The organism is Alkalicoccus saliphilus (genome assembly GCF_003044065.1).
GTDB lineage: Bacteria > Bacillota > Bacilli > Bacillales > Salisediminibacteriaceae > Alkalicoccus > Alkalicoccus saliphilus.
In genome coordinates this window covers 1-57,671 of record NZ_PZJJ01000020.1, presented here as the reverse complement: position 1 = coordinate 57,671, position 57,671 = coordinate 1, and the positions used below count along the sequence as shown (strand labels likewise).

Below are 57,671 nucleotides of genomic sequence, written 5' to 3'. Positions count from 1 at the left end.
TCTTTAACGACGCGGAGAATATCCCTCTCCTCCACAGCGAGTGAAAGAAAGCTTTTTACTTGATCCTCAATCAGGTGATAGGCTTCTTTGGACGTTTTTGGTGCAAACGTCCGGCCGGCCACGTCGTAAAACTTCGCCATGACGTCTTCCATGAGGACGATAAGCAGTTCGTCTTTGTTTTTAAAATATACGTACGCTGTTCCGTAGCCGGTCCCTGCTTCCCGGATAATCTGCGTGACGGTTGCTTTTTGAAACCCCTGCTCGAGAAGTACTTTTTTTCCTGCCTCGAGCAGTTTATTTTTTGTTTTCAATGCCTTTCTTTCTCTCGCTGTCAATGCGTGCTTCTCCTCCATACGTACACCTCTTTTTTCGATTCTGCTTCCGTTCGGCCGCGGATTCTTTCCTGTTTATAATAAACAATCACACAGTTTTGTCTTAATCTATTTCCCATTCTACACGTAATTTCAGCTCCTGCAATACGCCCTTTTTCTGAAATTGACATCGTGTCATTGACTATTCGTCACCGTAAGGATACAATGCAGCTGAATAGACTTTTAGGAAAGCAGGTGAATGACGATCACACATTCCAGAGAGTACGCGCAGAAACTTGATATGGAGGATTCTCTTGCCTCCTTCCGCCGTGAATTTTATGTGCAGGAAAACAGCATTTATTTTGACGGCAATTCCCTCGGACTTCTGTCAAAACGGGCAGAGCAGGCAGCGCTCGATCTGCTCGCCATGTGGAAACAGGAAGGCATCGGCGGATGGACCGGCGGGGAGCATCCGTGGTTTTACTTATCTGAAAAACTCGGGACGCAGATGGCTCCGCTTCTCGGCGCCCGTCCGGAGGAAGTTGTTGTTACCGGTTCTACAACCGTTAATCTCCACCAGCTTGCGGGCACCTTTTATAAACCTTCCGGCAGGAAAACAAAAATTCTTGCAGACTCCCTCACCTTTCCAAGCGACATTTATGCATTGAAAAGCCAGATCCGTTTGAAAGGACTGGATCCGGATGAGCATCTCGTTCAAGTAAAAAGCAGCGACGGCCACACAATCGATGAAGAAAAAATTATCGAAGCGATGACAGACGAGGTGGCTCTGATTGTGCTGCCGAGTGTTTTGTACCGCAGCTGCCAGCTTCTCGATATAAAACGGCTGACAAAAGAAGCTCACAAGCGCGGCATCGTAATCGGCTTCGACCTCTGTCATTCTATCGGCTCTCTCCCCCACGAACTCAGCGACTGGGGCGTCGATTTTGCTTTCTGGTGTACGTATAAGCATTTAAACAGCGGCCCGGGAGGCGTCGGAGCTCTTTACGTCAACGAAAAACATTTCGGGGCAGAACCGGGACTTGCCGGCTGGTTCAGTTCCCATAAAGACCGCCAGTTTGATATGAAACATACCCTCACACCGGCAGAGGACGCCGGCGCCTTTCAGATCGGAACGCCGCACGTGCTGAGTACGGCCCCGCTTCTCGGCTCGCTTCCTATATTTGAAGAGGCAGGCATTGAAAATATCCGCCGTAAATCCCTTAAGCTCACACGATTTCTCATGGAGCTTGTTGATCAGGAGCTTCATTCCTATGGTTTTCACATCCGGAACCCGCTGGAGGATGAGCGCCGGGGCGGGCACATTTATCTGGAACATCCGGAGGCCGCACGCATCTGCCGGGCGCTGAAGGAAGCCGGAATCGTTCCTGATTTCCGTTCACCGAAAGGGATCCGTCTGGCACCCGTCGCTTTATACAATACGTTCACCGAAGTATGGGACTGTGTTCAGGCATTGAAAGATATTATGGAGAAGGAGACGTACAAAAAGTTTAAAAATGAACGGGGGGTTGTCGCGTGAATGTCTGTGATGAAAGCCGGCCGTGGATCGACATTTCCCAGCCGCTTAACGAAAAAACCGCCCACTGGCCCGGCGACACACCGTTCTCCTACGAGACCGCTTTAACAAAAGAGGAAACCGGCTCCGTCAATATCGGCCGCATGACGACAAGCCTTCATTCCGGAACGCACGCCGACGCGCCTTTTCACGTGAATGACCGCGGCGCAGGCATACTGGATCTCGATCTGCATGCCTTTCTCGGGTTGGCACGCATCGTGGACGTTTCCAACGCTTCCGTTCTGGACGAAAAACTGTTCCGGACGCTTGATCTGGACGGTACAGCACGACTGCTTCTTAAAACGTCCGTCCCGAACCGGCCGGAGCGCTTCCCGGAAGCTGTTCCGGCGCTGACGGAGGATGGCGCTTTATTTTTAGCAGAGCTCGGCCTCAAACTGCTCGGTGTCGATGTTCCGTCGATCGATCCGCTCGACAGCCGCGAAGTCCAGGCCCACCATACGTTATTCGAGACCGGCACAGCTGTTCTGGAGAATCTCATGCTCGACGATCTGCCGGACGGGGACTATGAGCTGATTGCCCTCCCCCTTCCGCTTCAGGGTGCAGACGGCAGCCCGGTGCGCGCGGTCGTCCGTCCGCTTCCAAATGAGAAAGGAGACTGATTATGAAATATACCAGCCCGTCTTCTGAAAAAGGGATTCATACCGACTTTAAAAACAACATGACGTACGGCGAATACCTGCATCTGGATACGCTGCTTTCCAGCCAGGAACGTCTGTCCGGTCATCATGATGAAATGCTTTTTATTATTATCCACCAGGTCAGCGAGCTGTGGATGAAGCTCGTCCTGCATGAAACAGATGCTGCGATCGCAGCCATCCAGGCGGACGACCTTCCCGCCTCGTTTAAAAAGCTCGCACGCGTGACGAGAATTCAGGAGCAGATCATTCAAGGATGGGACGTATTGTCCACACTCACCCCGGCGGAATACATAGAATTCCGCGATGCGCTCGGCCAGGCTTCCGGATTCCAGTCCTATCAGTACCGGATGATTGAATTTGCGCTCGGCTACAAAACGGGCCACATACTGAAGATTTATGAAAAAGATCCGGAACTGCACGCACAGCTGGAAAAAGCGTACCACGCCCCCGGCCTGTATGACGTGGCTATCCAGGCGCTTCGAAAAGCCGGTTTTGATATTCCGGAGGAACTAGCCGACCGGGACTTTTCCAGGCTGTATGAAGAAAACGAGGCCGTGAAAAAAGCGTGGATGACTGTTTATCAGAACGTCGACCGCTACTGGGAGCTGTATCAGCTCGCAGAAAAGCTCGTAGATATCGAAGATTCCTTCCAGCAGTGGCGTTTCCGTCATATGAAAACCGTAGAGAGGATCATCGGCTTTAAAAAAGGCACCGGTGGTTCGTCCGGTGTGAACTATTTGAAAAAAGTGCTCGACCACCATTTTTTCCCCGAGCTGTGGGACCTGCGGACCGAACTGTAAATCTGGACTTCTGACGCTTTGCTGATCTGTTCACATTTTCTTATAACTTCTGCCGGAACGACTGAAAAATCTCCCGGAAAAGTTTTTCCTGTAGTTCCTTCCATATGTTTACCTTCGGAAGGGGTGGGGGTATTAGAAACATAGATACAGAAGGGAGCCGATACAGGATGAAAGTTGTCATTATTGGAGGAGATGCAGCCGGCATGAGTGCCGCGATGCAGATAGTTCATAAAGCGGAAAATGCGGAAATTACGGTACTTGAGCGCGGTCCGGTGTATTCTTATGCCCAGTGCGGCCTGCCATATTATATGGGAGGGCTTGTAGAAAAAAGCGACGATCTGATTGCACGGCCTGTTTCCTATTTTCGTAAAAAAGGCATCGATGCAAAGGTTTCTCATGAAGTAACAGACGTCGATGCTGAAAACCAGATCGTGAGAGGTAAAAACCTGGATACGGGGGAAGCATTTTCTTTATCGTACGATACGCTTCTCGTGGCCAGCGGCGGAAGTCCAAACGTCATTCCGGTGGACGGTGCGGACCTTGAAGGTATTCATACGATGAAGACGATTCCTGATACAGAAAATATTATGGAAGACTTCAAGGACAAGGAGCATATTACCATTATCGGAGCAGGATACATCGGTCTGGAAGTTGCCGAGAACCTTGTGGAAATCGGTAAAAAAGTGCGTATCATTAACCGCAATGACAAACTCGGGAGCAACTTCGACGAACCGGTCAGCGAGGTTCTCCGTAAGGAAGCGGAAAAGCACGGCGTTGAACTCTGTTTGAATGAGGACGTGGCCGGCTTTACCGGTGATGAGCACGGCCGGGTAAAAAGCGTGGAAACAAACAAATATTCCTATGAAACAGACGGAGTGCTCGTTGCCATCGGCATCAGTCCGAACACGGATTTTCTGGAGGACACCGGTATCTACACCCACGCTTCCGGAGCGGTCATTGTCGATCCGTATATGCGTACGAACGTCCCGAACATTTACGCTGCCGGAGACTGCGCGACACAGTATCACCGGATTAAGGAGCAGGACGATTACGTGCCGCTCGGGACGCATGCCAATAAGCAGGGGCGCATTGCCGGAGCAAATATCACAGGAGACAAGAAAACATTTCAGGGTATGCTCGGGACGGCTATTCTGAAGTTTTTTGATATCACAGCCGGACGGACGGGAATCGGCATTAAGGAAGCAAAAAGCCTCGGCTTTGACTTCAGCTGCAAAACGTTTGAGCCGCTTGCTTTTGCCGGCTACTATCCGGGAGTGGAACCGATGACACTCCAGCTTTTGAAGGACAATAAAAATGACCGCCTGCTCGGGGTGCAGGCAGCCGGTGTCCACGGGGTGGACAAGCGGATCGATACATCTTCCGTCATGCTGTTTAACCGTATGACAGTCGATGAAATCCAGGATCTTGATATCAGCTACGCCCCTCCGTACAATTCCACGTGGGACCCGGTACAGCGTCATTCACGCAGTTTGTAAGCAGTGGGGTTCTGTAAGAAGATATGTCTGCTTCGCCTGCCGGTGGACGCTTCTAAAACGAAACTGCAGCTTTCAGAAGTATTAGTCCGGTAAAACCCTTACCTTTATGTTCGTACCGGCTTTCTTACGCTTGCCGGCGGAGGCTTTCCGCGGGTCTCGTCTTCAGCTGTTTCTGCCGAAGTTGAGCTTCTTCAGAAAGGATCTTCCGACTTCGCTCATTCCCGTCGGAGTCCCCGCCTTCCGCTTCAGAAAGGAAACTTGAAATAATCTTTTTGATTCCGTAGACAGCTGTTTTGTAAATGAACATCGATACTCCAAAGGGAATTTATTAATTTGAAAAAAGATGCTGCTCTGCATATTCACGCAAACTGAAGAGGACGTGGGGCAAATTTGAACGAGCTGAAGATTCATCCCTTCCGACCACAGGGAGAAAGGGATTAGCTGAGACCGTCCCGCCCGGAAAGCTTCCCCATGGAAACGAAGGCGGTCTTTTACAGAAACCAAAGTAAATTTCTATTTTCAGGACAGACCACAAAATAAAGTTCTGCTTCACAGAAAAAACCTGTCAGGCCAACTGACAGGTTTTTTCTTCGGTACGGATCAGTTGTTTTCCCGGGCGAGGTTGACGGCCGGGACGTGGGTGGTTTTCGGGCGTCCGGGTACTTCGTGGCAGTGCCGGCACCGTGGTTCGTACGATTCGGAAGCTCCGACGAGAATGATCGGGTCATCATAGGAAGCCGGTTTCCCGTCGATCAGGCGCTGCGTGCGGCTTGCAGGAGCCCCGCAGGAAAGACAGATAGCCTGCAGCTTCGTCACGGACTCTGCGAGTGTCAGGAGCACCGGCACACAGCCGAAAGGCTCCCCGCGGAAGTCCTGATCCAGACCGGCACAGATGACCCGGATTTTATCGTCTGCGAGTGTCTGGACGACATCGACAATCTTCGGGTCAAAAAATTGAATCTCATCAACAGCAACGACTTCCGTATCTTTTTCGAGCAGCGTGTAAATATCTTCTGCATCCGTCGCGGGATAAGCGTACACGGTCGCTCCGTTATGCGACACAACTTCTTTTTCACTGTAGCGGTTATCAAGCTGAGGTTTAAAAACCTGGATTTTCTGGCGGCCGAAGCTGGCCCGGCGGACGCGGCGGATAAGTTCTTCCGATTTTCCGGAGAACATGCTCCCGCAGACGACTTCGATCCAGCCTTCTTTCTGATTAAGGTGCATGAGGCGACGCTCCTGTTCCGATAATTTTTTTCCTGATCATGTATATGTAATCCTACGCGCAATTAACGTAGAGAACAAGCGTATTTAGTCACAAAAAACAGGCAGAAAATTTTCTGCCTGTTTCGTCTGCACATTACATACCGTATTTTTTCTTGAAACGGTCGACACGTCCGCCGGCGTCAGCAAACTTCTGCTTACCTGTGTAGAACGGGTGAGAATCAGAAGATACTTCCACTGTAATAAGAGGGTAAGTGTTGCCGTCTTCCCACTCTACAGTTTGCTCCGTAGACGATGTAGAACCAGTCAAGAACATAAAGCCGGTACTTGAATCCTTGAATACGACTTTGCGGTATTCTGGATGAATTCCTTGTTTCATGTCTTTTCAGCTCCTTCCGCCCTGAATCTTTCGAAACAGAGTAAGTCTGTGTTGAACTCTTTCACACATAAAAAAAGTATAACAAGGCGGGAAGGAGAATGCAATAAAAGATTATAACATCAGGAATTACCGGAAGACTGGCTGCGAGTGCCGCGGCTCTGCTTCCCACGTTCGAATGAGGCAAAAAATTCTTCATTTGTTTTTGTTTCTTTTACTTTTTTCAGGAAGCGTTCCATATAGTCCGGCTGGTCGTTGAGGGTACGGCGGATCGCCCACAGGTCTTCGATCTGCTTTTTCGGCAGCAGCAGCTCTTCCCGGCGCGTACTGGACCGGCGGATATCAATCGCCGGGTAAATCCGGCGCTCTGCAAGTTTCCGGTCAAGATGCAGCTCCATATTGCCTGTTCCTTTAAATTCTTCGTAAATGACATCGTCCATCCGGGAACCGGTTTCTACAAGTGCGGTGGCGAGAATGGTGAGACTTCCACCTTCTTCGATATTACGCGCCGCTCCGAAGAAGCGCTTCGGCCGGTGGAAACTCGCCGGATCAATCCCTCCGGAAAGCGTCCGTCCGCTCGGTGGGATGACGAGGTTATACGCCCGGGCAAGCCGGGTGATGCTGTCCATCAGAATGACAACGTCCTTTTTCGATTCGACAAGGCGCATCGCCCGGTCGAGCACAAGCTCCGCCACTTTAATATGATTCTCCGGTACTTCGTCAAAGGTGGAGCTGACGACTTCCCCTTTAATGGAACGCTCCATATCCGTTACTTCCTCCGGACGCTCATCAATAAGCAGCACGATGATTTCCATGTCTGGGTGGTTGGCAGCGATACTGTTCGCAACTTCTTTCATCAAAAGCGTTTTTCCTGCTTTTGGTGGAGCGACGATCAGACCGCGCTGACCGTAGCCGACCGGTGCAATCATATCAAGCACGCGGGAAGCGACCATGTTCGGCTGATGCTCGAGCGTCATTTTCTTTTCCGGGTACAGAGGTGTGAGCTGCGGGAAATGCGGCCGTTCACTCGCTTTTTCCGGGTCTTCGCCGTTCACGGCAGCTACCTGCAGCAGGCCATAGTACCGCTCGTTTTCTTTTGGTTTTCGTACTTTCCCGGATACCCGGTCCCCGTTACGGAGTTTAAAGCGGCGGATTTGGGACGCAGATATGTAAATATCCTGCGGACTCGGCTTGTACGTGTTGGACCGGAGAAATCCGAAACCTTCCGATTGAATTATTTCCAGGATACCTTCCATAAACATTAAGTCTTCATTTTCTGCCTGTTTTTTGAAAATCGCAAAAATAAGTTCTTTTTTGGTGAGCTGGCTGTAGTAGGATACTTTATGCTCCTTTGCCAGATCGTAAAGTTCTTTGAGCTTCATATGCTCCATTTCTTTCAATGTTACTGCCATATATGTCACCAGACCTTTTCTAAGTTTCAGCAGCGGATGCTCCGCCGGGCATGTGGGAATACGTGAATAATGTTTCTGGAAGAAATCCGGGGGTGCTGAACCTGCGTTCAGTATCAAATCAGCTTTGTCTATCTAAGCATATTTTCGGAGGACTGACAATGGAAGAGGAAGGAAAAACCTGCCCGCCTTCTTTGATTCCGGGGGCAGCTTACTCCTTCCGGCAGTTAGTCACGAATAACGAGGTCGGGCTTTTTATCAAGATGGTGTTTTCCGTCAATAAATCGAACCGTTCCGGATTTGGCACGCATAACGAGCGACTGGGTCGTGCCTGTTTCCCCTTTGTAGCGCACGCCTTTCAAAAGCTCGCCGTCCGTTACGCCGGTCGCAGCGAAAATCGCGTCATCGCCGGAAACAAGGTCTTCCATGTGGAGCACGCGGTGAATATCATCGATGCCCATCCCTTCGCACCGTTCTCTTTCTTCGTCGTTCTGCGGCAGGAGCCGTCCCTGGATTTCCCCGCCGAGACACTTCAGACCGATGGCTGCCAGTACGCCTTCCGGGGCACCTCCTGATCCGAGAAGCATATCAACACCGGTGTCTTCAAAAGCAGTATTAACAGCTCCGGCAACGTCTCCGTCTCCTATAAGCTTAATCCGTGCCCCTGTCGCTCGGACAGCGGCAATAAGATCTCTATGTCTTTCCCGGCGCAGAATGGTGACGACAAGGTCTTCGACGTCTTTTCCTTTTGCTTCGGCTACGGCACGAATATTTTCTTCCACCGGAGCATCCAGATCAATTCTGCCTACAGCTTCCGGACCGACTGCGATTTTGTCCATGTACATGTCGGGAGCGTGCAGAAGGTTGCCTTTGTCCGCTACTCCGAGTACCGCAAGCGCGTTCCACTCTCCGTTGGCGACGATGTTTGTTCCTTCCAGCGGATCCACCGCTACGTCCACCCGGGGGCCGTAGCCGTTTCCGAGCCGCTCCCCGATATAAAGCATTGGAGCTTCATCCATTTCTCCTTCACCAATCACTACGGTGCCTTTCATTGGAATTGTATCAAATACGTCGCGCATACCTTCTGTAGCGGCATCATCTGCTTCTTCCTTCTGCCCCCGCCCCATCCAGCGCGCTGATTTTAAAGCAGCTGCTTCGGTTACCCGTACAAGTTCCATTGATAAGCTTCGTTCCATTCGTGATCACCCCGGTTTAAGAATTTTGGATTTCCTGTATCTCCGCTTCCGTCAGCTGTTCTCTCCAGATTACAGCTCCCAGGTTTTTCAGCTTTTCTTCCAGACTGGAATAGCCACGGTCAATATGAAACACGTCGGTGATTTCTGTTACGCCTTCTGCCATCAGTCCGGCTGTAACCAGCGCTGCTCCTCCGCGGAGATCCGTTGCGCGGACTTTTGCTCCCTGAAGGGCTGTTCTGCCGTAGACGAGGGCGGAGCGGCCGTCCACTTTGATAGAGGCGCCCATTCTCCGTAGTTCATCCACCTGCTTAAAGCGGGCGTTGTAAATAGTGTCGGTGATCATGCTGCTTCCTTCGGCTTTTGTGAGCAGTGCAGTGACCGGCTGCTGAAGATCAGTTGCAAACCCCGGATAGACGAGTGTTTTTATGTCCACCGGCTCCAGTTTTTCCTGCGTTTCAATGTGGACCGAGTCGTCTCCTGCCTCCACCCCGACTCCCATTTCACGGAGTTTGGAGCTGAGCGACTCCACGTGCAGGGGAATAATATTATCGATCGTTACCGAACTGCCGGCGGCAGCGGCAAAAATCATGTACGTCCCGGCTTCAATGCGGTCGGGAATGATCGTATGGCGGCAGCCTTTCAGCTCCTCTACGCCTTCGATACGGATCACATTCGTTCCTGCCCCTTTAATTTTTGCCCCCATGTTGGAAAGGAGCGTAGCGACATCGATAATTTCCGGTTCCTTCGCGGCATTTTCGATGACCGTTCTGCCTTTTGCTTTGACCGCAGCGAGCATTATATTAATTGTGGCACCGACACTTACTACGTCAAGATAAATCCGTGCTCCACGCAGCTCTTCTGCCTGAAGATACAAAGCTCCGTGCTCGTTTGTTACTTTGGCTCCGAGCGCTTCGAATCCTTTAATATGCTGATCAATCGGCCGCGGTCCGAGGTTGCATCCTCCCGGAAGACCAATGACTGCTTTGTTAAATTTACCGAGCATGGCACCCATCATATAGTAGGAAGCGCGCAGCTTTTTGACGAGGCCGTTTGGAAGCGGCATAGGAAACATTTTCTCCGGGTAAAGCGTAAAGGAATCACCTTCGCGTTTTGTAACCGCCCCGGCTTCTTCGAGCAGTTCTCCAAGAACCGCAATGTCGGAAATATCCGGCAGGTTGTCGATAGTAACTGCTGTGTCAGCCATTAAAGCTGCCGGTATGAGTGCAACAGCACTGTTTTTAGCACCGCTTATCGTCACTTTGCCTTCCAGCGGGTGACCGCCTTCAATAAGTAATTTATCCATGAATTGTTCCTTTCCTGCCTTGTCTTTTATCGTGATGAGTAGTGAATGGGGGAAAAACGGCCTGCTCGTTCCAGCAGGCCGTTCCTTTTAAACTCCGGCCTGGCTTTTCTGCCAGTCGCTGAGGAATTTTTCGATACCGATGTCTGTAAGAGGATGTTTCGTCAGCTGCTCAATGACTTTGTACGGCAGCGTGGCAATATGAGCCCCCTGCAGCGCAGATTCACTTACATGCTGCGGATGACGAATGGAGGCGGCAATAATTTCTGTTTCGATGCCGTGCAGATCAAAAATCTCTGAAATCGTACCGATCAGATCCACCCCGTTCTGGCCGATGTCATCCAGTCTTCCGAGAAATGGAGAAACGTAGGAAGCCCCGGCCCGTGCAGCAAGAAGCGCCTGGTTCGCTGAAAAAACAAGGGTGACGTTGGTTTTGATGCCTTCTTCGCTGAACGCCCGTACAGCTTTCAGGCCTTCCACCGTCATAGGAACTTTCACTGTAATATTCGGTGCGATCGCTGCGAGTTCCTTGCCTTCCCGGATCATTCCTTCCGCATCGAGGGAAATAACTTCTGCACTGACCGAACCGCTTACAAGACTTGTGATTTCACGAAGGCGCTCGTGAAAATCGGCTCCTTCTTTTGCTACGAGGGACGGATTTGTCGTGACCCCGTCCAGTACTCCGAGCTCCTGTGCCTGCTTAATTTCATTCATGTTGGCTGAATCAATAAAAAATTTCATATGCCTTTTCTCCTCCTCTTCTTAATGATAACGCTTACTATCGGCTGGAAGAAGGAGTCCGTGTCCGGAGACACAGACCTTCTGACCTTCTTTATTTTGCCTGTCCGGAAGATCCGAACTCACGCATTTTGCCGATTACTGTTGCTTTAATCGCTTCACGTGCCGGTCCAAGGTATTTACGAGGATCGATCATTTCCTGGTTCGCATCGAGTACTTCACGAACCTTCGCCGCGGAAGCGATCTGGCTTTCTGTGTTTACGTTAATTTTGGCTGTACCAAAAGAAATCGCCTTTTTAATATCCTTTGTCGGGATACCTGTCCCACCGTGAAGCACGAGCGGTACTTCCGTGTTGCTGGAGATCGTTTCCATACGGTCGAATCCGAGGTTCGGCTCGCCTTTGTAAGGGCCGTGTACGGAACCGAGTGCCGGCGCAAAGCAGTCCACTTTCGTTTCACGGATAAGCTGATCGCACTCTTCCGGAATCGCGTAGGCAGCTTCTGCGTCGTCAACGATGATGTCGTCTTCCTGACCGCCGATGCGTCCGAGCTCTGCTTCCACGGATACGCCGAGAAGATGGGCTACTTCCACTACTTTTTTCGTAAGAGCAATGTTTTCTTCCAGCGGAAAATGGGAACCGTCAATCATTACAGATGTAAATCCGGCATACATTGCTTCCACACACTTTTCGAAGCTGGAGCCGTGGTCGAGGTGAATTGCTACAGGAACTGTCGTGTTGTAGCTGTCCATCAGACCTTCTACAATTGCGACGACGGATTTGAATCCGCCCATGTATTTTGCTGCTCCTTCAGATACACCAAGGATTACCGGAGACTGCTCTTCTTCTGCAGCCTGCAGAATCGCCTGCGTAAATTCGAGGTTATTCAGGTTGAACTGTCCTACTCCGTAGGAATTGGCTTTTGCTGTTTCCAGCATTTCTTTCATTGATACTAAAGGCATACGATAAGATCCTCCTTCGATAGGTCACGCGCAGATTTAGTCTTTTCTGCCTGTTTTCTGCACAAATGTACGATACAGCTCCGGATGCCTGTTCCGGTGATAACAGCTGTATCATGCGGACGTTTACAGATTAAAACAGGTGAAAAACTCACAAGCTCATTATAGCATATCCGGCCTGTATTTTTTGAGGGAATAAAATATTAATTTAGTTGCAGCGCTTACAACTTCTGCTTGGTATCGAAGAAATTCCGGATCTGTGCCCGCACGCTTTCGATATCGAAAGGCTTGGCAAAATGTTTCAGGGCTCCGAGGTGCTCCGCTTCTTTAATTAAATCGATTTCTCCGTACGCGGTCATGAGAAAGACAGGTGTCTGCATATCCCTCCGCCGCATCTCACGAAGAATCTCGATGCCGTCCATTCCGGGAATTTTCATATCGAGGAGAACGAGGTCCGGATGATGCTGCTCGAGTATGGCAAGGGCTGCCTGACCGTTTTCGGCTTCGTAGGTTTCATATCCGTCTTTTTCCAGCACTTCCTTCAGCAGAACGCGAATACCGAACTGATCATCAACTACCAGCAGCTTTTCCGTCATAATAAACCCCTCCCCTGCTCAGATGTATGTCATGGTGAATTACCTATTGTTACCATCGTATGTTACATTTATGGAAAATTCAATGTTTTCTCTTCGACAATATATTCAAAGACCCCTGAAAGACCTGTACAATGAAAAAATGACTGTTTAAGGAGGAACTTTAAAAATGATGAAAATATTTGAAACGCAGCTCTCCGGTATTCTGCGGAAGCTGAATAAATCGGAAATGGATATAGAAGATGCTGCCCGTGTAACCGCCCAGAGCATTTTAAGTGACGGAAAAGTTTACGCGGCTGCTTCTCCGGAACTTGGAGGGATCGTTTCCCAGGCGGTGCACGGAACGGATGCTGTTCCGGAATGCAACCGGCTCGAAAAAGATACCGTCCTTTCTTCTCTTGATACTGTATGGGTTTTTACAGCCCGTGTGGAGGATACCGAAGCGGAGATACGGGCGGTCCAGGAGGCCGGTGCCTCCCTTGTCCTCGTTCTTCCAGAAGCTTACGGCCACGAGCTCGAGCAGGCTGCTTCCTTTTTGATCGAAACCCACGTGACGCGCCCGCTCATTCCTGTCGAATCCGGGGAGCGGATCGGAGAACCTCATCTGCTCGTTTCTCTTCATATCTATTACGCCCTGTTTTTCCAGCTTCACGAAATTCTTGAGGAGCACGAGGAAATGTAGGACAAAAAGGTGCAGAGAACGTCTGGAAATAAAACACTGCTTTCAAACGGCAGGCCGAGGAGAAGCTCTTCGGGCAGACTTCGGCCTGCGGGATCTAACTGACTCCCACGGGAAGGCGAAAGCAGGCAGCCGTATAACCTTATACATAAACAAACTGCAGCAGCTGCAAAGGAAGGCCCCTGCCATTCGTGACAGGGGCCTTCCTTTTTGTATTAAGCGTCCTTCTGGGAAGCACGGATAAATTCACGGAAAAGCGGCTGCGGGCGCGTTGGACGCGACACAAATTCCGGGTGGAACTGGGAAGCAACAAAGAACGGATGGTCTGCTACTTCGATCACTTCCACGAGACGGCCGTCCGGGCTGAGGCCGGAAAACAGGAAGCCGCGCTCTTCCATTTCTTCCCGGTAGGCGTTGTTGAATTCGTAGCGGTGGCGGTGACGTTCATATACGACGCTTTCACCGTACGTATCATATACTTTCGTTCCTTTTTCCAGCTTGCACGGATACAGTCCGAGACGGAGTGTGCCGCCAAGATCCTCCACTTCCTTCTGTTCCGGCAGAAGATCGATAATCGGATGAGTCGTTTCCGGATTCAGCTCGGCAGAGTGGGCATCCTCATATCCGAGGACGTTTCTCGCGAATTCCACCGTCGCCAGCTGCATTCCCAGGCAGATGCCGAGGTAAGGAACTTTCTGCGTACGGGCGTGCTCGATCGCTGCAATTTTTCCTTCGACACCCCTGTCGCCAAAGCCGCCTGGTACGAGAATACCATCCGCTGCGGCTGTTTTTTCGGCTACGTTCTCTCTCGTTACTTCTTCTGAATTGATCCAGCTGATTTCCACATCGGCATCAAATTCAAAGCCGGCATGCTTCAGTGCTTCCGCTACAGAAAGGTACGCATCCGGAAGCTCTACGTACTTTCCGACGAGGGCTATGTTCACTTTTTTGGAAAGGTTTTTCACCCGGTTGACGAGAGCATTCCACTCGACCATGTCGGCTTCATGGCACTCAAGACTCAGGTGATTACAGACGAACTCGTCCAGCTTCTGCTCTTGAAGGTGAAGCGGTACTTCGTAAAGGGTTTCTGCATCGCGCGCTTCGATGACCGCATGTTTATCGATGTCACAGAAAAGAGCAATTTTATCTTTCATGTCTTCCGGCACCGGAAATTCGGTACGGACAACGATGACGTTCGGCTGGATACCGAGACTCCGCAGTTCTTTCACACTGTGCTGTGTCGGCTTCGATTTCATCTCACCTGCTGCTTTCAAGTACGGAATAAGTGTACAGTGAATATAAAGCACGTTGTCCGCTCCGACATCCCCTTTCATCTGGCGGATCGCTTCGAGAAACGGAAGGCTTTCAATATCCCCTACTGTACCGCCGATTTCGGTAATGACGACATCCGGATTTCCATCGGAGGCTGCCAGCTTAATGCGCTCTTTAATTTCGTTCGTAATGTGAGGGATGACCTGCACTGTCCCGCCGAGGTAGTCTCCGCGGCGCTCTTTTTTCAGAACGGAGGAATACACTTTTCCTGTCGTAACATTGCTGTACTTGCCTACATTTATGTCAATGAAACGCTCGTAGTGACCGAGATCCAGGTCGGTTTCTGCTCCGTCGCCTGTGACAAACACTTCCCCGTGCTGGTACGGGCTCATCGTCCCCGGGTCTACGTTAATGTATGGATCGAATTTTTGAATCGTTACTTTCATCCCACGGTTTTTCAGCAGGCGTCCGAGGGAAGCCGCTGTAATGCCTTTACCAAGGGAGGAAACTACCCCGCCGGTTACAAAAATATACTTCGTCATGACTATTCATCTCCTTTATTTTCAGCAGACAGGCTGCCTGTCAGTCCATTCAGGGAGTTTGCTCCCCCATTTTTCAGCTTTTTGAAGGGTCTTTAAAAATGAAAAGCGCCCCCTCTTTAATGTAAAAGAGGGGGCGCGTGACTGTTTCATTCACAGGATACGTGCATCACGTACCACTGCTCCTTTTTAGGGAGCCCAAACATGATTTTATCGGCGTCCCGTTGAAAAGTCAAGCACGGGATTTACTTCTCTTCTTCCTCGTCTTCTTCTGTTTCTTCTTCCGGCAGGTTATCCGAAGTATCTCCGAATTCATCCTCCGGCAGTTCGTCTACGTCCGTGTCATCTTCGTTTGCCAGTTCGTCCAGCTCGTCTTCAATATCTTCGAACTCGTCATATTCCTCAAGTTCATCGTCGAAGCCTTCTTCTTCTTTGGCAGCTTTACGTCTTTTGGGCATCATCTGGGAAAGTTCTTCCTCTGTCTGCTCAAACGGGTACCAGGAGCGGAGCGCCCAGCGGTTGTCCCCGAGGTTGACGAATCGGCCATCAAGGGACATCTGTGTATAAAGGTGGGCAATGCGCTCGTTTCGGCGCTCTTTTGACAGGCCTTGAATTTCCGATACCCGGTTAATAAGTACTCCGTAGTCTTCCGGGCTGTTCTTTTCTTCCAGCAGCTCAAACGTTACTTCAATCATAGAAATTTCTTTCAGCTGTTCTTCTGTGTAATCTTTTAAACTCATGTTTGGCACACCCTTTCTCTCTTCTCATATATCCGGCATGATTCCCGCTTCGCAGGTATCGACTTTACGCATAAATTCATACCTTCCATTATAAACACATAGGCGGCTGTTTTTCCAGCAGATCGCAGAATTTTTTCCCCGGTTTCCGTCTCTCTTTCAAGGATCGCTTTTCCCAAGTACGACATAAGCGTATAAACGTGCCTTTTCTGCGGACGATCCGTCGAAAAAGAGTCGTTCAGAGGGGTCCGGTGGTTGTTTCTACCAACTTTTCCTGGAATTCTACCAGCCTCCGGCGGAATAGTTCCAACCGTCCCCATATTTCTGCCAACTAATGTCTTTTTAATTCCAAATAAGTACAATAATACCAAATATACGTTTAATTCTACCAAATCCCCTCATAATTCTACCAATGAACGAAGAGGCGGCTGAAACAGCAAAAGGTTCAGGCAGTTTAGCTGTCCTGAACCTTCACTGATCCCTATTTGCGGCCGGAACCGGCTTACAGGTTGCGCCGGTACTGGCCTCCTACTTCGTACAGAGCGGAAGTAATCTGTCCGAGGCTTGCGGAGCGGACAGTCGTCATCAGCTCGGCGAAAATGTTTCCGCCGTCAAGTGCTGTCTGCTTTAAAGCTTCGAGTGCTCTTTCTCCTTCTGAGGCGTGCTCATTCTGGAATTCTTTCAGTTCGTTGATCTGAGCTTCCTTCTCTTCTTTGGAAGCCCGGGCCAGCTCCATATCGAAATCTTCTTCGGATGGAGGATTCGGGTTCAGGTATGTGTTTACCCCGACAATCGGCAGGTCGCCGTTGTGCTTTTTCGTTTCGTAAAGCAGTGACTCTTCCTGTATTTTGCCGCGCTGATACTGTGTTTCCATCGCACCGAGCACACCGCCGCGGTCGCTCATTCTTTCCATTTCCAGAAGAACAGCTTCCTCGACAAGGTCGGTCAGCTCTTCAATAATGAAGGCACCCTGCTGGGAATTTTCGTTTTTGGCAAGACCCATCTCTTTCGTAATGATAAGCTGAATCGCCATCGCGCGGCGGACACTTTCCTCTGTCGGCGTGGTCACCGCTTCGTCATACGCATTCGTATGAAGGGAGTTGCAGTTGTCGTAAATAGCCATCAGCGCCTGCAGCGTCGTACGGATGTCGTTAAAGTCGACTTCCTGGGCGTGCAGCGAGCGGCCGGACGTCTGAATGTGGTACTTCAGCTTCTGGCTGCGTTCGTTGGCCCCGTACTTCCGCTTCATCGCTACAGCCCAGATACGTCTTGCTACCCGGCCGATCACGGAATATTCCGGATCTAGGCCGTTACTGAAGAAGAATGACAGGTTCGGTGCAAAATCATTAATATCCATGCCCCGGCTCAAATAGTACTCCACGTACGTAAAGCCGTTTGAAAGGGTGAAAGCCAGCTGGCTGATCGGGTTCGCCCCGGCTTCTGCGATATGGTAGCCGCTGATGGACACCGAATAGTAGTTGCGTACTTTCTTGTCGATAAAGTACTGCTGGATATCCCCCATCATACGCAGGGCAAATTCTGTGGAAAAAATACACGTGTTCTGTCCCTGGTCTTCTTTTAAAATGTCGGCCTGCACGGTACCGCGGACAACATTCAGTGTTTCATCCTGAATTTTTTCCATTTCGGCATTGTCCGGGCTTCTGCCTTCCTGCTCCACGAACCTGTCGATCTGCTGGTCGATCGCTGTGTTCATGAACATTGCGAGAATGATCGGAGCCGGGCCGTTGATCGTCATCGATACAGACGTGGACGGAGCAGTAAGGTCGAATCCGGAATACAGCTGCTTCATATCATCGAGCGTACAGATGCTTACTCCGCTTTCTCCGACTTTTCCGTAAACGTCCGGACGATGTCCCGGGTCCTCCCCGTAAAGTGTTACGGAGTCAAAGGCCGTACTGAGACGCTTCGCATCCTCGCCGTCCGACAAATAATGAAAGCGGCGGTTCGTCCGCAGCGGACTTCCTTCTCCGGCAAACTGACGCTTCGGATCTTCGCCGCGTCGTTTAAATGGGAAAACTCCCGCCGTATACGGATAGGATCCCGGCACGTTTTCCTGACGCACCCAGCGGACGATTTCTCCGTAGTCCCGGAATTTCGGGAGGGCCACTTTCGGAATATTAATTCCGGAAAGAGAGCGCGTCTTCATCTCTGTGACGATTTCTTTGTCCCGTACTTTTGTTACAAACGTTTCCTGAGCATAGGCTTCTTTCGTCGCTTCCCACGTGTCCAGCGTTTTCTTTACGTCCGGAAGCAGCTCTGCTTCCAGTTTTTCTTTCACAGCCGGAAGACTGTCCTGCTCGATACCTTCTTCTTTTAAAACTTCCATCGTTCCTTCCACCTGGAACAGGCGGCGCGCTTTTTCGACCTGTCCTTCTGTTTCTTTGTGATATTTTTTCACCGTATCGGCAATTTCCCGGAGGTAATGTATCTGGTCCGGTGGAATCACTGCGTTACGGAGCTGGATTTCGTCATTCTTTCCGAGATCGGTTTCCCAGCCGGCTCCTGTTTTTTCGTTAAGCACCTGAACGAGCTCGTAGAAGAGCCGGTTAGTGCCGGGATCGTTGAACTGGCTGGCTACAGTGCCGTATACCGGCATATTTTCGGGATCTTCTTCAAATCGCATGTGGCTGCGCTGATACTGCTTGCGGACTTCCCGCCGGGCATCCTCTGAACCTTTCCGGTCAAACTTATTGATCGCGATCAGATCCGCAAAATCAATCATGTCGATTTTTTCAAGCTGGGAAGGCGCCCCGAATTCACTCGTCATCACGTACATTGATACGTCCGAAACATCCGTTACGGCAGCATCCCCCTGTCCGATCCCGCTCGTTTCCACGATAATCAGGTCATAGCCTGCGAGACGGACAACCGGAATCGCTTCCGACACGGCTTTGGAAAGCTCCTGCCGGCTGTCACGGGTCGCAAGGGATCTCATATACACACGTTCGTGATGAATCGCGTTCATGCGGATACGGTCACCGAGAAGTGCCCCGCCCGTTTTCTTTTTCGTCGGGTCGACAGACAGAATCGCAATCGTTTTATCCGGAAACGCCCGGAGGTAGCGGCGGACAAGTTCGTCTGTGAGGGAGCTTTTTCCCGCTCCACCGGTTCCGGTAATACCGAGAACGGGGGCTTTTGTACCTGCGGACTGCTGAATATCATCCAGCTCGCTGTTTTCTTCTTCGGAAAGTTCTTCCCCGAAGGAACGTTTTTCGGCCAGCGTAATGTACTTTGCTACGACGCGGTGTTCCTTCGATTTCAGCTGATCCACCGACATTTTTTGTGCCGGTGTTTCAAAATCACACGCTTCCATAATTTCATCAATCATTCCCTGGAGACCGATTTTCCGTCCGTCTTCGGGAGAAAAAATCCGGCGTATCCCATGATCGTGTAGCTCTTTGATTTCGGACGGGATGATTACACCGCCTCCGCCCCCGAAAAGCTGGATATGGCTTGCTCCAAGACTTTCCAGCTCATCGTAAAGGTATTTAAAATACTCCACGTGCCCTCCCTGATAGGAGGAAATGGCAATTCCCTGTACGTCTTCCTGGATGGCTGCCTGTACAACTTCACCAACGGAACGATTGTGCCCGAGATGAATGACTTCTGCTCCGGATGCCTGAAGCATACGGCGCATAATGTTGATGGAAGCATCGTGTCCGTCAAACAATGCCGAAGCTGTAACGAAACGAACAGGATGCTCTGGCTGATAGCTCAATCTAAACCCTCCTTATGAATATAACTCTGGTCCTGAAAATACGTGCGGCTTTTTTTCTTATAAATGCAGTGGATATTAACAAATCTCTTAAAGGTACGATAAAGTAAGACCGGACTCCCGGAAAAAGGACTTCCCTCAATATCAGCCGGTCCTCTTTACCCAGGCTTTAAGATTCGACGTTTTCGGCCGATGATTTGACGGAAAACCCGTAAAACAGCTGCTGCAGCTGATACCGGACGTACTCATCGATTGTAAATTCCTTCTGAAGCGCCCAGCGGCGGAACGTCCACATCTGGCCGAGAACGAGTATTTGATGGGCAGCGAGAGACACCTGCCGGTCGTTCAAAGTGATCAGTCCGGCTTCCCTCACCCGCCCCAGCTCGACTTCAAACATTTCTTTCATCCGCATTTCCTTCTGAAGAACGTATTTGAGTGCGTCACCTGAAAGTGATTTTGTCTCCTGATACATCACAAGCACTTCGTCCTGCAGTACATCTACGACCCGGAAATAAGCTTCCACTACCTGCTCCAGCCGCTCCATTCCCGTCAATTCCTTATCGAGGAGCTTTTCCCACTTCCGGACAACTTCGTCATAGACGGAATCACAGACGAGGTAGAGAATGTCTTCTTTGGATCCGATATATTCATAGAGCGTACCGATACTGAACCCGGAAGCTTTTGCCACCTCCCTGGTAGTCGCTTTATGATAGCCTTTTTCATTAAAAAGCTGGACAGCCGCTTTAACGATCTGGGCACGGCGTTTATCAATCAGCCGCTGGTCCTTCACGAGGGAAGGAACGTCTTTTTTCGGCAAGGGGCTCACTTCCTTCCTTTCTGGTACTGTTCATACACGGCTTCTGCCAGCTCATATGGATCACCGCCCGCGGCATTTTCCATGACGTTCTGGACATTCGGTGCGGCGTCTTCCCGGAACCGTTCGAGGACGCGGCGCCACACATCAGACTCCAGCTGACGGTTCCTTCGTTCCTCTTTTTCTCCACTGTCCTTCAAATAGCCGTGGTGGGCTTTTAAAGCTTCCACTACGTCATCCGTCCCTTTCCCGCTCGTAGAAACCGTTTCTACAATCCGGCGGTGTTCGGGTGCTCCGGATATGTGGAGCAGATCCTCCAGTTCCGCCCGGAGCTGCGTGACCCCCGGGAGGTCTGCTTTGTTTATTACAAACAGGTCGGCGATTTCCATAATACCTGCTTTAAATGCCTGGATAATATCGCCTCCGGAAGGGTACAGTACGAGCGCCACGGTGTCGGCTGTTTTCATAATATCCAGCTCCGACTGTCCAACGCCTACGGTTTCCACAATCACCCGGTCGTATCCTGCGGCATCGAGCAGGCGCACGGTATCCTGGCACGCTTCCGAAAGCCCGCCGAGGCTGCCTCTCGTACCCATGCTCCGGATGAAAACCCCGCGGTCCGCATCGTGGTCATGCATCCGGATGCGGTCGCCCAGAAGAGCGCCGCCTGAAAACGGGCTCGTCGGGTCCACCGCTATAACGGCTACTTTTTCTCCGTTACGGCGCCAGTGCTTGACAAGCTGGTTCACGAGGGAGCTTTTGCCCGCTCCCGGGGAACCGGTAATGCCGATAACCTGGGCACGGCCGGTGTGGGCGTGAACCTGTTTCATCAGTTCCCGCTGGGCAGGCGCACGATCCTCGACGATGGAAATAGCTTTTCCCAAAGCGCGCTCACTGCCCCGGAGCAGGGAATCGATCTGAGATTGTTCCATCGTCTTCCCTCCTTAGTCCTGCATCAGCATTTTAGATATTACGAGACGCTGAATTTCATTCGTTCCTTCATATATCTGCGTAATTTTGGCATCACGCATGTAACGCTCCACCGGATAGTCTTTCGTAAAGCCGTAGCCGCCGTACACCTGCACAGCTTCCACCGTTACTTCCATGGCAGAATCTCCGGCAAACAGCTTGGACATGGCGGAAGCTTTTCCATACGGAACGCCTTCGGATTCTTTCCATGCCGCTTGATAAGTAAGGAGGCGGGAAGCTTCCACCTTCGTCGCCATATCCGCCAGTTTGAAACCGAGACCCTGGTGCTGGCCGATCGGTTTTCCGAACTGCTTGCGTTCTTTCGCGTATTCCACCGCTTTGTCGAGTGCTCCCTGGGCAATCCCGACAGCCTGGGCTGCGATACCGTTCCGGCCGCCGTCAAGTGTTGTCATCGCGACTTTGAAACCTTCTCCTTCTTCTCCGAGGCGGTTCCCTGCCGGTACACGGACGTTATCCATAATTACTTCGAGAGTCGGCGAGGAACGGATACCGAGTTTTTTCTCTTTCTTGCCCATCGTAAAGCCGTCCATTCCTTTCTCTACGATAAAGGCAGTGATACCTTTATGCTTCTTCTCTGCATCAGTCATCGCAAAAACGATATACAAGTCAGCTGCCCCGCCGTTCGTAATCCAGACTTTGGAACCGTTGAGAATGTAGTCGTCCCCGTCACGTTTTGCTGTCGTTTTCATCGCTGCCGCGTCACTTCCGGATCCCGGTTCACTCAGGCAGTAGGCACCGAGCTTTTTTCCTTCCGCCATCGGACGGAGAAACTGCTGCTTCTGCTCTTCGGTACCGAACGTATAAATCGGCCACCCGGCAAGCGACACGTGCGCAGACAAGGTTACACCTGTTGAGGCACAGACGCGTGACAGTTCCTCGACCGCTATAACGTAGCTCAAATAGTCCGCTCCGATCCCGCCGTATTCTTCCGGCCACGGGATTCCTGTCAGGCCGAGTTCTCCCATCTGATCAAAAATGCCGCGGTCGAATCTTTCTTCCTCGTCTCTTTCTGCTGCAGTCGGTTCCACTTCCTTCTCGGCAAAATCCCTTACCATTTTACGGATCATTTCCTGCTCATCTGTCAGTTGAAAATTCATAACTATTTACCCCTTTCACTCGTTTCCGGACAACGATGCCGGTTCTTTAATATGTTTTACTGCTTCATCAGGCTCTTATTAATAACAATGCGCTGAATTTCATTTGTTCCTTCATATATCTGCGTTACTTTTGCATCCCGGAAAAACCGCTCCACAGGGTATTCTTCCGTGTAGCCGTATCCTCCAAACACCTGTACAGCCTCGACCGCTGTTTTCATAGCCGTGTCGGAAGCAAACATTTTTGCCATCGACGCTTCTTTACCGGAAGGAAGGCCGCGGGTGCGAAGATCGGCTGCCCGGTACGTAAGAAGCTTTGCGGCTTCCACCTGGGTCGCCATATCTGCCAGCTTAAAGCCGAGTCCCTGGTGCTGACCGATCGGCTTTCCGAACTGTTTTCTTTCTTTGGCATAGGCCGTGGCTGCTTCGAGCGCACCCTCAGCGATTCCGAGAGCCTGGGCGGCGATGCCGATTCTTCCTGCATCGAGGTTGGCCATCGCAATTTTAAATCCATCTCCTTCTCCTCCGAGAAGATTTTCTTTCGGTACGAGGCAATTATCGAAAGCAAGCGGTGTCGTGCTCGAACCGCGGAGTCCCATCTTTTTTTCGGGAGTGAGCGCTTCCAGGCCGGGAGTATCCTTTTCTACAATAAAGGCGCTGATGTCCCGGCTTCCTCCTTCACTGCCTGTTTTAGCGAATACAATGTACGTATCGGCATATCCACCGCTCGTGATCCACATTTTCGTTCCATTTAATACGTAGTGGTCCCCTTTGAGAACAGCGGTCGTTTTCATCGAGGACACATCGCTTCCCGCTCCCGCTTCGGAAACTGCAAAGGCTCCCAGATACTCCCCGGAAGCAAGCTTTGGAATGTACTTCTGCTTCTGCTCTTCCTTTCCGAAATAAAGAATCGGATTCGTACCTACGGACGTATGTACAGAGAGGATTACCCCTACTGCAGCACTGACTTTGGAAAGCTCATGGATCGCAATCATGTAGGACGTATAATCCATACCGGATCCGCCGTACTTTTCAGGGATCGGCATGCCCATCAGCCCGAGCTCTCCCATTTCTTTAATTATCTCTGAAGGAAACGTTTCGTGTTCCTCCATCTGTTTGACAGCGGAAGCTACTTTTTCTTCAGCAAACTGGCGTACCATACGCCGCGTCATTTCCTGTTCTTCTGTAAACTGCAGGTTCATGCTGCACACCCTTTCTAGTCGTAAGCGTAGAAGCCTCTGCCGCTTTTCTTACCGAGCCACCCGGCTTTTACATATTTTCTTAACAGCGGGCAGGGACGATATTTATCGTCGCCGAGTTCGTTGTGGAGTGTTTCCATAATGTACAGGCACGTATCCAGCCCGATAAAATCAGCGAGCGTAATCGGCCCCATCGGGTGATTCATACCAAGTTTCATGACTTCATCGATATCCTCTGCAGAAGATACTCCTTCGTACAGGGTGAAAATGGCTTCATTAATCATTGGCATCAAAATACGGTTGGATACAAAGCCCGGGAAGTCGTTTACTTCCACCGACGTTTTCTTCAGCGAAGATGCCATCTCTGCTACAGCCTTGTATGTTTCATCCGATGTCTGAAGACCGCGGATAATTTCTACCAGCTTCATAATCGGCACCGGGTTCATAAAGTGCATCCCGATCACTTTTTCCGCACGTTTTGTCATGGCCGCGATTTCTGTAATCGGCAGCGAAGAAGTATTAGTTGCAAGAATAGCGTGCGCAGGAGCTCTGTTATCCAGCTGCTGGAAAAGATTCTTTTTCACTTCCATATTTTCCACCGCTGCTTCGATCACGATATCCACGTTTTCCGCATTGGAAAGATCGGTGGAAGGTTGAATTCTCCTGAGAATTCTTTCTTTATCTGCATCGGAAATTCTCTCTTTTTCCACTTCCCGTTCCAGACGTTCTTTTATTCCCTGCTTACCTTGTTCCGTCAGTGATTCTTCCAAGTCGTGCAGAAAGACGTCATAACCGCCTGCTGCACAGACCTGGGCGATGCCGGAACCCATCTGTCCGGCACCGATCACCATTACCTGTTTGATTTCCATGTTTTCTTCCTCCTCTGTCCTCTGCTTTACGGTGTTACTTCAATCATGACAGCATCTCCCTGGCCGCCGCCGCTGCATATAGCTGCGATGCCGGTGCCGCCTCCACGGCGCTTCAATTCGTACGCCAGTGCCAGAATAATCCGGGCTCCGCTTGCACCGATCGGATGGCCGATGGCCACTGCCCCGCCGTTGACGTTCAGTTTTTCCGGATCGAGTCCGGCGATCTGGCCGCTTGCAAGAGAAACGGCTGCGAACGCTTCATTCACTTCAAACAGGTCGATGTCCTCCAGCTTTTTACCGGTTTTCTTCAGCAGCTGGTTAATAACAAGGCCCGGTGTTTTTGGAAAGTTTTCCGGTTTCACAGCAAGCTCCGTATGGCCGGTAATAACGGCCAGCGGCTTTTTTCCTTCCGCTTCCGCTTTTTCTTCTGACATCAGAACCATTGCCGCTGCTCCGTCGTTCACTCCGGGAGCATTGCCGGCCGTAATCGTTCCATCTGCACCGAAAGCCGGACGGAGTTTCTGCAGGCTTTCGATGGATGCATCTTTCCTTGGTGCTTCATCATGCTCGACGACTACCGGATCTTTTTTCCGCTGAGGCACTTCCACCGGAACGATCTCTTCATTCTTTCCTTCTTCCATCGCTTTCACAGCTTTCTGATGGCTGCGGTAGGACCATTCGTCCTGCTTTTCTCTTGTCAGTCCGTACTCTTCCGCGGTTTTATTTCCGTACGTTCCCATATGGGCTCCTGTAAACGAGCATGTCAGGCCGTCGTGGATCATCAGGTCGGTGAAGGAATGATCCCCCATCCGCAGACCGAAACGGGCTCCTTTCACAAAATAAGGCGCCTGGCTCATGGATTCCATTCCACCGGCTACAACTGTTTCCTGTTCCCCTGCACGGATCAGAATGTCACCAAGCGTGACGCTTCGCATTCCGGAGGCACATACTTTGTTGATTGTTTCTGTACCTGTCTGCCAAGGAATACCGGCTTCCTGCTGCGCCTGCCTGGACGGAAGCTGTCCCTGACCGCCCTGCAGAACGGATCCCATCAGTACGTGATCAATGTTTTCCGGAGAAACTTCTCCACGTTCGAGAGCGGCTTTGATAGCCTCCCCCCCGAGCTGTGCTGCTGTGAAGGAAGCGAGTGCTCCCCCCATACGGCCTACCGGTGTCCTTGCTCCGCTTACAATTACCGTTCTAGTCATTTCCAGACCCCCTGTAAATTTTGTAAAAGTAAACCTGCAGTGCCCTTCCTCTATGCCACATCAGGAAGCGGCGCTAAACGATTGAACGCTCGTTCAGAATGATTTTAAAAATAAAAGCGCTTTCATCCCTATTGTAAATCAAATCCGCTTTTCTGTCTGCTCTTTTCTGGAAAAAACTCATTTTGAACATACAAAAAACTCCCGCCGGCAGCAAAGCCGGAGCGGGAGTTTTTACAGCACGTATTAAACGGCTGCCGGTTCTTCCTTTTTCACGATGGAGCGTTCAAGAATTTCCGCGACGTCGAGCGTCTGGACATCCTCTTCCGCTTCCTTCGCCTTCGTTCCGTCGCTCATCATCGTGAGGCAGTACGGACAGGCGCTTCCGATCATCGAGGACGAGGTGGCAAGGGCCTGCTCGGTGCGGGCGATGTTCACGCGCGTCCCGGTGTCTTCCTCCATCCACATCATCCCGCCGCCGGCGCCGCAGCACATACCGTTTTCGCGGTTGCGTTCCATTTCCACGAGTTCGACCCCAGGGATCGCCTTCAGAATCTCCCGCGGCGGATCATACACATCGTTGTAGCGTCCGAGATAACAGGAGTCGTGGTAGACAATCTGCTCGTTCACTTCGTACGTCGGCTGGATGCGTCCTTCCCGGATCCACTGGAACAACAGCTCGCTGTGGTGGTAGATTTCCGCCTCGAGCCCGAAGTCCGGGTACTCGTTTTTAAACGTGTTGTACGTATGCGGATCAATCGTCACGATTTTTTTGATGTCATTTTTCTGGAATTCTTCAATGTTCGCCTGCGCGAGCTCCTGGAACAGGAATTCGTTCCCGATCCGGCGCGGCGTATCCCCGGAGTTTTTCTCCTTGTTACCGAGAATCGCGAACTTGATGCCGGCTTCGTTCATGATTTTCGCAAACGACTGGGCCACTTTCATGCTCCGGTTGTCGTAGGAGCCCATCGAGCCGACAAAGAAAAGAAACTCAAATTCTTCTTCGCGTTTTTTCATTTCACGGACCGTCGGTACGTCGATATCGTCGCGGCCGTCGCGCCATTTTTCGCGTTCCTTCCGGTTGATGCCCCACGGGTTCCCCTGCTTCTCGATGTTTTTCATCGTGCGCTGGGTATCCGGGTCCATCTTTCCTTCGGTCATCACGAGGTAGCGGCGCATATCAATAATTTTATCCACGTGCTCGTTCATTACCGGGCACTGGTCTTCACAGTTTCGGCACGTCGTGCAGCCCCACAGCTCTTCTTCGGTGATGACGTCCCCGATCAGGTTCACGTCGTACGGATTGATCTCCATCCCCTTCGCGCCTTCCGGTCCGGCCGCTGCCAGCTGGTTGCCGCGGGTGTTTTTGAACGCCGGGGTTGGCATCCACGGGCTCTGGGACGTGACCGCAGCCCCTTTTTCCGTGAGATGGTCCCGCATCTTTAAGATGAGGTCCATCGGCGAAAGCATCTTCCCGGTACCGGTCGCCGGACACATATTCGTACAGCGTCCGCATTCCACACAGGCGTAAAGGTCCAGCAGCTGCTTCTGGTCAAAATCTTCGATCTGGTTCTTTCCGAATTTTTCCGCTTCTTCGTCCTCAAAATCAATCGGCTCCAGCTGGCCGCGCTTATGCGTCGGTCCGAGCCAGACGTTCGCTGGTCCGGCGATGAGGTGGGCGTGCTTCGACTGCGGAATGTAGACGAGAAACACGAGCAGGAACATGAGGTGCGCCCACCAGAAAAAGAAGAATCCTGCAGCGGCAGCTGTTTCCCCGAGGGGTGCCAGACCAGCAGCCAGGCCGGAGGCGATCGGTTCAAACATCGTCAGCTCCTTGCCGAGCCAGACAAATTCCATCCCTTTGGCAAACAGCTTGGAGATCATCAGCCCGCCGATAAAGATCAGGACGAGGCCGGCTTTAAAATTCCGCTTCAGGCGGACGAGCTTTTCCACGTAGCGCCGGTGGAAAGCCCACACGACCGCGACAAGAATAAGCACAACGACGATTTCCTGGAAAAACGTAAAGAACGGATAGACCGGTCCGAGCGGCAGATGGCTCCCCGGGTTCAGCCCTTTCCAGATGACGTCGATCGCACTGAACTGGACGAGCAGGAAGCCGTAGAAAAACAGCACGTGAATAATCCCGCTTTTCTTATCCTTCAATAACTTACTCTGGCCGAACACCATGACGACCATGGCGTTGATACGCTCCTTCGTGGAGGCTAAAAAGCTTGGTTTATGCCCCAGCTTGATGTAGTCGATACGCGTTTTAACAAGCCTTGCAAAAAGATACACAGCGTAAGCGGTTACAAGCAGAAACATAATCCAGTTGATAACTATCGGATTCATGGGGGGGTGCTCCTTTCTATGTGTTAGTAAAATATTGGCTGGTTGTGAAATTATTATAGCATAGTTTATACTGAATGAGCATTCATTCAGAAAGATTTTTTTACAAAAAAACACTTTTTTCTTTTCTCCTTCGTTATTATAGCATATTGAACAGAAAGTGAAAGCGTTTTCTGTTCAGCTGTGTATGAAATCTGAGTTCATTATTATAATCGTCTGCTTCAGCTTTTATTTTATGTTTCACAGGTCAGTTTTCTGCAAAATGTGGATTTCGGGGGAGACGTCACTTTACAGATATTTTGTTCTCAGCTGACCGCTGTCTGCATCCTCCCCAGAAAGCAGCCCATTTAAAACACGAGTTTTGACAGAAGCTTTTATTTGAAATTTTTCAGTTCCGATGCAAAAAACCACCTTCCCTGGTCAATTTTGTTATAATGAGGTAATGAAAAGCTATGCTGAATTGTGAGGAAACTGGAGGACTGGACATGAAGAAATTACGCTGGACAGCTGCGGCGGTGGCTGCGTGGATATCACTGGATCTGTATCTCGGTCAAAAAGCACATCACAAGAAAAAAGAGGATTTTCAGCCACCGGATTTCACGAGTGGAAAACCGCGCTTTTTCCGGCGCGGGGATGAACTGTTTGCCCATATGCTTAAACGTATCCGCAGAGCGGAGAATCATATTTATATGAACTTTTATATTTTCAGAAATGACGAGGTAGGCTCTGATATTATGGATGCCTTAATGGAAAGAGCCCGGGCAGGAGTGACCGTCAATCTTTTGATCGACTGGCTCGGTGCCCGAATCGCTCCCGCAAAACGCCGGGAACTGAAGGAAGCCGGAGTAAAGCTCGAATATTCCCAGAAACCGAAACTCCCTTTCCTTTTTTATTCACTTAACGAACGAAACCATCGTAAAGTGACCGTGATCGACGGGGAACATGCCTACGTCGGCGGATTTAACGTCGGTGATGAATATACAGGCAACGATCCGATGATCGGTTCCTGGCGCGATTACCATCTTTATATCCGGGGAGTAGCCGTCGCTTCGCTCGGTCGGCAGTTTGCAAGAGACTGGCACAGTGCCTGCGGGGAAAAGCTCGAAATTGAGCTGCCGGAGCATCAGCCGGATAATGAAATACCTATTCAGTTTATTTCTTCTGACGGTGAACACGTGGCCGCTCATTTTACCAACCTCTTTAAGCGGGCAGAAAAATCTGTATTGATCGGAACCCCTTACTATATTCCGGGCCCGGCCATGCAGAAGGAAGTACTTAAACTTGCCAGACGAGGAATTAAAGTCCGCATACTTATTCCGAAAAATCCAGACCACCCATTAGTAAAGGATGCTGCCCTTCATTATTTTGCAGAGCTCCTGGAAGCCGGTGTGGATGTCCGCCAGTTCAAGTACGGTTTTTACCACTCCAAAATTATTCTCGTCGATAATACTATTCTCGATATCGGGACGGCCAATTTTGATATGCGGAGCTTTAACTTAAATCACGAAGTAAACTGTACGATTGAAGATGACGAATGGATCAGCAGTGTCGTCGGAAAAGTAGAAACCGACTTTTTTAAACACAGTGAAAAAATTACGCTGAATTACCTGCGCAGCCGAACGCGCTGGGAAAAAACGCGGGAGCATACTGCCATGATGTTTTCATCCTGGCTATAAAATCTCCTCAAATAGTTTATCCCGGGAAAGATAGGGTATATATTCTTTAACAGCATGAATCGACACCTCAGAATTTAATGTTTATTGCTGCTGCCTTTCTACGGGTGGCAGCAATTTCTATTTTCAGCAGCCAAATGAATTTGATTATCTTTCTCACTATTTAAGAGGGGGGAGCCTCAATGACTACTGCTGCATCCAATTTATATAAAGGAATAAGAACCGTGCCCGGGTTTAAGCACCGGGAGCTGATTTTCGCTCTTACCGGCGGATTATTCCTCGTACTCGGCCTCGTCACAGAACCTGGTCCTCTTTCTGTTCTGTTTTATGTACTTTCCTACGTAACCGGCGGATACTTTAAAACAAAAGAAGGTATTCTGGATCTGATTCATGAGCACTCTCTGAATGTTGAAATTCTTATGATACTTGCTGCACTCGGGGCTGCCGTTATCGGTTTTTGGAGTGAAGGTGCCATTCTTATCTTTATTTTCGCCATGAGCGGCGCCCTGGAAACGTATACGATACAAAAAAGTGAAAAAGACCTTTCCACACTTGTCAAACTGGCTCCTATGGAAGCGGTTCGTCTGAACAGCCGTGGAGAAGGTATCACTGTCAAAGTCGAATCCCTCCGGCCGGGAGATACAATCCTCGTAAAGAATGGAGAACGGGTGCCCGCCGACGGCATCGTTCTTACAGGAAGCTCTGCAGTCGATGAAGCCCCGATCACCGGTGAATCAGTGCCTGTAGAAAAACTGAAAGGCGACGGGGTATATGCCGGCACGATGAACGGGGCCGGCTCCTTAACCGTAGAAGTCACGAAAGAAAATAAGGATTCCCTGTTTCAAAAAATGGTGCAGCTTGTGGAACAGGCCAAAACAAGCCGCCCGCCTTCCCAGCAGCTGATCGAACGTATCGAAGGTCCTTACGTTATAACGGTGCTCGTTGTCGTAACACTGATGCTTATCGTCCCCCCGCTGCTGTTCGCGGCCCCTTTTGAAGCAACATTTTACCGCGCGATGGTACTGCTCGTCGTTGCCTCTCCATGTGCTGTAGTAGCTTCCGTCATGCCTGCCCTGCTTTCAGCGATTTCCACCGGCGCCCGGCACGGTATTCTATCCAAAGGCGGTATTCCTCTTGAACAGCTGACCCGTATTCATGCCGTAGCCGTCGATAAAACAGGAACTTTAACACAAGGTGAACCTCGTGTCGTCAAGTCTTTTCTGGAACCGCAGGCAGTGGAAGAACAAAAGCTGCTTGCGGTCATTGCCGGGGTGGAAGCCCAATCTTCCCATCCTCTTGCGCGGGCAGTGGTCAAGCACGCAGCGAAAGTTACTCCGGAGCAGGCTTCCATCGATCAGGTGACGGACCATACCGGTCACGGAGTGGAAGCTGCAGTCGGCGGCGACCGGTGGCTGATCGGCAACGAAGCTCTTACTTCACACGGCAGCTGGTCGGAAGAAGCACGGAAGGCGCACGCTGAATGGACGAAAACCGGCCACACTGTTATTTTCATTATGAAAAACGATTCGCCTCAGGCACTGCTCGGACTGAAGGATGAAATACGTCCGGAAGCAAAAAAATTTATCAGCGAGCTGAAGCGTCATAACGTTCATACGGTGATGATTACCGGGGATAACGAACAGACAGCTGAAGCAATCTCCCGTGAAATCGGCCTCGATTCGTGGATTTCCAAATGCCTTCCGGAAAGAAAAGTCACAGAGATCGAAAAGCTGCAGAAAGAATACGGCTCGGTATTGATGATCGGCGATGGCGTAAACGATGCTCCGGCAATGGCACGTGCAGATATCGGTATTGCTATGGGATCCGGAACAGATGTAGCCATTGAAACGGCCGATCTTGTGCTTATGAAAAGCGAACTTTCCAAAATCCGGCTGGCTTTTCGTTTATCCCACCGGCTGAAAAAAGTTGTAACGCAGAATCTGATTTTTTCTGTTGCAGTTATTATTATGCTCATTACGGCTAATTTTCTTCCGCAGGTGCACCTGAGTCTTCCACTTGGGGTTATCGGACATGAAGGAAGTACGATTCTCGTTATTCTGAACGGCTTGCGCATGCTGAGAGCCTGATTCGAAAAAAAAACAGTGCTCTTTTATCCAGAGCACTGTTTTTATGTGAAAAATTGAAGGATTCGTTGAGCGAAGCTGTTTCTTCCGGAAACTGAAACTTATTCTTCACAGGAAACAGACCAGGTGACTGCTAAAAACCCAAGCTGATCTTCGGTGACTGTACCGCCGCTGTCTCTGCAGTCCTGTACACTCTTCGAATACCCGCTGTAGCTGAATGCTGCAGCCATGAGGAAAGTAACTGCCAGGAAAATTACAAGTAGAAGGTATTTTCTTTTGTTTGTCTGCAATTTACAGTCCTCCCTCGACAAATATTGTCCTGTCTTCTCTTTTTCTAGGATGCTGGACCGTTTTCCTCCCGCCTTACATCTTTTTTCAAAACAGCCGGCGGAAAACTATTGTTTCACAAGAAAAGGCCGCCGCCCTTCGACCTGGCTGCCCAGATCTTTCATGGACAACTTTTTTATCGTTCCTGTCTTCTTAAATTCTTCGTACATTTCTTTTGGCAGCTTATCAAACTCCGCCTGTTCCTCGATAGAAAGTCCATACCAGACTTCGGTAATCCCGCTCCAATAAATCGCCCCGAGACACATCGGACATGGTTCACAGTTCGTGTAAAGTACGCAGTCGGACAAGTTTAATGTCTGCAGCTTGCTGCCTGCTTTTTGAATCGCACGCATTTCTCCATGGGCTGTCGGATCAAAAGATGCTTTGGCGTCGTTCACCCCGTACGCTGCTGCCTCCCCGTTCCTTACAATGATCGAAGCAAAAGGGCTCTGCCCCGCCTTCACGTTATCCTCTGCCATTCGAATACATTTTTCCATCCAGTAGTCGTGGTTTTTTGTCATTATTACCGCCTCCTGCTCCTGTTTTTCCCTCTTTTGTTTTCTTTTAGGCTTTATGAAGAGATAAATTGGAGGACAAACCGCATGGATAGTCCGGGAAAGTACGGCTGATCGCAGTCCGGCCCGGCTGCTGTTTATCAGGACCCGTTAGTATGGGCAGAGAAAATAGTCCAGTAAAAAAGGGGAATCCTTTCGTTCAGGAGGGCAGGCGCGGTAATTCTACCAAATAGGGGCGGAATTCTTTCAACTTCTCTCCGGAATAGTACCAACTCCGGCCGTAATTCTACCAACTTTCAATTTTTTTCTTTCAAATAAGGATAATACTACCAAATCACAGGTTAATTCTACCAACTTTCTTTATAATTCTACCGGCTTCACCTGCCGAAAACTTAAAAAAGCCTCCTGTACAGTCCGAAGAGGCTGTACTGGAGGCATAAAGCTAAGCAAAAAATGATGTGGAAACCCACTGGAAAATTTTATATCCGAAATAGATCCCGAATATACCCATAATTCCGGGAAGTGCCGGTGGAGCTGGAATCGGGAGCTTTATCCAGGCAAAAAGAAAACCTACAATTGAACCCGCAAGCAGTGCCAATAAAACATCCTGCATTTTGTTCACCTTCCTTGTGTTCGTCTGGAACCAAATTTTTTCACTTTCTTCATAGTAGCAGAAAGAGGTACGGACATCTAGTGATAAAACTCCTATTTAGAAAATATTTTCATAGTAATTTGAAAGAATGTCAGTATTCTGCGGAATGTACTTTTTATCATTTTCATCTCTGCTTTTGTTTTGAGGAAACTTTTCACATTAAAAACCGCCCCCGTTTCGGGGACGGCCTTGAAGCTGTTATTGTTACATTCTTTCCGGTGCGTTGACGCCAACGACTTTCAGAGCATCCGCCAGCGTAATACGGACGGCTTCTACGAGAGCAAGCCGGGCTTTTGTGAGCTCTTCATCGTCTGTGAGTACTTTTTCTGCATTGTAAAAGCTGTGCAGTGTCTGTGCCAGCTCATAAACGTAGTTGGTAATACGGTGCGGTGCATGACGTTTTGCTGCATCGACGAGCGCTTCCGGGTATTCGCCGATTTTTTTCATCAGATCCTGATCTTTTTCGCTTGAAAGCGGGGAAAGATCCGCTTTTGGATCAATACTCCAGCCTTTTTCCTCTGCCTGACGAAGCATGCTGCAGATACGGGCGTGGGCATACTGCACGTAGTAAACCGGGTTTTCGTTGGATTCGGATTTGGCCAGCGTGAGATCGAAGTCAAGATGGGTTTCTGCCGCGCGCATCGCAAAGAAGTAGCGGGTCGCATCGATACCGACTTCTTCCATCAGCTCACGCATCGTCACGGCGTTACCGGTCCGTTTGCTCATTTTAACTTTTTCGCCGTTCTCAAACAGATTAACCATCTGGATAATCTGCACTGTCAGCTGCTCTTTTTCATATCCGAGCGCCTGGATGGCTGCCTGCACTCTGGGAATATAGCCGTGGTGATCTGCTCCCCAGATGTTGATCAGTTCATCAAAGCCCCGGTTAAACTTGTCTTTATGGTAGGCTATATCCGGAGTCAGGTACGTGTACGTTCCATCATTTTTTATCAGCACGCGGTCTTTATCATCCCCGTACTCTGTGGAACGGAACCAGACAGCTCCTTCGTGCTCGTATGTTTTCCCGCGCTTTTCCAGTTCATCAAGTACCGGCTGAATTTTGTTTTCGTCGTACAGCGAAGATTCAGAGAACCAGTTGTTGAACGTCACACGGAAATCAGCCAAATCGTTTTTCAGCTTGTCGGTCTCCCGCTTCAGGCCGTATTCACGGAAAAAGGCGCGGCGTTTTTCTTCTTCTTCCTCTTTAAAACGATCGCCGTAGTTTTCGGCAATTTCTTTGGCAAATCCGATGATATCTGCTCCGTGGTAGCCGTCCGCAGGCATGTCCGCTTCTGCTCCCACTTCCTGCAGGTAGCGCGCCTCAAGGGAAAGTGTCAGGTTGTCGATCTGGTTACCCGCATCGTTAATATAGTATTCCCTGGAAACATTATATCCCGTCTTCTCAAGGATATTGGAAAGAGAGTCTCCTACAGCGGCACCACGGGCGTGCCCGAGATGCAGCGTTCCGGTCGGATTGGCGGAAACAAACTCCACCTGGACGCTTGTACCTCTGCCGTAATTGGAGCGTCCGAAATTTTCCGGCTCTGCAAGAACCGTCCGGACGATATCACTCAAATAGTCCTTTTTCATAAAGAAATTAATGAATCCGGGACCGGCAATATCCAGCTTTTCCACACTGGCTGCTTCGTAGTTAATATTCGCTTTAATATCTTCCGCAATCATTTTCGGAGCTTTTTTAGCAGTACGTGCGAGCTGCATCGCCAGATTGGAGGCAAAGTCGCCGTGGTTTTTATCTTTGGGAGTTTCGATGACAATTTCCGGTATTTCTTCTTCCGATGCAAGACCTGCGGTGAGTACCGCCTGTTTCAGCTCTTCTTTCAGTCCTTGTTTCAGATCTTCTACCTGGCTCATTGAGCAACCTCCTCGAATGTCACTTTCATGTTATACGTGCCGGTAACGGAGCCCTGAAGGGTCAGAACGTACACCAGGGTGATAATTCCTTTCCCCTGCTCTTCGTTCCATTCATAATTCACTTTTTCTGTGTCGGTTTCCATCGCCATCGGTCCGTACACACTGTGATAAGTGCCTTCTGTTTTAATACCTTCGACAAACCGCTGATTCATTGCAATCGCTCCGCTTCTGCGGACCGAAAGATTTCCGTCCCGGAGCTGGATCGTCTGAGTCGTGCGTGCTTCTTCCTCTTCCCTCGGCTCCTGGAATCGGAGCACCATCAGTCCGCCTCTCCAGAGGACTTCTCCGGAAGCGTCCATGGAATGTTTTTCCCGCTGTTTCCCGTCCCGGATCGTTGTCCGGATAGAGATATCGACCGGCATTCTATTTTCCTTCATAAAATTTCACCCGTCCTTTTCCTTTATAACCAGATAATTATAACGGACAACCCGGGCATGCTTCAAGTATTCCGGCTGACTTTTTAAACAGACTGTATGTATTTCTTTCCTGCCGGGCTGAAAGATTCACTGTCACAGTACAGCGGACGACAAAAGAAGGCCGTATAGACTACCGCGGCCTTCTTTATGTGAATGTGCTCCGGCTGTGAAACGGATCGAAACGTTATGATTTGAACCCGAGCATCATTTCCCGGATCATTTTCGCAGCTGCTACAGCCGTTTTTTCCGATTGATCGTATGCCGGAGAGACTTCCACGAGATCGCATCCGACCACTTCCACACCGGATGAAGCGATGGCGTGAAGAGCTTCCAGAAGTTCTTTGGAGGTAATTCCTCCCGCCTCCGGAGTTCCTGTCCCCGGGGCATACGCCGGATCCAGTACATCAATATCCAGAGTCACATACACTTTCCGCCCTTCAAGCTCCGGAAGTTTTTTCTTCAAAGGCTCTGCTACATCAAACCGGCTCATATGCATACCGGACGTTTCGGCATAGGTGAATTCTTCTTTCATGCCTGAACGAATACCGAATGAATACACATTTTCCGGTCCGAGCAGCCGGCTTATTTTGCGTATCGGTGTGGAATGGGAAAGCGTTTCTCCCTCGTATTCCTCCCTGAGATCTGCATGGGCGTCTATATGAATAACCGTCAGATCCTTCCATTTTTTATGGGCCGCTTTCACTACGGCCCAGGAAACAAGGTGTTCTCCGCCAAGACCGACGGGGAACTTATCGTCCTGAAATAGTTGATCGGCAAGTGCTTCTATTCTATCCAGACTTTTAGCCGCGTTTCCAAAAGGAAGCAGCATGTCCCCGGCATCGTGGACGCTCAGTTCCTCCAGATCCCTGTCCAGATAGACGCTGTACTCTTCCAGTCCGATAGAGGCTTCCCGGATCCGGTTGGGACCGAAGCGGGAGCCGGGCCGGAAGCTTACGGTGTAATCCATCGGCATTCCAAAAACGACAATGTCCGCTTCTTCATATGTTTTGTCCGACATAATAAACTTCCGGCCGGAATATCCTTCATCAAAAAACATAGTGTTTTATTCTCCTTCTGTCAGGTCTTTGACGAACTTCGGCAGAGCGAAGGCCGCACGATGAATATCCTTTGTATAGTAGTTTGTCTCAAAATGGTGAAATCGTTCTTCGTCCAGCTGCAGCGGATCGTACACTTTGGAACCCAAAGTGAATGTCCAGAGGCCGCTCGGATACGTGGGAATGTTAGCCGTATAAAGGCGGGTCACCGGAAAGACTTCCGAAATATCCCGGTAGGCGTCTGTAATCAGCTGTTTATGAAACCATGGATTGTCGGTCTGTGCTACAAAAATCCCGTCGCCTTTCAGTGCTTTCGCGATCCCTTCATAAAAACCTTTTGTAAACAGATTCACTGCCGGTCCGACCGGTTCTGTGGAATCCACCATGATCACGTCGTACTGGCTGCTGCTCTCAGCAATGTGCATGAAACCGTCGGCTACCTGCACGTCCACGCGCGGATCCTCCAGTGCTCCTGCGATGGATGGAAGGTACTGTTTGGAATACTCAATCACTTTCCCGTCAATTTCCACGAGCGTCGCTTTCTGCACTTCCGGATGCTTGAGGATTTCCCGGATAACTCCTCCGTCCCCTCCGCCGACAACGAGGACGTTTTCCGGGTTCGGGTGCGTATGGAGCGGCACGTGGGCGATCATTTCGTGATAGACGAATTCGTCTTTTTCTGTCGTCATTACCATGCCGTCCAGAAGAAGCATGTTACCGAATTCTTCTGTTTCCACCATGTCCAGCTGCTGAAAATCTGTCTGCTCACTGACAAAGGTCCGCTTGATTTTGGCTGTAATGCCGAAGTGCTCTGTCTGCTTTTCTGTAAACCATATACTCACGTAATATATCCTCCTTCTTATGCGTACATAACTTCTTTAAAAGTACCTAAAATATCCTCCTTGCGCAAGAAAGAAACGAAAAAATCTCCTTCCGGCTGGTTACGGAAGGAGATTTTCAGCTTTTCTGCGGCAGAGAGGAGGAACCTCAGACGTCCTCCTGTCCACGCTTTATTATTACAACGTACTTTAAAACTTATCAGGCTTTTTCCTGTTCCTGCATCCTGAGTTCGACCCGGCGGATTTTACCGGACGTCGTTTTAGGAAGTTCTTCCATAAATTCAATCTGGCGGGGATACTTGTACGGTGCTGTCATTTGTTTTGTATGGTCCTGCAGTTCTTTGGTCAGTTCTTCTTTGGACTTGGACGGCTCTTCTTTCAGAACGATGAAAGCTTTAACGATGCTTCCTCTCGTTTCGTCCGGGGAAGCTACTACGGCACATTCTTTTACTGCAGGGTGCTTCACAAGAGCGTCCTCCACTTCAAACGGTCCGATCGTGTATCCGGAGCTGATAATAATATCGTCACTGCGGCCTTTGAACCAGAAGTATCCGTCCTCGTCCTTCGCCGCCTGGTCCCCGGTAATATACCAGTCCCCGCGGAAGGCCGCCTGGGTGCGTTCAGGATCACGGAAATATTCTTTAAACAGTGCCGGGCAGCTCTTATGAACGCCGATATCGCCTACTTCTCCCGGCTGCACAGGCTGTCCATGCTCGTCGACAATTTCCACCGGGTTTCCTGGTGTCGGTTTTCCCATCGATCCGGGTTTAACTTCCATACCCTGGACGTTACAGACAAGCAGCGTATTTTCTGTCTGCCCGTAGCCATCGCGCACTTCAATGTTGAATGCTTCCTTAAAAGCTGCAATAACAGGCTTGTTCAGAGGCTCTCCGGCAGACACGGCACTTTTCAAAGCAGAAAGGTCGAACGAAGCGAGATTGTCCAGCTTCGACATGATTCTATATTCGGTCGGCGTACAGCAGAGAACGCTGATTTTCTCTTTTTCGAGAAGACTCAAATATTTTTCCGCATCAAACGGCCCGTGATAAACGAATGCCGTAGCTCCGAGTGTGATCGTTGAGAGAAACGGACTCCAGATCCACTTCTGCCAGCCCGGAGCCGCTGTCGCCCAAACCACATCCCCCTCTTCCACACCGAGCCACTTTCTTGCTGCCGTCCGCACGTGGGCGTATCCCCAGCCGTGGGTATGAACGACGCCTTTTGGGTTGCCGGTCGTTCCGGAGGTGTAGGAAAGAAACGCCATATCCTCCCGGGACGTTCTTTCACCGTCATACTGCCTGTTTTCCTTAGCAGCAAGATCCTCCAGGCGCATCCAGTCCGTTTCCTCTCCGCCGATGATCAGCTTTCTGCTGAGTGCCGGGTGGGATTCTCCGATAGCATTCACTTCTGCCGTAGTAGTGTGGAATGCTACAACTCCTTTGGCGTCAGAATGCTCCATACGATAAAGAAGATCCTTCTGACGGAGCATTTCGGAACACGGAATGGCCGCAATCCCTGCCCGGAGACACCCCAGATATGTAAAGTAGGCTTCCGGAATCCGCGGCAGGAGTACGAGCACGCGGTCTCCCTTTTCAATCCCCTGGCTTTTAAGAGCCTGGGCGTACTGATTTACTTTTTCGGCCAGGTCTTTGTAGGAAATATTTCTTTCATTCCCCCGGTCATCCTTCCATTTGACGGCTGTTCTTTCTTCATGGCTGAAGCGCATGACTTCCTCTGTAATGTTATATACTTCCGGTGCAATTAAATCTTTCGTTTCCATTTTTTTCTCCCCTTCCCTATTGGTTATGCGGTATTCTTTTACTTTCCATCTGCCTTCTACGGAATGAACATATATAATATGCTTCCGAAGAAAATAAACGCAGCGGCTGAAGCCCCGGCAGCCATTAATCTGGAAAAAGGCTGGGTCACCTGCAGTATATGTGTGCAGAGCAGAAACATCCAGACGAGACCTACGGCCGAAAGAATGTAGGCCGGCCACCCGTAAACAGCCCCCGTTAAAAGGGGAAATCCGAGCACCCCCGGAACGATCGCCACCGCACTGAAGCGGCTTACTTCGATTAATTTACCCGGTCCCCCAAATGCTTTCGCTCCGGCCCAGAGCAGCAGACCGAGGCCGATTCTTGTTATCCAGACGGTTACCATTCCAAACACAAGAAAAAGCAGCGGTGCTATGACGTTTTGGAGCAGCGGGGAATCAAATCCCATGATAAAGCTGTAATTGGCAGCAATGCCGAGCACTCCGTAGACGAGGCCCAGTAAAATTACCAGGATCCTCGCCCACGCAAGCATGTTTTTTGTTTCCAAGTATTCCTGATACGCCGGCGGGCGCAGCAGCATCATATGCGTTACGGTCATCATAATACCCTCCTGTTAGAGATTCCAGGGGAAGAGCGACCAGATAGCGACAGCCGAGAAAACAACGACTGTGATTGCTGCTCCGACCGTACTGTTATAACGCTTTGGATGCACGTTGGTCCATCCGTGGATACGCTCAATCAGTTTATGGTCCTCGGCAGTGGTCAAAGTGCTCTGAAGCTTAGGAATTCTATTCGTAATGTACGATACAACAATCAGTAAAACGAAGCTGACAGGAATGGCGAGCATAGCTCCGGAAAGACCCATACCATCCGTTACCCCATGTCCGGTCAGTACGATGCCCGGGAAAACGAACGGAGATACGATAATATAGAGAATCCCTCCGACAAGAGCAGCTGCCATTGCCCCGTATTTATTCGCTTCTTTCCACCAGACCCCGACGATGATCAGCGGAGCATTTGTCACCCCGGCAAGACCGAAGGCCCAGAGAATGCTTACTACGAGGAAAGCCGGTGGATTAATGGCAAGTATGATACTGATGATTCCTCCGGCAAATACTGCCGCGTAGCCGAGCTTAACCCGTGTCTTCGATGGAATGGACGGTTTCAGTGTTGTGATAATATCCTGGGAAAGAAGTGCTCCGATCGCAAGCAGGTTCCCGCTGAGTGTGGAAAGTCCGGCTGCAACCGCCCCGGCGATAACGAGCGCTGTCACCCATTCCGGATTGTAAACAAGGTTCAGAATCAGTGTCAGCTTGTCTGCATCAGCGGAAGAAATAGTCAGCCCCTGCGTCTGCGTAGCGTATACCCCCACAAATCCCATAGCGTAAGTAGCTGAAAAAACTAGACCGATAATGAAAGCGAACCAGACCATCGCTTTTCTGGCAGATTTCAGGTTGGATGCTGTGTAAATACGCATCGCCAGGTGTGGCAGCCCGAGAGAACCGAGCGTCAGACCAAGCAGGCTGAAATACCATTTCGGCGAAAACTGATAGTCAAAGAAGTTCGGCATCGCATCCATCATGGCAGGAACCATATCAGCGTAAAGAAGCGGCGGGAAAAACCATCCGTCTCCTCCCATGGCTCTCATAATCGCCCCGAGTGGAATAATAAACATGAGTGCAATGATTACCATCTGGATAGCAGCATTGTTGGACGCCCCGGCCATCCCGCCGATCGTGACATACCCGACAATGATCAGGCCGCCGACAATCAGACCTGGAAGGTACGGAACACCAAAAGCCATTTCAAAGGCGAGAGCAATTCCGATCATCTGCCCCAGAGCGTACATGATGGAAACGAGAATCATAAACAGGGCGGCAATGATCGATGCTTTTACACCGTACCGCTCACGGATAAAGTGGGTCGGAGAAAAAGCTCCCATTCTCCGGAGACTCGTTCCGTAAATAATGGTGATCAGCGGAATCGAAAGAATCAGCTGAATCCAGAGCATAATAAATGGTACCTGCAGCTCCAGAATCAGTGCCGTGATCCCGAGAAACGTGGCAAGACTCATATATGTAGAGGCCATTGCCAGACCGTTGGTGATCGGCCCCACAGTAGCTCCGGCTACGTAGAGATCAGCAACAGAACTGCTTTTACGGTTGGAAATGTAACTGACAATATAAAAAACAAGAAACATAACAATAATTGCACCTATTCCGAGAATAGGGTTATCCAGCCGCCACATTGTTTCTTCCATCCTTTAGGCCCCCTCTTCCTTTTCCTGTTTTTCCACTCGCTCTTCTTCTTCTTCATTCGCTTTTTCGATCTCTGTATCAATTTTGTTGCCGATATTATTCGCCACCACCGTTAAAATCAGCACACCAAACCACCCGGACAAAATCGGGATAATATACATAATCGGAAAGCCGAACAAATTTCCTTCTACAGGAAAAATGGAAAAAAACAGCGCGATGTTTCCAGCTGCGAGCAGTAAAACAGCCAACAGAACGGTAAACCTTACTTCCAGACGGTAAGCCTTCACATTTTTTCCCCCTTTATCATTTTCTGACTGACTGTTCAGTCAGCATCATTCAGACTCCTTGAATTTCCCTCCTTTTCCAATAGTCGAAGCTATACAAATTGTAAGCGCTGTCACATGGGGTGTCAATACTTTAAAAATATTTTGACAATTAACTTTTGCTTAGAAGTCCTATTACCATTTGTTCATATTATTTATGATGAGCTGATAGAACCAAAAGTAAATTTCTTGTTCTAATTTTAGACAATTTAGAATATAATAGACAGTAACAGCGAAACTGAGCGATTGTTCAGTTTAATGTTATATTTAATGGAGGTGCGGTAACATGGCAGAAATTCGCTCGGTTACAGTTGGTGGGCTGCTTGCAGAAAAGGCAGAGGCCCATCCGGACCACGAAGCGCTCGTTTACACAGACAGGGATCTGCGGCTTACATACCGGGAGTTCGATGATCTCTGCCGGAAGACGGCCCGGGGATTTATGGGGCTTGGTATCGGTAAAGGGGAGAATGTGGCGGTCTGGTCCACGAACCGTCCGGAATGGATTCAATCCCAGTTTGCCACCGGAAAGATGGGTGCCGTGCTCGTAACAGTCAATACGAGCTACCAGAGAGCGGAGCTGGAATATCTGCTTCAGCAGTCGGAAAGCTCCACGCTCATTCTTATGGAAAATTACCGGGACACGTCCTATATCGATACCCTCTATCAGATTGCTCCGGAGCTGAAAGAGGCAGAACCCGGAAAGCTGCAGGCTAAGAAACTTCCCCACCTGAAAAACGTGATTGTTTTAGGAGAAAACCGTTATCCCGGAACCTTCTCCTGGGAGGACCTCCTGGAAAAACAGGCGCTTGTCAGCGAGGAAGAGCTGGATGAGCGGATGAATTCCCTCGCTCCCGATGAAGTTATTAATATGCAGTATACATCCGGTACGACAGGATTTCCGAAAGGAGTAATGCTCACTCACTCCAACATCGTGAATAACGGCTTGAACATTGCTGAATGCATGAAGCTGACGGAACAGGACCGTATGTGCATCCCGGTTCCTTTCTTTCACTGTTTTGGATGCGTACTCGGTATTCTCGCAGGAATTAATGCCGGCTCGACACTTGTTCCGCTTCAGGAGTTTGATCCGCGGAAAGTGCTTGAAGCAGTGGAAAAAGAACGCTGCACTGTTCTGCACGGGGTCCCAACGATGTTTATTGCCGAGCTTAACGATCCGGAATTTGAGAAGTATGACCTTAGTTCTCTTCGGACCGGTATCATGGCAGGATCCAACTGCCCGATTGAAGTCATGAAAGACGTTGTGAACAAAATGGGCGCCGAAGAAATTACGATCGCCTACGGCCAGACGGAATCTTCCCCGGTTATTACCCAGACACGAACCGACGATCCACTGGAAGTCCGTGTATCGACAGTAGGGAGAACACTGCCGAATGTCGAGGCAAAAGTCGTACGCCCTGGTACGTCGGAAGAAGCTGCCCCCGGGGAGCAGGGAGAGCTTATTACACGCGGCTACCACGTTATGAAAGGCTACTATAACAATCCGGAGGAAACCGAAAGAGTAATTGACGGGGACGGCTGGCTTTATACCGGTGACTTAGCGGTGAAAGATGAAAGCGGTTACTTCAGTATTACCGGGCGTTTGAAGGATATGATTATACGCGGCGGGGAAAATATTTACCCGCGTGAAATTGAAGAGTTTCTATATCAGCACCCGAAAATTCTCGACGTGCAGGTTGTCGGGGTGCCGGATGAAAAATACGGGGAAGAAATTGTCGCCTGGATCCGCCTGAAAGAAGGCGAAACGGCTTCTGTGGAAGAAATCCGTGAACACTGCCGCGGCAGCATCTCCCACTTTAAAATTCCACGCTATATTACATTCTGTGAGGAATACCCGATGACTGCTTCCGGAAAAATCCAGAAGTACAAGCTGAAACAGGAAAGTATCGCGCTGAAAGAAAGCTCGACTGAATAACAGGTTGATATCTGACCACAAAAAATCCCGGGCCCTCCGGGATTTTTTGTGCTTTTCACAGAGAAAACTGCTTCCGTACTCAGTATTCACCGAGATAAGCGGTGCCGGACGCGGGGGGTCTTGTTGGATCCTACCAGTTGAACGCATTATTCTACCAACCTGCTCCGGAATAGTTCCAACTGCCGGCTGGATTACTTCCAACTTCTGAATTTTTTCTTCCAAATGGAAGTAATTGTACCAGCAGCCCTGTTTTTTCTACCAAATTTTCGCTTATTTCTACCACACTTCCGTTCTGGAAAAGCTTCTCTACGCAAAAAATCCCGGACGGCTGCCCGGGATTTTTCTTTAAAAGAAAAACAGACGAAAGGGATGTGTGTGGTTCCACCTTCGTCTGCTTTCCTGTCTTAGTATGTGGTGCGTGTGTTGTAATAAGTGTACTAAACTAACGGGTGTTCCCGCAAGAGAAAATGGCCATCTTCACAGTTTGTTCACAAATGATTTTCTATGAAAAACCGGAGAGCCTGAGCGGGCTTCTCCGGAGGTTATTTATTCTGTATCGTTCAGGCCCTGCTTAAGTTCCTCGGTGGATTGGTCCCAGAATTCCCGGTTGAAATCTTTCAGGAAATCACGGAGTACCTGCTTCGATTTGTCATCCATATGGTCGACGGCGATTTTACCTTTCATCGATTTATCCATATTATTTACGTGTTCCGGCATGCTCTTATATCCACGGCGGATCGAACGGTCCACGATCATTTCACAGGCCCCGACGCCTGTGTATGCCGGCTTTCCTTCAAGGTTTTCGACTGTCACCCAGACAAGCCAGTACAGTTTGCCGTTCGGTACAGCTTCTTTTTCTTTGAGGAACTTGATACGCTTTTCCACTTCACTTCTCGCATGAAGTGCTCCCATATCAACGAATGCGTGGTTCTCCTCCGGATCGACAAACACCGAAGTGACGTTATTAAGGTTAATCGTACCGACGCCGTATCCGCCGTGTCCGTCTGTCGAATCGTTGCTTAAAATATTAAAGTTCCCACTCATTTTTTTAATTTTTTCGTTTTTCTGACGTTCCTGTTCATTCATTTTACGCGCCTCCTCTGAATCTTTGTCGCTTCTTTCAGTTTATCATATTTCACTTTCCCAATGCAGTCGACCGGCCTTCCTTTTCCTTTAAGCTTCTCATTTTAGTATACTGGTGGAGGAACGACTTATATTTCATAAAGGAGGCAGACAAAATGCCGATTGTAACTGTTCAGATGCTTGAAGGAAGAACCGATGAGCAGAAGCGCGCGCTTGTCGAGGAAGTAACTACCGCCGTTTCCGGCACGATCGAGGCACCGAAGGAACGAATTTCTGTCGTGATTGAGGAAATGAAGCCGGAAAATTTCGGCCAGTCTGGTGTACGTGCGATTGATAAATAATAATAAGGAAGAAACTAAAAAAGCTGCCCTGGAAAAGGGCAGCTTTTTTCAGGCTGTTTATAAAGTGTTTTTTATACATGCCTATGCAATTTCCTGCTTTCTTCAGTGAGAGTTCCTCAGTGATTCAATATAGCTGAAGGCTTCTTCGATATCCTCTTCTGAATAATTCTGTCTTGCTTTCAACTTTCCAATTTTAGCTTTGATTTCTTCTTTCGGAAAGTGTTCAAAGTAAAGTACGGTTGAAACAAGTTCAAGGAATTTGGAGGATGATTCGTTCAGCCGGCGGAGCAGGTTTTCATTTACGGTGCCTTCCGGGAGACGCACCGCTTCCAGAAACTCTTCTCCTTTATCGGCTATTTCGTAGCGGTACTGGTAATACCCGCCCTTTTTTTCACGTACTTCCCCGATAAAATCTGCCTGGCACATCTCCTCCATCCGGAGTGTGAGCTCCTCCGAATACGGTCCGTACATATGAAACTGATATTTTTCCCTGAACGGCTCGTTCATTTTTTTGGCAATGTAGACCATCTTCTGGAGTTTTTTTCTTCCGACTACTTCTCCTGTTCCTTTTAACAGGGAAAGCAGTTTAGCGTGTTCATGAAGCATTACATTCCCTCCTGTTCGTGAAGCAGTGACAAAATCCGGCGTTTTTCTTCTCCGTATTCCTTCTGATCGAGCAGCAGGTCTTCCGGAAAGTACAGTTTATGGTCGGTGCGTTTTTTACCCGAGATGGCTTCGACAACGTCCGATTCCCGGGAAAGCTCCCGGAGTGATCCGTCCGGCATGAGCAGGTGGATCGGCATACGTTCGTCTTTTTCTCCCGGACGGTAAAAATCGTACGGAAGATCTGAGGATGAATCGATGACAAGATAATAATCCGGGTCAATGCCTGCGGCTGTGAAAAGACGCTGCAGCTCCGGCCAGATCAGCATCTGCTTGCTCGGGTCACACTCGACATACTTGAACAGCCTGCGGTCCATAAAACGGCGGCAGAGGTCCCTCAGGATGGCGTCTTCCTCCTGTTCCCACGCCTGAAAATAATAAAAAATAATCGATTCGTCCAGGCGTATGTATTCTTCGAGCGTCATCGTCGATTCAAATAAAGAAAGGAAATGCTTCGGCGTCTGCTGAAAATCGTAGCCTTCGGCGAGCAGTTTTTTGGCACGGTGGAGAATTTTACTCAGTATCACTTCCGCACTTCTCGTCACAGGATGAAAATATACCTGCCAGTACATCTGGTAGCGGCTCATAATATAATCTTCCACTGCGTGCATCCCGCTGTGCTTAAAAACAGCCTGATCTTCCATCGGCCGCATCACACGAAGAATCCGCTCCATATCGAACTGGCCGTAGCTGACTCCGGTATAAAAAGCGTCCCGGAGAAGGTAATCCATTCTGTCCGCATCGATCTGACTCGAAATGAGGCTGACGATCAGCTTATTTTCATACGTTTTAGCGATCACATCGGCGACGTGTTCCGGGAAGTTTCCTCCCATCCGCGAAAGTACTTCGTTGATCTCCGTATTGCCGAGAATAATCCGTCGCGTCCATTCTTCGTGATCGGTATCAAATACTTTTTCGAATGAATGGGAAAACGGGCCGTGTCCTACATCATGAAGCAGGGCAGCTGCCAGACAGACGAGACGCTCGTCCGTTTCCCACGTCATTTTTTTCTCCAGGTTTTCCACCATACGGCGCATAATTTCGTATACACCGAGAGAATGGTTAAACCGGGTGTGTTCTGCTCCGTGGAAAGTCAGGTACGTCGTCCCGAGCTGACGGATTCTCCGCAGCCGCTGGAATTCCCGCGTGCCGATCAGATCCCAGATCAGCTGGTCACGGACGTGTATGTACCGGTGTACCGGATCTTTAAATACCTTTTCCTCCTCCAGCTGGCCATCTGGTCTGTTCATCCGTGCTCTCCCCTTCCGCTGCTTCGTTTTTCTTTTTCTTTCACCGTACTGTTCAGACATTGTTTATTTTACCTTTCCTGTCTGAACGGGGCAATGAGTTTTTCACTCAGGTTCTGTGATATAATCTACAGCGGATATCAGCTGACGAAGGAGCAGAAACTATGTATGAACTACCTGAAATAATGAAACAGAATACGTGGTACGTCATGGACCAGTCGGTAACAGGCATTCCCTTGAATCCGATGGCTTCCTTTGCGATGGACGATACGCTCTGTGAAAAAATAGCCGGAATGCCGGATACAGGCATTGCGAGAAGCTGGGTGCACGATAACACAGTCGTCCTCGGCATCCAGGACAGCCGGCTCCCTTCGATGAAAGAAGGCAGAGCTTTTTTGGAAAAGGAAGGATACCGGGTCATCGTACGGAATTCCGGAGGTCTTGCCGTCGTTCTTGACCCGCACGTCTACAACCTTTCCCTGCTTTTTCCGGAATCGAAAGCTCTTACTATCGACAAAGGCTATGAGGCAATGACCGCTTTTACGAGAGAGCTGCTCCCGGAACTCGGAGAGAAAATACAGGACGGGGAAATTGCTGTTTCCTACTGTCCCGGACGATACGACCTGAGCGTGGACGGCAGAAAATTCGCCGGTATTTCCCAGCGCCGGATCCGGGGCGGGATCGCGGTACAGATTTACCTTGCCGTACAGAAAAGCGGGGCGGAACGGGCCGGACTGATCCGCCGGTTTTACGAAAAGGCTGCGCAGGGAGGGCCTGTGAAATATCATTATCCTCAAATAGAGCCCGAATCGATGGCCTCTCTCTCTGAAATTCTCGGATGGGAGCTCACGAACGAGGAGCTGACGCGGAGGATTCTGCTTGCCCTGAAAAAACAAAGCGGGCACCTTTCCACCCTGGAGCTTTCTGCAGAGGAGCAGGAGCGTTTTGAATACCACCTGGATCGGATGGAAAAACGGAACGAGCGTCTCTACTGATTGTTCCTTACAGATCTTCCGCTTTTCTCCCCTCTTCCTAAAAAAGGAGCGGCCGCGTTGTAAATTACAACGCGGCCGCTCTATTTTTTTACTTGAACTGAGATGTTTCAGTGGAGCCGGAAAGAGCAAGTGTGGAAGAAGTCCCCCCGGAAATAACCTGGGATACTTCATCGAAGTAGCCGGTACCAACTTCACGCTGGTGGCGTGTCGCTGTGTAGCCTTTGTCTTCGGAAGCAAATTCCGCCTGCTGCAGCTTGGAGTAGGCTGCCATTCCGTTGTCCTTGTAATCGTGGGCAAGCTCAAACATGCTGTGGTTCAGCGCGTGGAAGCCTGCAAGTGTAACAAACTGGAACTTGTAGCCCATTTTACCGAGCTCTTTCTGGAATTTCGCAATCGTTTCATCATCCAGCTTCGCTTTCCAGTTGAAAGATGGTGAACAGTTGTAGGCAAGCATTTTGCCAGGGAACTTTTCATGGATGGCATCCGCGAACTTCTTCGCTTCTTCGAGGTTCGGTTCGCTCGTTTCGCACCAGATAAGGTCGGCAACCGGAGCGTAGGCAAGGCCTCGTGAAATCGCCTGGTCGATGCCGTCGTTTGTGCGGAAGAAGCCTTCTGCCGTGCGCTCGCCTGTAAGGAATGGGTGATCGTACTCATCCACGTCACTCGTGATCAGGTTGGCAGCGTTTGCATCAGTACGCGCAATGATGATTGTCGGTACGCCCATAACGTCTGCTGCAAGACGTGCAGATACGAGGTTACGTACAGCTACCTGTGTAGGAAGAAGTACTTTACCACCGAGGTGTCCACACTTCTTCTCAGAAGAAAGCTGGTCTTCCAGGTGTACACCGGCTGCCCCTGCTTCGATCATCTGTTTTGTCAGTTCGAATACGTTAAGCGGGCCACCGAAGCCGGCTTCCATATCGGCAACGATCGGTGCGAACCAGTTCGTATCGCCTTTTCCTTCCGCTGTCTGAATCTGATCCGCGCGCTGGAACGTCTGGTTAATGCGGCGTACAACGTGCGGCACGCTGTTTGCCGGGTACAGGCTCTGGTCCGGGTACATCTGTCCGGAAAGGTTGGCATCTGCTGCCACCTGCCAGCCGCTCAGGTAAATCGCCTTCAGCCCTGCTTTTACCTGCTGCATCGCCTGGTTACCTGTAAGGGCACCGAGAGCGTTAACGAAATCTTCTTCATTGATGAGTCTCCAAAGACGCTCAGAACCCATGCGTGCAAGAGTCTGTTCAATTACTACGGAGCCGCGCAGTTTTAGTACATCTTCTGCGGAGTAAGGACGCTCCACTCCTTTAAATCGATCCTGTGCCCATTCCTGTTCGAGTTGTTCTTTTTGATTAGCCACTTTACATCTCTCCTTTTCTGTAGTAAACAGTATGATTTATATTTTTATTGTTTTATAACAGCACTTCCAAAAAAATATGCTAGTCGATGTACGCACAGCACTGAAGTGCCTCTTTCTCATTATCGTAGTCCATCCCGCAGCACCGGCACATAGGGCCGGGCTGTGGTTCTGGAGTACGGAAAATGACGATGCTGCCTTCATTTTTATTTTTCATCTGCAGAGTTCCCTGCTCATCCATCTGTGCTTCCATCACGCTGTCGCCGTAAACGAACATTGTTTTATGAAGGTCTTCTGCCGTTTTACCACTTTCAAGCTGCTGGTTCACCCATTTTTCGGCTAGTTCCTGTGCAGATGTTTTTTCTCTTGTAATCATGCTCGTTCACACCTTTCTTCCTGCGCCATGGAGGCGGTTTTTTTATACAGACTGTCTATTGCGCATCTTTGCCTTGAATTCCCGGCGTCTGCGGTGAAGAATCGGTTCCGTATAGCCGCTCGGCTGGTTTTTACCATCGAGCACGAGTTCAAGTGCTGCCTGAAAAGCGGTGGATTTTTCAAAGTTTTTGGCCATCGGCAGATACTCCGGATCCCCGGCGTTCTGCTCATCTACGAGACCGGCCATTTTTTCCATCGTGCGCCTTACTTCCTCTTTTGAGCAGATACCATGCTCCAGCCAGTTGGCCATGTGCTGACTCGATATACGGAGTGTCGCACGGTCTTCCATCAGATGCACATGTTTCAGGTTCGGCACTTTGGAACAGCCGACACCCTGCTCCACCCAGCGGACAACATAGCCAAGAATACCCTGGGCGTTGTTTTCCAGCTCCTGCCGCTTTTCATCTTCACTCCACTCCGGCTTTTCTTCCACCGGTACCTGCAGCATATTGTCCGCTTCAGGATGAAGCGACTGCTGTTTTTCTTCCTGTACCTGTGCGGTATCAATCCGGTGATAGTGCATAGCATGAAGTGCAGCCGCTGTAGGTGATGGGACCCAGGCGGTGTTGCCTCCGGCAAGAAGCTGTCCGTCTTTCTGTTCCATCATATTTTTCATTTCGTCCGGCATGGCCCACATTCCCTTGCCGATCTGACCGCGTTCGTGAAGGCGGGTGCGGAGACCCTGGTACACGTTCGCATCCTCGTAGGTGTTCAGCCAGACAGAACCTTTCATACTGTCTTTTCTGATCATCGGACCGGCGAGGAAGGATGTATGGATTTCATCGCCTGTCCGGTCGAGGAACCCGGTGTTAATAAAGAAGATTCGGTCTTTTACTTCCCGGATGCACTGTTTTAGATTCAAGGAAGTGCGGCGCTCTTCGTCCATAACACCGATTTTGATCGTGTTCGGCTCCAGTCCGAGGACTTTTTCGACACGCTCCATTAGGGTGTTTGTCAGCCGGACTTCACGGGAACCGTGCATTTTCGGCTTAACGATATAAATAGAGCCGGTTTTGGAATTTTGATACTTGCTGTTTTTCAGCAGGTCATGCTTGGCGGTCAGAGAAGTAACGAGGCCGTCTATGATACCTTCGGACACGTCCTTTCCGTTCAGCCGGACCATATCGGTCGTCATTAAATGACCGACGTTGCGGACAAGCAGCAGAGACCTTCCGGAAATACTTCCTTCTCCGTTTTTCCCCTGGTACGTCCGGTCTTCATTTAATGTTCTTTCGACTTTCCCGTCCCCTTTTTGAAAGCTTGTTGTTAAATTTCCTTTCATGAGGCCGAGCCAGTTGCGGTACACCTCGACTTTATCTTCCGCATCGACTGCTGTAACACTGTCTTCTGCATCCATTATCGTCGTTGTAGCCGCTTCCATTAATACGTCTTTTACCCCTGCTTTGTCTGTTTTGCCGATCGGGTGCTCCCGGTCGATCTGTACTTCGACGTGCAGGCCGTTATTAATGAAAAGAAGTGCTTCCGGTGTTTCTTCCGGACCGCGGTGGCCGAGGAAGGATTCCGGATTTTTCACGGAAACTGTTTCACCGGCTTCTGCTGAAAGCTGCCCGTTTTTCACTTTGTAGGCTTGAACCTCCGCGTGGCTTCCTTTTTCCAGCGGAAAGTGCTCATCGAGAAATTCCTTCGCGTAGGAAATAACTTTTTCCCCACGCTTCGGATTATAGCTTTTTCCTTTTTCCGCTCCGTCCGTTTCCGGAATAACGTCTGTACCGTAAAGGGCGTCGTACAGGCTCCCCCAGCGGGCATTTGCCGCATTCAGGGCGTAGCGGGCATTATTGACCGGGACAACGAGCTGCGGACCGGACTGTTCGGTAACTTCCCTGTCCACATTTTCTGTTGTAACAGTGAAATCTTCTGTTTCCGGTTCCAGATAGCCGATGTCGTTAAGAAATTTTTTGTATGATTTCAGATCAGGCTTTCCCGGGTTATCCGTATGCCACTGATCCAGCTTCTGCTGTATGTCTTCCCTCACCTGGAGTACTTCCTCTATTTCCGGCTGAATCTCGGAGATAACGTCTTCCGCTCCCTGCCAGAAAGTATCGGGGTCGACTTTCGTTCCGGGAAGGACCTCCTCTTCTACGAACCGGTGTAATACCTCCTTTATTTCAAGTTTTCCTTTGTTGATGTACGAACTCATGCAAACCCTCCTTCACGTCTCTTGCTTTGCAGTGTTTCATTCTGTATTAGAACAGTTTTTCTTCATGTGTCTTATTGTATAACAAACCACATAAATTGCAATACTATTTCCAAATTTTTTTCTATTAATTTTTTGAAAAATAAGAAAACCCTGTCACTGCTGGATTTTTAGTGGGAAATTTTCTGAAAGGACATGCGCGGGCTGTTCGAGGAATTTTTAAAGCGGGAGGAACTGTATTAGTAAACGACCGAGAAAAGTGGGTTCAAATATACTTAACGTCCGGGTGCTGAAAATAAGCTGTAATTTTTAAGAAAGATAAACGAGTTTTTTATGCAGCAAATAGAATAACTGTTTAAAAAGAAACAGTCCGCTCTTACTACGAACTACTATAGTAATGCAAATTGAAACGGGAGATCTTCGACAGCGGCCAGCAACGAACTTTCCTCTGGTTAAAACAAAAAAAAGCACCGAGGAACTCAAAGAGTTTCCCGGCGCTTTTCCTATTGTTTTATTTCTGCAGGCTCTGCATCGCTGTGATGAGTGCCAGTTTGTAGACGTCTTCCTGGCTGCAGCCTCTGGAAAGGTCGTTGACCGGCTGGTTCAGTCCCTGAAGGATCGGTCCGACAGCTTCAAAGTTGCCGAGCCGCTGGGCGATTTTGTAGCCGATGTTTCCGGACTCCAGATTTGGGAAGATAAATGTGTTTGCTTCCCCTTTCAGCGGAGAATCCGGCGCTTTTTTTGCTGCGACAGATGGTACGAAAGCTGCGTCAAACTGGAATTCTCCATCGACGTTCAGTTCCGGATCTTTTTCCCGGGCAAGCTGAACAGCTTCCACGACGCGTTCTGTTTCTTCACTTTTCGCTGAACCTTTGGTAGAAAAGCTCAGCATCGCCACTTTCGGATCGATTCCGAAAACTTTGGCTGTTTTGCCGGCTTCCACAGCTGTTTCTGCCAGGTCGCTGCTGTCCGGCGCAATGTTTATAGCACAGTCGCCGAAAATATAGCGCTCTTCCCCGCGGACCATGACAAAGACACCGGACGTTTTTTTCACGCCTTCTTTCGTCTTGATGATCTGCAGTGCCGGACGGACCGTGTCTCCTGTGGAGTGGGCGGCGCCGCTTACGAGACCGGATGCTTTCCCGGTGTAAACAAGCATCGTTCCGAAGTAGTTCGGGGTCTTAACAATCTTCTCTGCCTCTTCCTTTGTGTTCTTTCCTTTACGGCGTTCCACAAATGCGTCTGCCAGGCTGTCGAAATCTTCATACGTTTCCGGATCGAGTATCGTCACCTTCGAAACGTCCTGCCCGATTTCTTCCGCTTTTGCTTCGACTTCTGTTTTGCTGCCGATTAAAATTGGCTGCAGAATTCCATCTGCCTGGAGCCGCACCGCTGCTTCCAAAATCCGCTCGTCCGTGCCTTCCGGAAAGACAATGGCCGGGTTCGCCTGTTTCACCTGATTTTTAATGTCTGTAAACATATCGCTCACAGGAATTCCTCCTTCGATTTTTGCATTAGTACAAGCATACCCGTTCTTCCGGGAAAAATAAAACGCTGAAAAGGCTTTCTCCCTAAAGTTCTAATTTTCTGAATGAGAGTTCCCTAAAAAGAGGGAATACGTTATACTAACCGTAGTGAATGAGTATTCACTCATTTAAATTCGGAGGTGCTGTGATGTTATTTGAACCGATTACGATTGGAACATTGAAGCTGAGAAGCCGAGTCATGATGGGATCGATGCACGTCGGGCTGGAAGGCATGGACCGCGGGGAAGAACGGCTGACAGAGTTTTACCGGCGCCGTGCACAGCATGATGTCGGGCTGATTGTTACCGGCGGGGCTGCTGTGAACCCGGAAGGCAACGGCGGCGGCGAGGATTTTATGACCATTTACAAAGAAGAAGATGCCGAGCGCTGGAAACCGATGACAAAAGCCGTCCATGATGAAGGCGGGGCCATCGCCCTTCAGCTTTTTCATGCAGGCCGCTATGCCTACAAGGCGATGACCGGGCTGGATCCTGTTGCTCCTTCTGCCCTTAAATCTCCTATTAACCCGGATACGCCGAGAGCTCTTTCGGAAAAAGAGATTGAGCAGACGATTCAGGATTTTGCCGACGGCGCTGGACGTGCGAAAGAAGCCGGTTTTGATGCGGTCGAAATTATGGGGTCCGAAGGCTATTTAATCAATGAATTTGTTTCTCCTGTGACAAATCAGCGGGATGATCAGTGGGGCGGTACGCTGGAAAACCGGCTGCGCTTTCCTCTTTCCATTCTTAAAGCGGTAAGAGAAACGGTCGGCCCGGACTTTCCGGTCGTGTTCCGTATGTCCGGACTCGATTTAATCGAAGGTAGTACGACAGAGGAAGAAACGGCGTTGTGGGCTTCCCGGCTGGAAGAAGCAGGAGCGGACGCCCTCAATGTCGGTATCGGCTGGCACGAATCCCGCACGCCGACAATATCCATGAAAGTACCGCGGATGCAGTTCGTTCCCGTGGCGGAAAAGCTGGCAGCCCACGTTACAATTCCGGTCATTGCAAGCAACCGTATCAACGATCCCCGGGATGCGGAGAAAATTCTGGAAAGAGGAGCGGTTCAGCTCATTTCCATGGCACGTCCTTTTCTTGCCGATCCAGCGATTTTATCGAAAGCCAAAGCGGAAAAACATGAAGAAATCAATACGTGTATCGCCTGCAACCAGGCATGTCTGGATCATGTATTTGAAGGAAAACCGGCGACCTGCCTCGTAAATCCGGAAGCGGGACGGGAACTTGACCTCCCTCTTCTGCCTTCGGAAAACCCTAAAAAAATTGTCGTTATTGGTGCGGGGCCCGCCGGCCTGGAAACAGCACGGGTTGCGGCCGAGCGGGGACATTCCGTGACGCTCGTTGATGAACGGGAAGAAATCGGAGGACAGCTGAATTATTCCAAGCGTATTCCCGGCAAGGAGGAGTTTTATGAAACGCTCCGCTATTTTAAAGTCCAGCTGGAAAAGCTTGGAGTGGAGGTTCTTCTAAATCATCGTGCTGATGCCGAAGACCCGCTCTTGGAAGCGGCGGATGAAGTTGTCATCTGTACCGGTATTCTTCCGCGTCAGCCGGAAATCCCCGGGCTCGAGCATGCAGTTTCTTACAAAGACGTTTTTGATGGCCGGGTCGAAACCGGAAACGAGGTCGTAATTATCGGCGGCGGAGGGATTGCCTGTGACCTCGCTCTATATTTGAAAAAAGAGAGCAACCCGGACATCACGCTGCTGCAGCGGAGCCGCTCGTTTGCGAGGGGTATCGGCAAAACGACACGCTGGGCGACCATTATGGAAATCAAGCAGGCCGGTATCCGGATGACAGGTGGAATTGAACACTACGACCGTATTGAAAAAGACCGGGTGGTTTACACGGATGAAGGAGAACAAAAAAGCATTCCGGCAGATACCGTCATTATCGCAGCCGGTCAGCTCGTGAATGTCTCCCTCGCCGAATCCCTGGAAGCGCTCGGGAAAACTGTTCACATCATCGGCGGCGCGAAGGACGCGCTCGGTCTCGACGCCAAGCGGGCCGTCCACGATGGTGCCGTGACAGCAAGGGCTCTGTAATTAAAGAGGAGGAATGAATATGAACCGCACTGTACTGTATGAAACCAAAAATAAAACAGCTGTTATTAAAATGAACCGTCCCCACGTTAAAAATGCAATTAACCGGGAAATGCATGAAGAACTGCATCAGGCATTTTCCAGGGCAGACGAGGACCCGGACGTACGGGTGATCGTCCTGACAGGAGAAGGAGATGCTTTTTCCAGCGGGGCTGATTTAAAGAGCATACCTGTAGAGGAAATGGAAAACTTTGATCATGGTGCCTATCTCGCAGAAACGTACAACAAACTTATTCTGTTAATGGACGAGATTGAAAAACCAATTGTAGCCTACGTGAGCGGACTTGCGGTCGGGGCAGGCCTCAGTCTCGCTCTTGCCTGTGACTTCCGGTATGCGGATAAAAAAGCTGCTTTTTCCTTAAGTTTTCTGCAGATCGGACTGGCACCCGATGCCGGAGCCTCCTACTACCTGCCGAGAATCGTCGGGCTTTCCAGAGCCATCGAACTCGGGACAGGAGTGAAAATTGATACCGAAAAAGCAGAACGCATCGGACTGATCAGCGGAACAGATTATCCGGAAGCAGTAATACAGCAGCTGACAGAGGCCCCTGCACCTGCTTACGGACTGATGAAGAAAAACTTTAAGAACAGTTTCGACCAGCCGCTTGAAAGCGTTCTGGAAGAAGAAATCAAGGCCCAGCGGCTTGCCGGCAAATCCCGTCCGCACCAGAAAGCGCTGCAGGCTTTTCTTCAGAAATCCAAAGGCTGACGCTCTGTTTGGTTTTTCCTCCTCCGGCTAGTATAATAGGCATTGTGATTCTACTTACAGGCGCAGTGCGCTTTGACTTATTAACCTGGAAATGGAGTGAAAAACATGGCAGAACCAGCAAAAACTCTCGATGGGTGGTATTGCTACCACGATTTTCGAACGATTAACTGGAATGAATGGAAAAAGCTTTCGGAAAGTGAACGCGATTCCATTTTAGATGAATTTATGAAAATGGTGGAAGCCTGGGATGAAACACAGGCAAAGTTTGAAGGCAGCCACGGTGTATATTCTATTCTCGGCCAGAAAGCAGATATTATGATTCTCCTGCTCCGTCCGACGATGGATGAGCTGATCGAACTGGAAGCAGCGTTCAACAAAACGCGTCTTGCGGAATTTACGACACCGACATATTCCTATGTTTCGGTTGTTGAGCTGAGCAACTACCTTCCAGCCGACAAAGATCCGGCCCAGGATCCGGAAATTCAGGCACGCCTGAAGCCGATCCTTCCAAAATGGGAATATGTCTGCTTCTATCCAATGGATAAGCGCCGCCAGGGAAATGACAACTGGTACATGCTCCCGATGGAAGAGCGTTCTTCGATGATGCGCAGCCACGGAATGATCGGACGCCAGTACGCTGGTAAAGTACGCCAGATCATCTCCGGCTCGGTCGGTTTTGACGACTGGGAATGGGGCGTCACACTTTTCGCCCACGACGTGCTCGAATTCAAAAAGCTTGTTTATGAAATGCGCTTTGATGAAGTAAGTGCCCGCTACGGCGAATTCGGTACATTTTACGTTGGAAAGACAATGGAAGACAGCGAAATCAAACCGTATTTCCATGTGTAAATAATGAAAATCAAAAGACTGCCCGCCGGCCGGTTTTTCCGGCTGGGGCAGTCTTTTTTTAATTTACGGCCGGGGGAATGTTTCGTCAGCGGGCGCCGGATCGGGGAGGTTGTTTAATCATTATAGAAGCTGCTTTAATCAGTACAGAAGTTTTTTAATCATTACCGGTCAGGCCCCCTAATTCTGGACACGTTCTCACTCATTCTCCATGGGTCTGTCTTTTTCGTTTTTTCGTTATCAAACCCATAGTTCTTGCCGGGGAAGACGACCTTCCATGGTTTGTTGATGAAAGACGGC

Annotated in this window: 50 protein-coding genes (1 of these 50 running past the window's edge); 13 read left to right on the top strand and 37 right to left on the bottom strand. The window is 49.8% G+C overall.

All coding sequences use genetic code 11. From position 1 onward, the window contains the following. Positions 1–353 carry the 5' portion of a TetR/AcrR family transcriptional regulator gene (locus C6Y45_RS11965; protein ID WP_107585461.1) on the bottom strand. It extends 283 nt beyond the left edge of the window, so the window shows 353 of its 636 coding nt (coding positions 1–353); it begins with the start codon at positions 351–353; its stop codon lies off the left edge, out of view. 217 nt (positions 354–570) lie between these two features. Here C6Y45_RS11965 and kynU point away from each other — a divergent pair, with 217 nt between their 5' ends. From kynU to C6Y45_RS11945, 4 genes are all read left to right on the top strand, one after another. Continuing rightward, entirely contained in the window at positions 571–1,848 is a 1,278-nt protein-coding gene (gene kynU / locus C6Y45_RS11960) for a kynureninase (protein ID WP_107585460.1), read from the top strand. Beyond that, positions 1,845–2,504 carry an arylformamidase gene (gene kynB / locus C6Y45_RS11955; RefSeq protein WP_107585459.1) on the top strand — a complete coding sequence of 220 codons (660 nt, stop codon included), beginning with the start codon at positions 1,845–1,847 and terminating at the stop codon, positions 2,502–2,504. Before kynU ends, kynB begins: the two co-directional genes overlap by 4 nt. A 2-nt stretch (positions 2,505–2,506) precedes the next feature. Then, positions 2,507–3,343 carry a tryptophan 2,3-dioxygenase gene (gene kynA / locus C6Y45_RS11950; RefSeq protein ID WP_107585458.1) on the top strand — a complete coding sequence of 279 codons (837 nt, stop codon included), beginning with the start codon at positions 2,507–2,509 and terminating at the stop codon, positions 3,341–3,343. 167 nt (positions 3,344–3,510) lie between these two features. Then, positions 3,511–4,839 carry an FAD-dependent oxidoreductase gene (locus tag C6Y45_RS11945; RefSeq protein WP_107585457.1) on the top strand — a complete coding sequence of 443 codons (1,329 nt, stop codon included), beginning with the start codon at positions 3,511–3,513 and terminating at the stop codon, positions 4,837–4,839. Between the two features lie 600 nt (positions 4,840–5,439). Here C6Y45_RS11945 and C6Y45_RS11935 read toward each other — a convergent pair. The 8 genes from C6Y45_RS11935 to C6Y45_RS11900 all read right to left on the bottom strand — a co-directional run bounded on the left by C6Y45_RS11935 (position 5,440) and on the right by C6Y45_RS11900 (position 12,636). Beyond that, positions 5,440–6,066: a thymidine kinase gene (locus tag C6Y45_RS11935; RefSeq protein WP_107585455.1), complete on the bottom strand. Its 627-nt coding sequence runs from the start codon at positions 6,064–6,066 to the stop codon at positions 5,440–5,442. 133 nt (positions 6,067–6,199) lie between these two features. Continuing rightward, complete coding sequence (locus C6Y45_RS11930; protein ID WP_107585454.1) at positions 6,200–6,442, bottom strand: type B 50S ribosomal protein L31; 243 nt, start codon at positions 6,440–6,442, stop codon at positions 6,200–6,202. Positions 6,443–6,561: 119 nt separating this feature from the next. Beyond that, entirely contained in the window at positions 6,562–7,851 is a 1,290-nt protein-coding gene (rho, locus tag C6Y45_RS11925) for a transcription termination factor Rho (RefSeq protein WP_107585453.1), read from the bottom strand. 224 nt (positions 7,852–8,075) lie between these two features. Next, positions 8,076–9,044 (bottom strand): class II fructose-bisphosphatase, encoded by a 969-nt coding sequence (glpX, locus tag C6Y45_RS11920; RefSeq protein WP_107585452.1) that lies wholly within the window; start codon positions 9,042–9,044, stop codon positions 8,076–8,078. A 16-nt stretch (positions 9,045–9,060) separates the two neighbouring features. Further along, on the bottom strand, positions 9,061–10,347 hold the full coding sequence (locus C6Y45_RS11915; protein WP_107585451.1) for a UDP-N-acetylglucosamine 1-carboxyvinyltransferase: 1,287 nt from the start codon (positions 10,345–10,347) through the stop codon (positions 9,061–9,063). Between the two features lie 87 nt (positions 10,348–10,434). Further along, a complete protein-coding gene (gene fsa, locus C6Y45_RS11910) occupies positions 10,435–11,085 on the bottom strand; it encodes a fructose-6-phosphate aldolase (RefSeq protein WP_107585450.1) in 651 nt (216 codons plus the stop codon). Between the two features lie 91 nt (positions 11,086–11,176). Further along, entirely contained in the window at positions 11,177–12,043 is an 867-nt protein-coding gene (gene fba, locus C6Y45_RS11905; protein ID WP_107585449.1) for a class II fructose-1,6-bisphosphate aldolase, read from the bottom strand. A 218-nt stretch (positions 12,044–12,261) separates the two neighbouring features. Further along, a complete protein-coding gene (locus tag C6Y45_RS11900; RefSeq protein ID WP_107585448.1) occupies positions 12,262–12,636 on the bottom strand; it encodes a response regulator in 375 nt (124 codons plus the stop codon). A 166-nt stretch (positions 12,637–12,802) separates the two neighbouring features. Here C6Y45_RS11900 and C6Y45_RS11895 point away from each other — a divergent pair, with 166 nt between their 5' ends. Continuing rightward, on the top strand, positions 12,803–13,315 hold the full coding sequence (locus C6Y45_RS11895; protein WP_107585447.1) for a DUF2529 family protein: 513 nt from the start codon (positions 12,803–12,805) through the stop codon (positions 13,313–13,315). Positions 13,316–13,527: 212 nt separating this feature from the next. On the opposite strand, the gene C6Y45_RS11890 is transcribed toward C6Y45_RS11895, so the two are convergent. The 10 genes from C6Y45_RS11890 to C6Y45_RS11840 all read right to left on the bottom strand — a co-directional run bounded on the left by C6Y45_RS11890 (position 13,528) and on the right by C6Y45_RS11840 (position 28,116). After that, on the bottom strand, positions 13,528–15,126 hold the full coding sequence (locus C6Y45_RS11890) for a CTP synthase (RefSeq protein WP_107585446.1): 1,599 nt from the start codon (positions 15,124–15,126) through the stop codon (positions 13,528–13,530). A 242-nt stretch (positions 15,127–15,368) separates the two neighbouring features. Further along, positions 15,369–15,863, bottom strand: coding sequence for a DNA-directed RNA polymerase subunit delta (gene rpoE / locus C6Y45_RS11885; RefSeq protein ID WP_107585445.1), 495 nt, complete (start codon positions 15,861–15,863; stop codon positions 15,369–15,371). 499 nt (positions 15,864–16,362) lie between these two features. Continuing rightward, entirely contained in the window at positions 16,363–19,599 is a 3,237-nt protein-coding gene (gene icmF / locus C6Y45_RS11875) for a fused isobutyryl-CoA mutase/GTPase IcmF (RefSeq protein ID WP_107585443.1), read from the bottom strand. A 166-nt stretch (positions 19,600–19,765) separates the two neighbouring features. Next, positions 19,766–20,413 carry a TetR/AcrR family transcriptional regulator gene (locus C6Y45_RS11870; RefSeq protein ID WP_107585442.1) on the bottom strand — a complete coding sequence of 216 codons (648 nt, stop codon included), beginning with the start codon at positions 20,411–20,413 and terminating at the stop codon, positions 19,766–19,768. Between the two features lie 5 nt (positions 20,414–20,418). After that, complete coding sequence (gene meaB / locus C6Y45_RS11865; protein ID WP_107585441.1) at positions 20,419–21,342, bottom strand: methylmalonyl Co-A mutase-associated GTPase MeaB; 924 nt, start codon at positions 21,340–21,342, stop codon at positions 20,419–20,421. 12 nt (positions 21,343–21,354) lie between these two features. Next, positions 21,355–22,497, bottom strand: coding sequence for an acyl-CoA dehydrogenase (locus C6Y45_RS11860; RefSeq protein WP_107585440.1), 1,143 nt, complete (start codon positions 22,495–22,497; stop codon positions 21,355–21,357). A 56-nt stretch (positions 22,498–22,553) separates the two neighbouring features. After that, complete coding sequence (locus C6Y45_RS11855; RefSeq protein ID WP_107585439.1) at positions 22,554–23,696, bottom strand: acyl-CoA dehydrogenase; 1,143 nt, start codon at positions 23,694–23,696, stop codon at positions 22,554–22,556. Positions 23,697–23,710: 14 nt separating this feature from the next. Next, positions 23,711–24,562, bottom strand: a complete 852-nt coding sequence (locus tag C6Y45_RS11850; RefSeq protein WP_107585438.1) for a 3-hydroxybutyryl-CoA dehydrogenase — start codon at positions 24,560–24,562, stop codon at positions 23,711–23,713. Positions 24,563–24,588: 26 nt separating this feature from the next. Continuing rightward, complete coding sequence (locus C6Y45_RS11845) at positions 24,589–25,770, bottom strand: acetyl-CoA C-acetyltransferase (protein ID WP_107585437.1); 1,182 nt, start codon at positions 25,768–25,770, stop codon at positions 24,589–24,591. A 243-nt stretch (positions 25,771–26,013) separates the two neighbouring features. Beyond that, a complete protein-coding gene (locus C6Y45_RS11840) occupies positions 26,014–28,116 on the bottom strand; it encodes a (Fe-S)-binding protein (protein ID WP_107585436.1) in 2,103 nt (700 codons plus the stop codon). 482 nt (positions 28,117–28,598) lie between these two features. On the opposite strand from C6Y45_RS11840, the gene cls reads away from it, so the two are divergent. Beyond that, on the top strand, positions 28,599–29,789 hold the full coding sequence (gene cls / locus C6Y45_RS11835) for a cardiolipin synthase (protein WP_107585435.1): 1,191 nt from the start codon (positions 28,599–28,601) through the stop codon (positions 29,787–29,789). A 179-nt stretch (positions 29,790–29,968) separates the two neighbouring features. After that, a complete protein-coding gene (locus tag C6Y45_RS11830; protein ID WP_107585434.1) occupies positions 29,969–31,873 on the top strand; it encodes a heavy metal translocating P-type ATPase in 1,905 nt (634 codons plus the stop codon). A 98-nt stretch (positions 31,874–31,971) separates the two neighbouring features. Here C6Y45_RS11830 and C6Y45_RS11825 read toward each other — a convergent pair whose 3' ends face one another. The 11 genes from C6Y45_RS11825 to C6Y45_RS11775 all read right to left on the bottom strand — a co-directional run bounded on the left by C6Y45_RS11825 (position 31,972) and on the right by C6Y45_RS11775 (position 41,929). Continuing rightward, a complete protein-coding gene (locus C6Y45_RS11825) occupies positions 31,972–32,160 on the bottom strand; it encodes a hypothetical protein (RefSeq protein ID WP_107585433.1) in 189 nt (62 codons plus the stop codon). A 105-nt stretch (positions 32,161–32,265) separates the two neighbouring features. Further along, a complete protein-coding gene (locus C6Y45_RS11820) occupies positions 32,266–32,718 on the bottom strand; it encodes a nucleoside deaminase (protein WP_107585432.1) in 453 nt (150 codons plus the stop codon). A 436-nt stretch (positions 32,719–33,154) separates the two neighbouring features. Beyond that, a complete protein-coding gene (locus tag C6Y45_RS11815) occupies positions 33,155–33,325 on the bottom strand; it encodes a XapX domain-containing protein (protein ID WP_107585431.1) in 171 nt (56 codons plus the stop codon). A 243-nt stretch (positions 33,326–33,568) separates the two neighbouring features. After that, positions 33,569–35,236 carry an arginine--tRNA ligase gene (argS, locus tag C6Y45_RS11810; RefSeq protein ID WP_107585430.1) on the bottom strand — a complete coding sequence of 556 codons (1,668 nt, stop codon included), beginning with the start codon at positions 35,234–35,236 and terminating at the stop codon, positions 33,569–33,571. Next, a complete protein-coding gene (locus C6Y45_RS11805; RefSeq protein WP_107585429.1) occupies positions 35,233–35,673 on the bottom strand; it encodes a YwiB family protein in 441 nt (146 codons plus the stop codon). Before C6Y45_RS11805 ends, argS begins: the two co-directional genes overlap by 4 nt. A 223-nt stretch (positions 35,674–35,896) precedes the next feature. Then, positions 35,897–36,769: an agmatinase gene (gene speB / locus C6Y45_RS11800; RefSeq protein WP_107585428.1), complete on the bottom strand. Its 873-nt coding sequence runs from the start codon at positions 36,767–36,769 to the stop codon at positions 35,897–35,899. 6 nt (positions 36,770–36,775) lie between these two features. Beyond that, positions 36,776–37,609: a polyamine aminopropyltransferase gene (speE, locus tag C6Y45_RS11795; protein WP_107585427.1), complete on the bottom strand. Its 834-nt coding sequence runs from the start codon at positions 37,607–37,609 to the stop codon at positions 36,776–36,778. A gap of 196 nt (positions 37,610–37,805) precedes the next feature. Next, positions 37,806–39,386 (bottom strand): acyl-CoA synthetase MbcS, encoded by a 1,581-nt coding sequence (gene mbcS / locus C6Y45_RS11790; protein WP_107585426.1) that lies wholly within the window; start codon positions 39,384–39,386, stop codon positions 37,806–37,808. A 56-nt stretch (positions 39,387–39,442) separates the two neighbouring features. After that, positions 39,443–39,985 (bottom strand): hypothetical protein, encoded by a 543-nt coding sequence (locus C6Y45_RS11785; RefSeq protein ID WP_146159175.1) that lies wholly within the window; start codon positions 39,983–39,985, stop codon positions 39,443–39,445. Between the two features lie 12 nt (positions 39,986–39,997). Continuing rightward, positions 39,998–41,644, bottom strand: coding sequence for a sodium:solute symporter family transporter (locus tag C6Y45_RS11780; protein WP_107585424.1), 1,647 nt, complete (start codon positions 41,642–41,644; stop codon positions 39,998–40,000). Between the two features lie 3 nt (positions 41,645–41,647). Then, positions 41,648–41,929 carry a hypothetical protein gene (locus C6Y45_RS11775; RefSeq protein ID WP_107585423.1) on the bottom strand — a complete coding sequence of 94 codons (282 nt, stop codon included), beginning with the start codon at positions 41,927–41,929 and terminating at the stop codon, positions 41,648–41,650. 331 nt (positions 41,930–42,260) lie between these two features. On the opposite strand from C6Y45_RS11775, the gene C6Y45_RS11770 reads away from it, so the two are divergent. Then, complete coding sequence (locus tag C6Y45_RS11770) at positions 42,261–43,898, top strand: AMP-binding protein (protein ID WP_107585469.1); 1,638 nt, start codon at positions 42,261–42,263, stop codon at positions 43,896–43,898. Positions 43,899–44,444: 546 nt separating this feature from the next. Here C6Y45_RS11770 and C6Y45_RS11760 read toward each other — a convergent pair. Further along, positions 44,445–44,984: a YwhD family protein gene (locus C6Y45_RS11760; protein ID WP_107585421.1), complete on the bottom strand. Its 540-nt coding sequence runs from the start codon at positions 44,982–44,984 to the stop codon at positions 44,445–44,447. Positions 44,985–45,118: 134 nt separating this feature from the next. Between C6Y45_RS11760 and C6Y45_RS11755 the strand changes: the two genes are divergently transcribed. After that, positions 45,119–45,322, top strand: coding sequence for a 2-hydroxymuconate tautomerase (locus C6Y45_RS11755; protein ID WP_281260612.1), 204 nt, complete (start codon positions 45,119–45,121; stop codon positions 45,320–45,322). 102 nt (positions 45,323–45,424) lie between these two features. Here the strand turns inward: C6Y45_RS11755 and C6Y45_RS11750 are convergent, their stop codons facing one another. Together C6Y45_RS11750 and C6Y45_RS11745 are read right to left on the bottom strand one after the other, a co-directional pair. Next, positions 45,425–45,928 carry a YwgA family protein gene (locus C6Y45_RS11750; protein WP_107585419.1) on the bottom strand — a complete coding sequence of 168 codons (504 nt, stop codon included), beginning with the start codon at positions 45,926–45,928 and terminating at the stop codon, positions 45,425–45,427. Beyond that, on the bottom strand, positions 45,928–47,235 hold the full coding sequence (locus tag C6Y45_RS11745; RefSeq protein WP_107585468.1) for an HD domain-containing protein: 1,308 nt from the start codon (positions 47,233–47,235) through the stop codon (positions 45,928–45,930). Before C6Y45_RS11745 ends, C6Y45_RS11750 begins: the two co-directional genes overlap by 1 nt. A 161-nt stretch (positions 47,236–47,396) precedes the next feature. Between C6Y45_RS11745 and C6Y45_RS11740 the strand changes: the two genes are divergently transcribed. Then, entirely contained in the window at positions 47,397–48,227 is an 831-nt protein-coding gene (locus C6Y45_RS11740; RefSeq protein ID WP_107585418.1) for a lipoate--protein ligase family protein, read from the top strand. A gap of 88 nt (positions 48,228–48,315) precedes the next feature. Here C6Y45_RS11740 and aceA read toward each other — a convergent pair whose 3' ends face one another. From aceA to pta, 4 genes are all read right to left on the bottom strand, one after another. Further along, the gene (gene aceA / locus C6Y45_RS11735) at positions 48,316–49,584 is read right to left on the bottom strand and encodes an isocitrate lyase (protein ID WP_107585417.1); all 1,269 of its coding nucleotides are present in this window, start codon (positions 49,582–49,584) and stop codon (positions 48,316–48,318) included. Positions 49,585–49,663: 79 nt separating this feature from the next. Then, complete coding sequence (locus tag C6Y45_RS11730; RefSeq protein WP_107585416.1) at positions 49,664–49,957, bottom strand: hypothetical protein; 294 nt, start codon at positions 49,955–49,957, stop codon at positions 49,664–49,666. Positions 49,958–49,999: 42 nt separating this feature from the next. After that, complete coding sequence (locus tag C6Y45_RS11725; RefSeq protein WP_107585415.1) at positions 50,000–52,174, bottom strand: malate synthase G; 2,175 nt, start codon at positions 52,172–52,174, stop codon at positions 50,000–50,002. 508 nt (positions 52,175–52,682) lie between these two features. Next, positions 52,683–53,651 carry a phosphate acetyltransferase gene (gene pta, locus C6Y45_RS11720; RefSeq protein WP_425427869.1) on the bottom strand — a complete coding sequence of 323 codons (969 nt, stop codon included), beginning with the start codon at positions 53,649–53,651 and terminating at the stop codon, positions 52,683–52,685. A 194-nt stretch (positions 53,652–53,845) separates the two neighbouring features. Here pta and C6Y45_RS11715 point away from each other — a divergent pair, with 194 nt between their 5' ends. The 3 genes from C6Y45_RS11715 to hemQ all read left to right on the top strand — a co-directional run bounded on the left by C6Y45_RS11715 (position 53,846) and on the right by hemQ (position 57,374). Beyond that, the gene (locus C6Y45_RS11715; protein ID WP_107585413.1) at positions 53,846–55,759 is read left to right on the top strand and encodes an FAD-dependent oxidoreductase; all 1,914 of its coding nucleotides are present in this window, start codon (positions 53,846–53,848) and stop codon (positions 55,757–55,759) included. Between the two features lie 19 nt (positions 55,760–55,778). After that, positions 55,779–56,525 (top strand): enoyl-CoA hydratase/isomerase family protein, encoded by a 747-nt coding sequence (locus C6Y45_RS11710; protein WP_107585412.1) that lies wholly within the window; start codon positions 55,779–55,781, stop codon positions 56,523–56,525. A 105-nt stretch (positions 56,526–56,630) separates the two neighbouring features. Then, complete coding sequence (gene hemQ / locus C6Y45_RS11705) at positions 56,631–57,374, top strand: hydrogen peroxide-dependent heme synthase (protein ID WP_107585411.1); 744 nt, start codon at positions 56,631–56,633, stop codon at positions 57,372–57,374. The last annotated feature ends 297 nt before the right edge of the window (positions 57,375–57,671 follow it).

What these genes read in the sequence shown, in the direction of transcription:
- fba (WP_107585449.1), bottom strand. Translation starts at nt 12,043, where the DNA reads ATGCCTTTAGTATCAATGAAAGAAATGCTGGAAACAGCAAAAGCCAAT.
- C6Y45_RS11895 (WP_107585447.1), top strand. Translation starts at nt 12,803, where the DNA reads ATGATGAAAATATTTGAAACGCAGCTCTCCGGTATTCTGCGGAAGCTG.
- speB (WP_107585428.1), bottom strand. Translation starts at nt 36,769, where the DNA reads ATGTTTTTTGATGAAGGATATTCCGGCCGGAAGTTTATTATGTCGGAC.
- C6Y45_RS11750 (WP_107585419.1), bottom strand. Translation starts at nt 45,928, where the DNA reads ATGCTTCATGAACACGCTAAACTGCTTTCCCTGTTAAAAGGAACAGGA.
- rho (WP_107585453.1), bottom strand. Translation starts at nt 7,851, where the DNA reads ATGGCAGTAACATTGAAAGAAATGGAGCATATGAAGCTCAAAGAACTT.
- C6Y45_RS11710 (WP_107585412.1), top strand. Translation starts at nt 55,779, where the DNA reads ATGAACCGCACTGTACTGTATGAAACCAAAAATAAAACAGCTGTTATT.
- C6Y45_RS11890 (WP_107585446.1), bottom strand. Translation starts at nt 15,126, where the DNA reads ATGACGAAGTATATTTTTGTAACCGGCGGGGTAGTTTCCTCCCTTGGT.
- hemQ (WP_107585411.1), top strand. Translation starts at nt 56,631, where the DNA reads ATGGCAGAACCAGCAAAAACTCTCGATGGGTGGTATTGCTACCACGAT.
- C6Y45_RS11730 (WP_107585416.1), bottom strand. Translation starts at nt 49,957, where the DNA reads ATGATTACAAGAGAAAAAACATCTGCACAGGAACTAGCCGAAAAATGG.
- C6Y45_RS11785 (WP_146159175.1), bottom strand. Translation starts at nt 39,985, where the DNA reads ATGATGACCGTAACGCATATGATGCTGCTGCGCCCGCCGGCGTATCAG.
- fsa (WP_107585450.1), bottom strand. Translation starts at nt 11,085, where the DNA reads ATGAAATTTTTTATTGATTCAGCCAACATGAATGAAATTAAGCAGGCA.
- glpX (WP_107585452.1), bottom strand. Translation starts at nt 9,044, where the DNA reads ATGGAACGAAGCTTATCAATGGAACTTGTACGGGTAACCGAAGCAGCT.
- C6Y45_RS11840 (WP_107585436.1), bottom strand. Translation starts at nt 28,116, where the DNA reads ATGAATCCGATAGTTATCAACTGGATTATGTTTCTGCTTGTAACCGCT.
- C6Y45_RS11855 (WP_107585439.1), bottom strand. Translation starts at nt 23,696, where the DNA reads ATGAACCTGCAGTTTACAGAAGAACAGGAAATGACGCGGCGTATGGTA.
- C6Y45_RS11745 (WP_107585468.1), bottom strand. Translation starts at nt 47,235, where the DNA reads ATGAACAGACCAGATGGCCAGCTGGAGGAGGAAAAGGTATTTAAAGAT.
- rpoE (WP_107585445.1), bottom strand. Translation starts at nt 15,863, where the DNA reads ATGAGTTTAAAAGATTACACAGAAGAACAGCTGAAAGAAATTTCTATG.
- C6Y45_RS11850 (WP_107585438.1), bottom strand. Translation starts at nt 24,562, where the DNA reads ATGGAAATCAAACAGGTAATGGTGATCGGTGCCGGACAGATGGGTTCC.
- pta (WP_425427869.1), bottom strand. Translation starts at nt 53,651, where the DNA reads ATGTTTACAGACATTAAAAATCAGGTGAAACAGGCGAACCCGGCCATT.
- C6Y45_RS11945 (WP_107585457.1), top strand. Translation starts at nt 3,511, where the DNA reads ATGAAAGTTGTCATTATTGGAGGAGATGCAGCCGGCATGAGTGCCGCG.
- C6Y45_RS11740 (WP_107585418.1), top strand. Translation starts at nt 47,397, where the DNA reads ATGTATGAACTACCTGAAATAATGAAACAGAATACGTGGTACGTCATG.
- C6Y45_RS11805 (WP_107585429.1), bottom strand. Translation starts at nt 35,673, where the DNA reads ATGAAGGAAAATAGAATGCCGGTCGATATCTCTATCCGGACAACGATC.
- meaB (WP_107585441.1), bottom strand. Translation starts at nt 21,342, where the DNA reads ATGGAACAATCTCAGATCGATTCCCTGCTCCGGGGCAGTGAGCGCGCT.
- C6Y45_RS11935 (WP_107585455.1), bottom strand. Translation starts at nt 6,066, where the DNA reads ATGCACCTTAATCAGAAAGAAGGCTGGATCGAAGTCGTCTGCGGGAGC.
- C6Y45_RS11860 (WP_107585440.1), bottom strand. Translation starts at nt 22,497, where the DNA reads ATGAATTTTCAACTGACAGATGAGCAGGAAATGATCCGTAAAATGGTA.
- C6Y45_RS11725 (WP_107585415.1), bottom strand. Translation starts at nt 52,174, where the DNA reads ATGAGTTCGTACATCAACAAAGGAAAACTTGAAATAAAGGAGGTATTA.
- kynU (WP_107585460.1), top strand. Translation starts at nt 571, where the DNA reads ATGACGATCACACATTCCAGAGAGTACGCGCAGAAACTTGATATGGAG.
- C6Y45_RS11815 (WP_107585431.1), bottom strand. Translation starts at nt 33,325, where the DNA reads ATGCAGGATGTTTTATTGGCACTGCTTGCGGGTTCAATTGTAGGTTTT.
- C6Y45_RS11930 (WP_107585454.1), bottom strand. Translation starts at nt 6,442, where the DNA reads ATGAAACAAGGAATTCATCCAGAATACCGCAAAGTCGTATTCAAGGAT.
- C6Y45_RS11760 (WP_107585421.1), bottom strand. Translation starts at nt 44,984, where the DNA reads ATGAATGAACAGGAACGTCAGAAAAACGAAAAAATTAAAAAAATGAGT.
- C6Y45_RS11820 (WP_107585432.1), bottom strand. Translation starts at nt 32,718, where the DNA reads ATGACAAAAAACCACGACTACTGGATGGAAAAATGTATTCGAATGGCA.
- cls (WP_107585435.1), top strand. Translation starts at nt 28,599, where the DNA reads ATGAAGAAATTACGCTGGACAGCTGCGGCGGTGGCTGCGTGGATATCA.
- C6Y45_RS11845 (WP_107585437.1), bottom strand. Translation starts at nt 25,770, where the DNA reads ATGACTAGAACGGTAATTGTAAGCGGAGCAAGGACACCGGTAGGCCGT.
- C6Y45_RS11830 (WP_107585434.1), top strand. Translation starts at nt 29,969, where the DNA reads ATGACTACTGCTGCATCCAATTTATATAAAGGAATAAGAACCGTGCCC.
- C6Y45_RS11715 (WP_107585413.1), top strand. Translation starts at nt 53,846, where the DNA reads ATGTTATTTGAACCGATTACGATTGGAACATTGAAGCTGAGAAGCCGA.
- C6Y45_RS11900 (WP_107585448.1), bottom strand. Translation starts at nt 12,636, where the DNA reads ATGACGGAAAAGCTGCTGGTAGTTGATGATCAGTTCGGTATTCGCGTT.
- C6Y45_RS11780 (WP_107585424.1), bottom strand. Translation starts at nt 41,644, where the DNA reads ATGGAAGAAACAATGTGGCGGCTGGATAACCCTATTCTCGGAATAGGT.
- mbcS (WP_107585426.1), bottom strand. Translation starts at nt 39,386, where the DNA reads ATGGAAACGAAAGATTTAATTGCACCGGAAGTATATAACATTACAGAG.
- argS (WP_107585430.1), bottom strand. Translation starts at nt 35,236, where the DNA reads ATGAGCCAGGTAGAAGATCTGAAACAAGGACTGAAAGAAGAGCTGAAA.
- kynA (WP_107585458.1), top strand. Translation starts at nt 2,507, where the DNA reads ATGAAATATACCAGCCCGTCTTCTGAAAAAGGGATTCATACCGACTTT.
- C6Y45_RS11915 (WP_107585451.1), bottom strand. Translation starts at nt 10,347, where the DNA reads ATGGATAAATTACTTATTGAAGGCGGTCACCCGCTGGAAGGCAAAGTG.